Origin of the sequence: Nonomuraea sp. NPDC052634 (assembly GCF_040678535.1) — a bacterium.
GTDB lineage: Bacteria > Actinomycetota > Actinomycetes > Streptosporangiales > Streptosporangiaceae > Nonomuraea > Nonomuraea fastidiosa.
This window is the reverse complement of the sequence record NZ_JBFATY010000009.1, coordinates 170,699-226,122: the sequence shown is the minus strand read 5'-3', so window position 1 is coordinate 226,122 and position 55,424 is coordinate 170,699. Positions and strand designations below refer to the sequence as shown.

At 71.7% G+C, this 55,424-nt stretch carries 55 protein-coding genes (2 of these 55 running past the window's edge); 19 read left to right on the top strand and 36 right to left on the bottom strand.

Annotated features, from left to right (window positions below; genetic code table 11):
• Both AB0K67_RS31505 and AB0K67_RS31500 read left to right on the top strand, forming a co-directional pair.
• Positions 1–1,439, top strand: partial view of an ABC transporter ATP-binding protein gene (locus tag AB0K67_RS31505; protein ID WP_364067542.1) — the 3' portion only. 286 nt of this gene lie to the left of the window's left edge; only the last 1,439 of its 1,725 coding nucleotides appear in the window; its start codon lies off the left edge, out of view; it ends in the stop codon at positions 1,437–1,439.
• Positions 1,436–3,286: an ABC transporter ATP-binding protein gene (locus tag AB0K67_RS31500; RefSeq protein ID WP_364067541.1), complete on the top strand. Its 1,851-nt coding sequence runs from the start codon at positions 1,436–1,438 to the stop codon at positions 3,284–3,286. The genes AB0K67_RS31505 and AB0K67_RS31500 overlap by 4 nt, the downstream gene beginning before the upstream one ends.
• 194 nt (positions 3,287–3,480) lie before the next feature.
• Here the strand turns inward: AB0K67_RS31500 and AB0K67_RS31495 are convergent, their stop codons facing one another.
• From AB0K67_RS31495 to AB0K67_RS31480, 4 genes are all read right to left on the bottom strand, one after another.
• Positions 3,481–3,762, bottom strand: a complete 282-nt coding sequence (locus AB0K67_RS31495; RefSeq protein ID WP_364067539.1) for a hypothetical protein — start codon at positions 3,760–3,762, stop codon at positions 3,481–3,483.
• A gap of 76 nt (positions 3,763–3,838) precedes the next feature.
• Positions 3,839–4,174, bottom strand: a complete 336-nt coding sequence (locus AB0K67_RS31490) for a DUF202 domain-containing protein (protein ID WP_364067706.1) — start codon at positions 4,172–4,174, stop codon at positions 3,839–3,841.
• Between the two features lie 21 nt (positions 4,175–4,195).
• On the bottom strand, positions 4,196–4,528 hold the full coding sequence (locus tag AB0K67_RS31485) for a DUF202 domain-containing protein (protein WP_364067537.1): 333 nt from the start codon (positions 4,526–4,528) through the stop codon (positions 4,196–4,198).
• Positions 4,529–4,584: 56 nt separating this feature from the next.
• Positions 4,585–4,971, bottom strand: coding sequence for a hypothetical protein (locus AB0K67_RS31480; protein ID WP_364067536.1), 387 nt, complete (start codon positions 4,969–4,971; stop codon positions 4,585–4,587).
• Positions 4,972–5,385: 414 nt separating this feature from the next.
• Here AB0K67_RS31480 and bla point away from each other — a divergent pair, with 414 nt between their 5' ends.
• Together bla and AB0K67_RS31470 are read left to right on the top strand one after the other, a co-directional pair.
• Entirely contained in the window at positions 5,386–6,333 is a 948-nt protein-coding gene (gene bla / locus AB0K67_RS31475) for a class A beta-lactamase (RefSeq protein WP_364067534.1), read from the top strand.
• Positions 6,333–8,525, top strand: a complete 2,193-nt coding sequence (locus AB0K67_RS31470) for a transglycosylase domain-containing protein (RefSeq protein WP_364067532.1) — start codon at positions 6,333–6,335, stop codon at positions 8,523–8,525. Before bla ends, AB0K67_RS31470 begins: the two co-directional genes overlap by 1 nt.
• 249 nt (positions 8,526–8,774) lie before the next feature.
• Here the strand turns inward: AB0K67_RS31470 and AB0K67_RS31465 are convergent, their stop codons facing one another.
• Both AB0K67_RS31465 and AB0K67_RS31460 read right to left on the bottom strand, forming a co-directional pair.
• Positions 8,775–9,587 carry an NAD(P)-dependent oxidoreductase gene (locus AB0K67_RS31465; protein WP_364067530.1) on the bottom strand — a complete coding sequence of 271 codons (813 nt, stop codon included), beginning with the start codon at positions 9,585–9,587 and terminating at the stop codon, positions 8,775–8,777.
• A gap of 61 nt (positions 9,588–9,648) precedes the next feature.
• Positions 9,649–10,227 carry a UTRA domain-containing protein gene (locus AB0K67_RS31460; protein ID WP_364067528.1) on the bottom strand — a complete coding sequence of 193 codons (579 nt, stop codon included), beginning with the start codon at positions 10,225–10,227 and terminating at the stop codon, positions 9,649–9,651.
• 93 nt (positions 10,228–10,320) lie between these two features.
• Between AB0K67_RS31460 and AB0K67_RS31455 the strand changes: the two genes are divergently transcribed.
• A complete protein-coding gene (locus AB0K67_RS31455) occupies positions 10,321–10,578 on the top strand; it encodes a UBP-type zinc finger domain-containing protein (protein WP_364067526.1) in 258 nt (85 codons plus the stop codon).
• Positions 10,579–10,623: 45 nt separating this feature from the next.
• Here AB0K67_RS31455 and AB0K67_RS31450 read toward each other — a convergent pair whose 3' ends face one another.
• Entirely contained in the window at positions 10,624–12,192 is a 1,569-nt protein-coding gene (locus tag AB0K67_RS31450) for a Na+/H+ antiporter (protein WP_364067524.1), read from the bottom strand.
• A gap of 80 nt (positions 12,193–12,272) precedes the next feature.
• Positions 12,273–13,379, bottom strand: coding sequence for a hypothetical protein (locus AB0K67_RS31445; protein WP_364067522.1), 1,107 nt, complete (start codon positions 13,377–13,379; stop codon positions 12,273–12,275).
• 374 nt (positions 13,380–13,753) lie between these two features.
• On the opposite strand from AB0K67_RS31445, the gene AB0K67_RS31440 reads away from it, so the two are divergent.
• A complete protein-coding gene (locus AB0K67_RS31440; protein ID WP_364067520.1) occupies positions 13,754–15,754 on the top strand; it encodes an ATP-dependent DNA helicase in 2,001 nt (666 codons plus the stop codon).
• A 186-nt stretch (positions 15,755–15,940) separates the two neighbouring features.
• Here AB0K67_RS31440 and AB0K67_RS31435 read toward each other — a convergent pair whose 3' ends face one another.
• From AB0K67_RS31435 to AB0K67_RS31400, 8 genes are all read right to left on the bottom strand, one after another.
• The gene (locus AB0K67_RS31435; protein WP_364067518.1) at positions 15,941–16,699 is read right to left on the bottom strand and encodes an SGNH/GDSL hydrolase family protein; all 759 of its coding nucleotides are present in this window, start codon (positions 16,697–16,699) and stop codon (positions 15,941–15,943) included.
• On the bottom strand, positions 16,696–17,130 hold the full coding sequence (gene aroQ, locus AB0K67_RS31430; protein ID WP_364067516.1) for a type II 3-dehydroquinate dehydratase: 435 nt from the start codon (positions 17,128–17,130) through the stop codon (positions 16,696–16,698). The genes AB0K67_RS31435 and aroQ overlap by 4 nt, the downstream gene beginning before the upstream one ends.
• On the bottom strand, positions 17,127–18,197 hold the full coding sequence (gene aroB, locus AB0K67_RS31425) for a 3-dehydroquinate synthase (RefSeq protein ID WP_364067514.1): 1,071 nt from the start codon (positions 18,195–18,197) through the stop codon (positions 17,127–17,129). Before aroB ends, aroQ begins: the two co-directional genes overlap by 4 nt.
• The gene (locus AB0K67_RS31420) at positions 18,194–18,697 is read right to left on the bottom strand and encodes a shikimate kinase (RefSeq protein WP_364067512.1); all 504 of its coding nucleotides are present in this window, start codon (positions 18,695–18,697) and stop codon (positions 18,194–18,196) included. Before AB0K67_RS31420 ends, aroB begins: the two co-directional genes overlap by 4 nt.
• On the bottom strand, positions 18,694–19,875 hold the full coding sequence (aroC, locus tag AB0K67_RS31415; protein ID WP_364067510.1) for a chorismate synthase: 1,182 nt from the start codon (positions 19,873–19,875) through the stop codon (positions 18,694–18,696). Before aroC ends, AB0K67_RS31420 begins: the two co-directional genes overlap by 4 nt.
• A 44-nt stretch (positions 19,876–19,919) precedes the next feature.
• Positions 19,920–20,501: an A24 family peptidase gene (locus tag AB0K67_RS31410; RefSeq protein WP_364067508.1), complete on the bottom strand. Its 582-nt coding sequence runs from the start codon at positions 20,499–20,501 to the stop codon at positions 19,920–19,922.
• Between the two features lie 185 nt (positions 20,502–20,686).
• A complete protein-coding gene (locus AB0K67_RS31405; RefSeq protein WP_364067506.1) occupies positions 20,687–21,235 on the bottom strand; it encodes an SseB family protein in 549 nt (182 codons plus the stop codon).
• Between the two features lie 55 nt (positions 21,236–21,290).
• Positions 21,291–22,382, bottom strand: coding sequence for a ring-opening amidohydrolase (locus AB0K67_RS31400; RefSeq protein ID WP_364067504.1), 1,092 nt, complete (start codon positions 22,380–22,382; stop codon positions 21,291–21,293).
• Positions 22,383–22,473: 91 nt separating this feature from the next.
• On the opposite strand from AB0K67_RS31400, the gene AB0K67_RS31395 reads away from it, so the two are divergent.
• Both AB0K67_RS31395 and AB0K67_RS31390 read left to right on the top strand, forming a co-directional pair.
• Complete coding sequence (locus AB0K67_RS31395) at positions 22,474–22,854, top strand: alpha/beta hydrolase (RefSeq protein WP_364067502.1); 381 nt, start codon at positions 22,474–22,476, stop codon at positions 22,852–22,854.
• Positions 22,855–22,929: 75 nt separating this feature from the next.
• On the top strand, positions 22,930–24,024 hold the full coding sequence (locus AB0K67_RS31390; protein WP_364067500.1) for an FUSC family protein: 1,095 nt from the start codon (positions 22,930–22,932) through the stop codon (positions 24,022–24,024).
• 28 nt (positions 24,025–24,052) lie between these two features.
• Here AB0K67_RS31390 and AB0K67_RS31385 read toward each other — a convergent pair whose 3' ends face one another.
• Positions 24,053–25,219 (bottom strand): pyridoxal phosphate-dependent aminotransferase, encoded by a 1,167-nt coding sequence (locus tag AB0K67_RS31385; RefSeq protein WP_364067498.1) that lies wholly within the window; start codon positions 25,217–25,219, stop codon positions 24,053–24,055.
• A gap of 25 nt (positions 25,220–25,244) precedes the next feature.
• Here AB0K67_RS31385 and AB0K67_RS31380 point away from each other — a divergent pair, with 25 nt between their 5' ends.
• From AB0K67_RS31380 to AB0K67_RS31360, 5 genes are read left to right on the top strand one after another with little or no spacing between them, the layout of a single operon-like run.
• Positions 25,245–26,891, top strand: coding sequence for a hypothetical protein (locus tag AB0K67_RS31380; RefSeq protein WP_364067496.1), 1,647 nt, complete (start codon positions 25,245–25,247; stop codon positions 26,889–26,891).
• Positions 26,888–27,808, top strand: coding sequence for a DUF418 domain-containing protein (locus AB0K67_RS31375; RefSeq protein WP_364067494.1), 921 nt, complete (start codon positions 26,888–26,890; stop codon positions 27,806–27,808). Before AB0K67_RS31380 ends, AB0K67_RS31375 begins: the two co-directional genes overlap by 4 nt.
• Positions 27,768–28,544, top strand: coding sequence for a carbon-nitrogen hydrolase family protein (locus tag AB0K67_RS31370; protein ID WP_364067492.1), 777 nt, complete (start codon positions 27,768–27,770; stop codon positions 28,542–28,544). The genes AB0K67_RS31375 and AB0K67_RS31370 overlap by 41 nt, the downstream gene beginning before the upstream one ends.
• 45 nt (positions 28,545–28,589) lie before the next feature.
• Positions 28,590–29,036 carry a hypothetical protein gene (locus AB0K67_RS31365; protein ID WP_364067490.1) on the top strand — a complete coding sequence of 149 codons (447 nt, stop codon included), beginning with the start codon at positions 28,590–28,592 and terminating at the stop codon, positions 29,034–29,036.
• Entirely contained in the window at positions 29,033–29,428 is a 396-nt protein-coding gene (locus tag AB0K67_RS31360; protein WP_364067488.1) for a hypothetical protein, read from the top strand. Before AB0K67_RS31365 ends, AB0K67_RS31360 begins: the two co-directional genes overlap by 4 nt.
• A 114-nt stretch (positions 29,429–29,542) precedes the next feature.
• Here the strand turns inward: AB0K67_RS31360 and AB0K67_RS31355 are convergent, their stop codons facing one another.
• Both AB0K67_RS31355 and AB0K67_RS31350 read right to left on the bottom strand, forming a co-directional pair.
• Positions 29,543–31,027 (bottom strand): carboxyl transferase domain-containing protein, encoded by a 1,485-nt coding sequence (locus AB0K67_RS31355; RefSeq protein ID WP_364067486.1) that lies wholly within the window; start codon positions 31,025–31,027, stop codon positions 29,543–29,545.
• 74 nt (positions 31,028–31,101) lie between these two features.
• Entirely contained in the window at positions 31,102–32,259 is a 1,158-nt protein-coding gene (locus AB0K67_RS31350) for a CoA transferase (protein WP_364067484.1), read from the bottom strand.
• Between the two features lie 80 nt (positions 32,260–32,339).
• On the opposite strand from AB0K67_RS31350, the gene AB0K67_RS31345 reads away from it, so the two are divergent.
• Positions 32,340–32,870, top strand: coding sequence for a hypothetical protein (locus tag AB0K67_RS31345; RefSeq protein ID WP_364067482.1), 531 nt, complete (start codon positions 32,340–32,342; stop codon positions 32,868–32,870).
• On the opposite strand, the gene AB0K67_RS31340 is transcribed toward AB0K67_RS31345, so the two are convergent.
• Positions 32,871–33,536 (bottom strand): histidine phosphatase family protein, encoded by a 666-nt coding sequence (locus tag AB0K67_RS31340; protein ID WP_364067480.1) that lies wholly within the window; start codon positions 33,534–33,536, stop codon positions 32,871–32,873.
• Between the two features lie 65 nt (positions 33,537–33,601).
• On the opposite strand from AB0K67_RS31340, the gene AB0K67_RS31335 reads away from it, so the two are divergent.
• Positions 33,602–34,462 (top strand): NAD(P)-dependent oxidoreductase, encoded by an 861-nt coding sequence (locus AB0K67_RS31335; protein WP_364067478.1) that lies wholly within the window; start codon positions 33,602–33,604, stop codon positions 34,460–34,462.
• A 37-nt stretch (positions 34,463–34,499) separates the two neighbouring features.
• On the opposite strand, the gene AB0K67_RS31330 is transcribed toward AB0K67_RS31335, so the two are convergent.
• From AB0K67_RS31330 to AB0K67_RS31320, 3 genes are read right to left on the bottom strand one after another with little or no spacing between them, the layout of a single operon-like run.
• Complete coding sequence (locus AB0K67_RS31330) at positions 34,500–36,308, bottom strand: hydantoinase B/oxoprolinase family protein (RefSeq protein ID WP_364067476.1); 1,809 nt, start codon at positions 36,306–36,308, stop codon at positions 34,500–34,502.
• Positions 36,301–38,301 carry a hydantoinase/oxoprolinase family protein gene (locus AB0K67_RS31325; protein WP_364067474.1) on the bottom strand — a complete coding sequence of 667 codons (2,001 nt, stop codon included), beginning with the start codon at positions 38,299–38,301 and terminating at the stop codon, positions 36,301–36,303. The genes AB0K67_RS31330 and AB0K67_RS31325 overlap by 8 nt, the downstream gene beginning before the upstream one ends.
• Positions 38,302–38,308: 7 nt before the next feature.
• Positions 38,309–38,680, bottom strand: coding sequence for a hypothetical protein (locus tag AB0K67_RS31320; protein WP_364067472.1), 372 nt, complete (start codon positions 38,678–38,680; stop codon positions 38,309–38,311).
• Positions 38,681–38,757: 77 nt separating this feature from the next.
• Between AB0K67_RS31320 and AB0K67_RS31315 the strand changes: the two genes are divergently transcribed.
• Positions 38,758–39,417 (top strand): thymidine kinase, encoded by a 660-nt coding sequence (locus AB0K67_RS31315; RefSeq protein ID WP_364067471.1) that lies wholly within the window; start codon positions 38,758–38,760, stop codon positions 39,415–39,417.
• 57 nt (positions 39,418–39,474) lie between these two features.
• On the opposite strand, the gene AB0K67_RS31310 is transcribed toward AB0K67_RS31315, so the two are convergent.
• From AB0K67_RS31310 to AB0K67_RS31300, 3 genes are read right to left on the bottom strand one after another with little or no spacing between them, the layout of a single operon-like run.
• Entirely contained in the window at positions 39,475–40,143 is a 669-nt protein-coding gene (locus AB0K67_RS31310; protein WP_364067469.1) for a DsbA family oxidoreductase, read from the bottom strand.
• A 39-nt stretch (positions 40,144–40,182) separates the two neighbouring features.
• Positions 40,183–41,079 carry a hypothetical protein gene (locus AB0K67_RS31305; RefSeq protein ID WP_364067467.1) on the bottom strand — a complete coding sequence of 299 codons (897 nt, stop codon included), beginning with the start codon at positions 41,077–41,079 and terminating at the stop codon, positions 40,183–40,185.
• A 57-nt stretch (positions 41,080–41,136) separates the two neighbouring features.
• On the bottom strand, positions 41,137–41,847 hold the full coding sequence (locus AB0K67_RS31300; protein ID WP_364067465.1) for a carbon monoxide dehydrogenase subunit G: 711 nt from the start codon (positions 41,845–41,847) through the stop codon (positions 41,137–41,139).
• 134 nt (positions 41,848–41,981) lie between these two features.
• Between AB0K67_RS31300 and AB0K67_RS31295 the strand changes: the two genes are divergently transcribed.
• The 3 genes from AB0K67_RS31295 (at position 41,982) to cydB (ending at position 45,269) form a co-directional block, all read left to right on the top strand.
• Positions 41,982–42,818, top strand: a complete 837-nt coding sequence (locus tag AB0K67_RS31295) for a polysaccharide deacetylase family protein (RefSeq protein WP_364067463.1) — start codon at positions 41,982–41,984, stop codon at positions 42,816–42,818.
• A 196-nt stretch (positions 42,819–43,014) separates the two neighbouring features.
• Positions 43,015–44,370, top strand: coding sequence for a cytochrome ubiquinol oxidase subunit I (locus AB0K67_RS31290; RefSeq protein ID WP_364067704.1), 1,356 nt, complete (start codon positions 43,015–43,017; stop codon positions 44,368–44,370).
• Between the two features lie 17 nt (positions 44,371–44,387).
• Positions 44,388–45,269: a cytochrome d ubiquinol oxidase subunit II gene (gene cydB / locus AB0K67_RS31285; protein WP_364067461.1), complete on the top strand. Its 882-nt coding sequence runs from the start codon at positions 44,388–44,390 to the stop codon at positions 45,267–45,269.
• Between the two features lie 4 nt (positions 45,270–45,273).
• On the opposite strand, the gene AB0K67_RS31280 is transcribed toward cydB, so the two are convergent.
• From AB0K67_RS31280 to AB0K67_RS31235, 10 genes are all read right to left on the bottom strand, one after another.
• Positions 45,274–45,690 (bottom strand): hypothetical protein, encoded by a 417-nt coding sequence (locus tag AB0K67_RS31280; protein ID WP_364067459.1) that lies wholly within the window; start codon positions 45,688–45,690, stop codon positions 45,274–45,276.
• A 38-nt stretch (positions 45,691–45,728) separates the two neighbouring features.
• Positions 45,729–46,154, bottom strand: coding sequence for a hypothetical protein (locus tag AB0K67_RS31275; RefSeq protein WP_364067457.1), 426 nt, complete (start codon positions 46,152–46,154; stop codon positions 45,729–45,731).
• Positions 46,155–46,172: 18 nt separating this feature from the next.
• Entirely contained in the window at positions 46,173–48,533 is a 2,361-nt protein-coding gene (gene cutA / locus AB0K67_RS31270) for an aerobic carbon-monoxide dehydrogenase large subunit (protein WP_364067455.1), read from the bottom strand.
• Positions 48,530–49,039, bottom strand: a complete 510-nt coding sequence (locus AB0K67_RS31265; RefSeq protein ID WP_364067453.1) for a (2Fe-2S)-binding protein — start codon at positions 49,037–49,039, stop codon at positions 48,530–48,532. Before AB0K67_RS31265 ends, cutA begins: the two co-directional genes overlap by 4 nt.
• Positions 49,029–49,871: an FAD binding domain-containing protein gene (locus AB0K67_RS31260; protein ID WP_364067452.1), complete on the bottom strand. Its 843-nt coding sequence runs from the start codon at positions 49,869–49,871 to the stop codon at positions 49,029–49,031. The genes AB0K67_RS31265 and AB0K67_RS31260 overlap by 11 nt, the downstream gene beginning before the upstream one ends.
• The gene (locus AB0K67_RS31255) at positions 49,868–51,277 is read right to left on the bottom strand and encodes a solute carrier family 23 protein (RefSeq protein ID WP_364067451.1); all 1,410 of its coding nucleotides are present in this window, start codon (positions 51,275–51,277) and stop codon (positions 49,868–49,870) included. The genes AB0K67_RS31260 and AB0K67_RS31255 overlap by 4 nt, the downstream gene beginning before the upstream one ends.
• A gap of 184 nt (positions 51,278–51,461) precedes the next feature.
• Positions 51,462–52,784 carry a solute carrier family 23 protein gene (locus tag AB0K67_RS31250; RefSeq protein WP_364067450.1) on the bottom strand — a complete coding sequence of 441 codons (1,323 nt, stop codon included), beginning with the start codon at positions 52,782–52,784 and terminating at the stop codon, positions 51,462–51,464.
• Between the two features lie 75 nt (positions 52,785–52,859).
• Positions 52,860–53,504 (bottom strand): NYN domain-containing protein, encoded by a 645-nt coding sequence (locus AB0K67_RS31245; protein WP_364067449.1) that lies wholly within the window; start codon positions 53,502–53,504, stop codon positions 52,860–52,862.
• A 149-nt stretch (positions 53,505–53,653) separates the two neighbouring features.
• Positions 53,654–53,857 carry an RNA-binding S4 domain-containing protein gene (locus AB0K67_RS31240; RefSeq protein ID WP_364067447.1) on the bottom strand — a complete coding sequence of 68 codons (204 nt, stop codon included), beginning with the start codon at positions 53,855–53,857 and terminating at the stop codon, positions 53,654–53,656.
• Between the two features lie 21 nt (positions 53,858–53,878).
• Positions 53,879–55,424 carry the 3' portion of a PucR family transcriptional regulator ligand-binding domain-containing protein gene (locus AB0K67_RS31235; protein WP_364067446.1) on the bottom strand. It continues 56 nt past the right edge of the window, so 1,546 of the gene's 1,602 nt are visible here — the last part of the coding sequence; the start codon falls outside the window, past its right edge; it ends in the stop codon at positions 53,879–53,881.

Here is a 55,424-nt window from a genome sequence, read left to right as displayed (position 1 = left end):
TGCCCATGGCCTTCCACGGCGACTGGCAGTCGGGCCAGCTGTTGTCACGTGCCACAACCGACCTGTCGACCATGCGCCGCTTCCTCGGATTCGGCGCGTTGTTCCTGGTCATGAACGTGCTGCAGGTCGTCACCGTCACGATCCTGCTGCTCAACAAGTACTGGCCGCTCGGCCTGCTGGTGCTGGCCTCGGTCGTGCCGATCGTGTGGACCTCGCAGCGCTTCGAGAAGCGCTACATCAAGATCTCCCGGCAGGTCCAGGACGAACAGGGCGACCTCGCCACGTTCGTCGAGGAGTCGGCGATCGGCATCCGCACGATCAAGGCCTTCGGCCGCCGGCACCACGTCTACGACCGCTACGACGACGCCGCGCTCAAGGTCTACAACTCCTCGATGGACAAGGTGCGCCTGTCGTCGAAGTTCTTCTCCTTCCTGGAGATCGTCCCGAACATCACGCTGGCGCTGGTGCTGCTGCTGGGCGCGCTGGCGGTCGGCTCCGGGGCGCTGACGCTGGGCGCGCTGGTCGCGTTCACGACGCTGATGCTGCAGCTGGTCTGGCCGGTGGCGAGCCTCGGCTACCTCCTGGTCATGGCGCAGGAGGCGATGACCTCCGCCGACCGCGTGATGGAGGTCATGGACACCGTCCCGGCCATCGAGAGCGGCACGAAGAAGCTGGAGAACCCCCGCGGCCACCTGCGCTTCGAGGGCGTGGGCTTCCGTTTCTCCGACTCCGAGCAGCCGGTGCTGCACGACGTCTGGCTGGAGGTGAAGCCCGGTGAGACGGTCGCCATCGTCGGCGCGACGGGCTCGGGCAAGACCACGCTGACCGCGCTGGTCCCCCGCCTGCTCGACCCCACCTCCGGCCGGGTCACGATCGACGGCCAGGACATCCGCGACCTCGACCTGAAGCAGCTCCGCCAGGTGGTGGCCACCGCGTTCGAAGAGCCCACGTTGTTCTCGATGAGCGTGCGCGAGAACCTCATGCTGGGCCGGTCCGACGCCACCGAGGAGGAGCTGGAGCAGGCCATCCGGACCGCGCAGGCGATGTTCGTCTACGACCTGCCGTGGGGCCTCGACACCCGCATCGGCGAGCAGGGCCTGTCGCTGTCCGGCGGTCAGCGACAGCGGCTCGCGCTGGCCAGGGCGGTGCTCAGCAAGCCCCGCATCCTCGTCCTCGACGACACGCTGTCCGCGCTCGACGCCGAGACCGAGGCCCTGGTCGAGGAGGCGCTGCGCCATGTGCTGCGCGACGCCACCGGCATCGTGGTGGCGCACCGCGCCTCGACGGTGCTGCTCGCCGACAAGGTCGCGCTGCTGCGCGACGGCACGATCACCCACGTCGGCCAGCACCGCGAGCTGCTGGCGGAGGTGCCCGAATACCGCGAGCTGCTGGCGCAGGACGCCGACTTCGACGACGCGTCGGAAGGAGCGCTGCGATGACCACGACGGCTCCCGAAAAGAACGCCTCCAGCGCCTCCTGGCGCGGCGTCGCCTCCGAGGACCAGGACGAGCTGCCGGAGAAGGTGTCGGTGCTGCTGCGGGCCCGCTCGCGGCGGCTGCTCGGCGACCTGCTCAGGCCGTACCGCAAGAAGATCGCGCTGCTCGTCCTGATCATCGTGGTCTCGAACGCGGCCGGGCTGTCGATCCCGTTCCTGGTCTCGGTCGGCATCGACCGGGGCATCCCGCCGATCACCGGCGGCGAGGCCCCGACAGTGCTACTGACGGTGGTCGCGGTGATCCTGGCCGCCGCGGTCACCCAGGCGCTGACCCGCCGGGCTTTCCTGCGCCTGATGGGCTCGATCGGCCAGAACATCCTGCTGACGCTGCGCAGGAGGGTGTTCGACCACTTCCAGCGGCTGTCGCTGAGCTTCCACGAGCAGTACACCTCGGGCCGGGTGATCTCCCGGCTGACCTCGGACGTCGAGGCCATCGCCGAGCTGGTGCAGTCGGGCTTCGACGCGCTGGTCAAGGCGGTGCTGACGCTGGTCGGCACGGCGGTACTGCTGCTGGTGCTGGACGTGCACCTGGGTCTGGTGGCGCTGATCCCGCTGCCGCTGCTGCTGTTGTTCACCAAGTGGTTCCAGCGGCAGTCGGCCGTGGTCTACCGGCGCACCCGCGAGACGGTCGCCCTGGTGATCGTGCACTTCGTGGAGTCGATGATCGGCATCCGCGCGGTGCAGGCGTTCCGCAGGGAGCCGCGTAACCAGGACATCTTCGAGCAGCTCAACGAGGACTATCGCGAGGCGAACGCGCGCAGCATGATCCTCGGCGCGACGTTCATGACCGGCATCAAGCTGATCGGCAACATGACGATCGGCGCGGTGCTGCTCTACGGCGGCTACCTCGCCCTGCACGGCGAGGTGGAGGTCGGCGTGCTCGCCGGTTTCATGCTCTATCTGCGGCAGTTCTACGAGCCGATGCAAGAGATCAGCCAGTTCTACAACACGCTGCAGTCGGCCGGCGCGGCGCTGGAGAAGCTGTCCGGCGTGCTGGAGGAGGAGCCCTCCGTGCCCGAGCCGCGCGAGCCCGTCGCGCTGCCGGGCGGCCGGGCCAAGGGCAACGTCCGCTTCGACGGCGTCGAGTTCGCCTACGTCAAGGAGATGCCGATCCTGCCGCGCCTCGACCTGACCATCCCGGCCGGGCAGAGCGTGGCGCTGGTCGGCGCGACCGGCGCGGGCAAGACCACGCTGGCCAAGCTGATCTCCCGCTTCTACGACCCGACCGAGGGCCGCGTGCTGCTCGACGGCGTGGATCTGCGCTCGCTCGACGAGGCCACGCTGCGCCAGGCCGTGGTCATGGTGACACAGGAGAACTTCCTGTTCGAGGGCACGGTCGCCGACAACATCAGGTTCGGCCGCCCCGACGCCACCGACCACCAGGTACGCGAGGCCGCCAGGGCGATCGGCGCCCACGAGTTCATCTCGGCGCTGCCCGACGGCTACGACACCGAGGTGGGCAAGCGCGGCGGCCGCATGTCGGCGGGACAGCGCCAGCTCGTCGCGTTCGCGCGGGCGTTCCTCGCCGACCCCGCCGTGCTCATCCTCGACGAGGCCACCTCCAGCCTCGACGTGCCGAGCGAGCGGCTGGTGCAGCGGGCGCTGCGGACGATCCTGGCCGAGCGCACCGCGCTGATCATCGCGCACCGGCTGTCCACCGTGGAGATCGCGGACCGGGTGCTGGTGATGGATCACGGCCGCATCGTCGAGGACGGGCCGCCGGACCAGCTCATCGCCGCCTCAGGCCGGTTCGCCGGGCTGCACCAGGCGTGGCTGGAGAGCCTCAGCTAGGGGGTTCAATGGGCCGGTTCCGGCGCCGATCGCGGCACCGGAGCCGGCCTTCCTCTCCGGAACCGGTTCCTCCGGAGCCGGCCTCCCTCCGGAGCCGGTTCCTCCGGGGCGGTCTTCCCTCGGGCTGGTCTTTCCTCCGGGCCGGTCTTCCTTCGGGACTGGCCGGGGCGGCGCACGCCGTTCCCCGGCGGGAGTCAGTACAGCGGCCGGCGTACCGGGCTGAGCAGCGGCGTCTCGTCGGGGGCTGCGGGCTCCGCCTGTTTGATCAGCTCCGGATGGCGTGTCAGGTAGCCGTCAGGGAACACCTTGGCCTTCTGGCAGCCGCACTTCGGGCAGACGGCGGCCGCCGAGGGCGGCGGTACGGGCAGCCCGTTCCGCAGCCAGATCTCGGCCGCGTTGCCGTGCTGGTCCTCCTGGTGCCTGACGACGTAGTCCTCCTCCCAGACGTGCCAGCAGCGCTGACACTCGAAAGGCACGATCCTCAGTTCTTCTTCCATGAGGTCACCCCCCTTTCGAGTGTCCGCCTCCCTCCTGACCTGCCGCAACCCGGCCTCACCTGACGGTGAACACGAAGATCACGGAGCCTGCGACGACGCTGAGCGTGCCGAGCCAGGCGAAGAGCGCGTCGAGCCCGGAGTCCAGGGGCCGGCCGTGGTGCAGGGCCGCCTGCACGCGCCGGAAGCGCAGCCTGGTCCTGATCAGCAGTACGCCGCCGCAGAGCGCGGCCAGCGCGAACGCGGCGATCGCCGGCACCGGCAGGCCGCTGCGAACGGCGAGGCCGGCCGCGCCCAGCCCGCCGGTGGACAGCGCCACGGCCGTGCGCACCCAGGCCAGCCGGGTGCGCTCGCTCTGCAGGCCCTGGTCCCAGATCTCCTCTTCCGGGGTCATCCCCACGCCGGGCCTCGCCGGTCAGGCCCGCGCCGACAGGATGATCAGGACGAGGGCGACCACGGCCACGGCGGCGACGCCGTAACCGAAGACGGCCGCCAGCGCGGGCGGCGGGAGCGGCGCCTGGTCGCGCAGCGCGCGCTGGATGTTGCGCCAGCGCGGGTAGGCCATGCCGGCCGCCAGTGCGGAGAGGGTGACGAGGACGATGGCCAGCGTCGTACGGATCCACGGCACGAACACGTCGGACGGCACCGCCGCCATGGCCACCCCACCCGCGCTGAGTGCCAGCGCCGTGCTCAGCCAGGTGAGGAATGTGCGTTCATTGGCCAAGGTGAAACGCGGGTCGGGTTCCATGGAAAAAAGGGTATTTCGTCCCCATTTCCCCTAGAGAAGCCGGGATTGTCGGCGTCTCAGCTGCAGGCCTGGGCCACCCGTTTCACGTATTCGGCGCTTTCCGTGGCGACCTTCTGCGCCGCGTCGACCGCGTCGTTGACGTCGTCGATCGTGATGCCGGTCAGCGTCGCGGCGAGGCTGTCGCTCGCCTCCTTGAGCGTCGTGTTGGCCGCGGTGTCGGCCACGTCGCTCAGCTTGGCCGCGGCGTCGTCGATCGCCTTGTCCATGGCCTCGGGGTCGTCGGTCAGCTTGGTGAGCTCGGCGGCCAGCTCAGAGACGATCTTCGGCGCCTCGATGCACGCCTGGGCCTTGTCGATGGTCTCGTTGACGTCGCTACAACCGGCCGCGAACACGCACGAGGCGAAAAGGGCCAGGGGCACGTACCGGCTCTTGAGTGGACGCATACCTTGACCCTACCCAAGCGCTCGGCCACGTGACGTGACCGAGCGCACACCTTGTGGAGACCGTGCATGGGGGACCGGCGACGATCACGACCATCCGGTACACCTCCACCACCCGACCCCTGACCGTCCACCACCCGGCCCCTGACCGTCCACCACCCGGCCCCTGACCGTCCACCACCCGACCCCTGACCGTCCACCACCCGGCCCCCGACTCTCCACCGTCGGACATCTGACCCTCCACCGCCGTACCTCTGACCGTCCACCGTCGGGCCCCGTCCCTCCCACCAGGGCTCTGACCTGCAAGGATATGGAAAGCGATATGAATACTTTCGCGATATCGCTATTAGACATCGTGCTTTCGCGTCTGCTTTGCTCCTGCCCTCTGATCTGATCGAACGACGGCAAGGACATGGCATGCGACAGCTTCGTGCCCGGCGGCTTGCGGCCGCGCTGCAGGCGACTGCTCTGACGATCTCTCTGCTGGCGGGCGGGGCCGCGACCGCGAGCCCGGCCACCGCGGCAGCCGCGGCGGTCACCGCGGAGCCTGCCGGGCAGGCATGGGTCAGCAAGGAGCTGCGGGCGCTGGAGGCGTCCTTCAAGGGGCGCATCGGGGCGTACGCGATCGACACGGCGACGGGGAGGACGGTGGGTTACCGATCGGGTGAGCGGTTCCCGCTGCTGTCGACGTTCAAGGCGTTGGCGTGCGGGGCCACGCTGCACAAGGCGCGCACCTCCGAGCCCGGCCTGATGAACAAGCGGGTGAAGTGGACGGCGGCCGACCTCAAGCCGCACTCGCCGACTACCGAGAAGCATGTCAAGGACGGGCTGACGGTCGCGCAGCTCTGCAAGGCCGCCATCACGCTGAGCGACAACACCGCGGGCAACATGGTGCTCAAGCAGATCGGCGGTCCTGCCGGGCTGACCAAGTACCTGCGTACGCTCAAGGACCCGGTCTCGCGGCTCGACCGCTGGGAGGTCGAGCTGAACGTCTGGACGCCGAAGGAGAAGCGCGACACCACCACCCCCGCGGCCGCCGCCCGTGACCTGCGCAGGCTCGCCGCCGGGAACGCGCTGCACCCGAAGGACCGCGCGCGGCTGAACGGCTGGCTCATCGCGAACGAGACCGGTGACGCGCGCATCCGCGCCGGCCTGCCGAAGAAGTGGACGATCGGCGACAAGACCGGCAGCAATGACGAGATCGGCGCGGGCAACGACATCGCGATCGCCTGGCCGTCCGGCCGGTCCGGCGCGCCGATCATCCTTGCCATCTACACCAACCGCAAGGAGGCCGGGCAGCCGATCGACAACAAGGTGATCGCGCGGACCGCGACGATTCTGGCCCGCGGGCTCGGCAGGCTCTGATGCGCGGACGGGGGACCAAGCTGCTGCGGCTCGCCGCCGCCGCCACGGGGGCGGGCGTGCTGGTGGCCGGGATCGCGATCCCGGCCATCGGGGGCATGGGGGCCGGGTTCGTGGCGGCGGCCGACGAGGTGAACCTCAGGCCGGTCGACCTCGCCGAGCCGCCGCCCGCCGAGGTCACGATCGTGCAGGACGCCAAGGGCAACGAGATCGCCCGCTTCTACGAGGAGTACCGCGAGATCGTCGGCCTCGACGAGATCGCCGAGGTGATGCGGACCGCGATCGTGGCCATCGAGGACTACCGCTTCTACGAGCACGGGGCGATCGACATCGAGGGCACGCTGCGCGCCCTCGCCACCAACCTGCAGACGGGCCGCACCAGCCAGGGCGGGTCGAGCATCACCCAGCAGTACGTCAAGCAGGTGCTGCTCAATTCGGCCGACACCGAGGAGGAGCGGAACGCGGCCGTCGAGGCCAGCTACACGCGCAAGCTCAACGAGCTGCGCTATGCGATGGGGATCGAGCAGAAGTACACCAAGGACCAGATCCTCGAGAAGTATCTGAACATCGCGTACTTCGGCGCGAGCGCGTACGGTGTCGAGGCCGCCGCCAAGCGGTTCTTCGGCGTGCGCGCGGCCGACCTGACGCTGCCGCAGGCCGCCACGCTGGCCGGCGCGGTGCAGGACCCGAACGCCACCGACCCCAACCTCGGCCCGGAGCACCGGAAACGGCTGCTGAACCGCAGGAACGTGGTGCTGAACCGGATGGCGGAGCTGGGGAAGATCACGCCGGAGGAGGCGGCCGAAGCCAAGGCGACCAAGCTCGGGTACAAGGGGACGCGGCTTCCCGGAGGCTGCGAAGGCAGCAAATATCCGTACTTCTGCCTTTATGTACGGCACGAGATTCTCAGCAATCCGGACTTCGGCCGTACCGCGAAGGCCCGGCTGGCCATGCTCAACCGGGGCGGGCTGACCATCAGGACCACGCTCGACCCGAAGATGCAGGCCGCCGCCGAGCGCGCCATCAAGCGCTACGTCCACGCCTCCGACCGGCCCGTCGCCGCCGAGGCCCTGGTCGAGCCGGGCAGCGGTGCGATCAGGGCGATGGCCGCCAGCCGCCGCTACGGCACGGACGCCGCCAAGAACGAGATCTCCTACAACGTGGTCGCCGACGCCGCGCACGGGGGCGGGGTCGGATTCCAGCCCGGCTCGACGATGAAGACGTTCACGCTGATCACCGCCCTGAAGAAGGGCATGAAGCTGGACGACGGGCTCGCCGCGGGCGCCGGTTACCGGGCGCCGGCGTACTCGACGTTCAAGAACTGCGCGGGCCAGAACATCGGCGACCCTTCGCACACCGTCACCAACGACGAAGGCTCGCCCGGCTGGAAGACGCTGCGCACCGGCACCTGGAACTCCGTGAACACCTTCTTCATGGAGCTGGAGCAGCGGGTCGGCCTCTGCGACACCGTCAAGACCGCCAAGTCGCTCGGCATCCGGCGCGCGGACGGCAAGAAGCTGCAGGAGTACGAGACGTTCACGCTCGGCATCAACGAGACCGACCCGGTGACGGTGGCCTCCGCCTACGCGGCGATCGGTGCGCGCGGCACGTACTGCGCGCCGATGGCCATCACCCACATCACCGACAGGGACGGCAAGACCACCCGCTACCGCCCCAAGTGCCGCCAGGCGCTGGAGCCCGCCATCGCCGACGCCACCGCCGAGGTGCTGTCCGGCGTGTTCACCGACGGGACGATGCGGGGCGTCGGCGGCATCGGGCGGCCCGCCGCCGGCAAGACCGGCACCACCGACGGGTACGCCTCGGCCTGGTTCGCCGGCTTCACCCCCGACCTGGCGGGCGCCGTCAGCCTCGGCGACCCGCGCGGCTCGCAGCAGTACAAGCTGACGGGGGTGACGATCGGCGGCCGCTACTACGGGTCGGTGCAGGGGGCCAGCGTCCCCGGGCCGATCTGGCGCGACACCATGATCCAGGCGTTGCGCAAGGTCCCGCCCACCCCGTTCACCCCGATCATCACCAGCCGCTTCGAGGGCTGCACGACCGGCTGCCGCCCGGAACCGGACCCGAAGGAGAAGAAGGACAAGAAAGGCGAGGGCGAGGAAGGCACCACGCCCGGCCCCTCCCCCACCGCCACCACGTCGGCCGGCCCGGCTCCGAGCTCGGACCCTCAGCGGTGAGCACGCGAATCGCCCGCCGCTGATGCGGGCCCGGCGCAGGCATCCGGCCACAGCCTCGCCGGGCCCCGCGCATGCCCCGCCCTTCGCGTCCGCAGCGCGCGACCGGGCGACCCCGGCGACGACCGAGGCAGGGGCGGCTCGGTCGGCCTCTCGACGGCGATGTGCCGAGCCATGCCCCCGCCCGGCCACCGCGCACCTGCCTCCAGCGCGCGACCGGGCACCCTGGCAACCGTCGCAGGGGCGATGTGGTCAGTCTCGGGCCGGCCGGGTGCTGAGCAGGTGCGGGAGGGTGAAGCCGGGGGAGGCGTAGACGCCGCCCTGGAGCGCTCCGCCCGGATAGGAGGCCGCCTCTGCGGGGAGGCGGTCGAGGTACGTCTCCGCGTCGTCAAGCGGCTGATAGCCCAGACGCTCGTCCAGCTCCCAGAAGCGGCGGGTGTTGGCCGACACCGCGTACGCGGCGAGGAACGACACCTCGGGGCAGGTCACGGCGGCCCAGACGAACCCGGCGCAGTCGCGCGGGCTGAGCCAGGTGGCCAGGTGGCGGGGGTCGGTGGGCTCGGGCTCCAGGCTGCCGATGCGCAGGCACACCACTTCCAGCCCGAACTTGTCGGCGTAGAGCCGCCCCAGGGCCTCGACGGCGACCTTGCTGACGCCGTAGAGCCCGTCGGGCCTGGGCGGCATCGCGGGCGAGACGGTCTGCGCGGCCGGGTAGCAGCCCGTGAGGCGGTTGCTGCTCGCCAGCACGACGCGCCGCACGCCGGTGCGCCGGGCCGCCTCCAGCACGTGGTGGGTGCCCAGCACGTTGCCCTCGAGGAGGTCGGGCAGCGGCGCCTCGTCCGGCACGCCCGCGAGGTGCACCACCGCGTCGGCGCCCTCGACCAGCGGCATCACGTCGTCGGCGCCGCCCAGCTCGGCGCGTACGACCTCTTCGTGCGCCGCCAGCGCGGTCAGCGGCACCCGATCGACCGAGACCAACCGGCGCACCCGGCGCAGCAAGGGCTCGCGCAGCACCGACCCGACCCGCCCGGCAGCGCCGGTGAGCATGACTTTCCCCAGGATCATGCCCGGCATCCTGCCACCGCCCACCGACATTCTCGATCCGCCGGGAACGGCCGAGGAAAGGTCAGAACTCGTCGTGCCCCGTCACCTGGGTGACGGTGAAGATGTGGCGGGTGGCGGCGCAGATCGTCTCCAGGGCGTGGATCGGGACGTCCTCGGTCGAGTAGCTCGTCCGCAGCACCTGGACGACCCACTCCCCCGCCGCCAGCTCCAGCGTCTCCCGCTCGAAGTCCGTCGGCGGCCGGGCGATCAGCGTCTCCTCGGCGTGCCCGAACGCGTGGCCCAGCGACTCCAGCGCCGACTGCAGCGACGGCCGCACGAAACCGGGCTCGGCGATGCGCGTGCCGGCGAAGAGGTCGGCGCGGAAGTAGCTGGTGGCGATGCGTACGGGGACGTCGGAGGCGGTCAGCAGCTTGCGCCGCGCGATGACGCCGGTGCCCGCCGCCACGCGCAGGCCTTCGGCGATGTGCTCGGGGGCGGGCTCCTGGCCCACGTACAGCATGCGGCGGCCGGCCTTGAGCCCCTGCCGCTCGGCCTCGGCCAGGAACAGGGACTTCGACGCGCGTACGGCGGGCTCGGTCGGCAGCGCCCGGCGCACCACGACCGGCGGGATCCCGGTCATCGTCCCCTCTGTGACTCCCATGTCAGCCTCCTCGACGTGCGCAGGCATCCTACGCGTCCCCATGCCCCTGCCCCGCCCCATGGGTGATCGTTTCGCCGGGCATAGGATTTCCCCATGGCGACGTGCGAGCATCTGGCACAGGCGGGCGACCCGCCCGCGAAGACGCCGGACGGGTGCGAGGAGTGCCTGTCCCTCGGCTGGCCGTGGGTGCATCTGCGGCGCTGCCTGGAGTGCGGCCACATCGGCTGCTGCGACTCCTCCCCCGGCAAGCACGCCACCGCGCACTTCCACGAGACCGAACATCCGGTCATCCAGTCGTTCCAGCCGGGTGAGACCTGGCGCTGGTGCTTCGTGGACAACGAGCTGGGCTGACCCCACCGGGGCTCCCGCTCGCGGCTTCCCGAAGCATCCGGGGCGTCAGCGGTCGAGCATGGCCTCTTCGAAGTCGAGCTGGGTCATCACCTGGCGCAGCACCTCGTCGTCCAGGCGCCGCTCGTCGCGCAGGCGGACGAAGACCTTGCGCTCGGCCTTCAGCATCTCGCGCCGCATCCGGCGATAGAGCGTGCTCGGCGTCTCGGCGCCGTCTGGCCCGGTGCCGCCGCCGAGGCGTTCCCAGGCGGCCAGCGACCGCCACCAGGCGTTCTCCCTGAGCTGGTCGATGACCTGTTTCTGGATTTTGTCGGGCTCGTGGCCCAGCTCGGCGACGAGCCGGTCGAGCTCCGCCTGCCCCGCCTCCAGCGCCGCCTGCTGGGCGGCCGCCTCGGCGAGCAGGTCCTCATAGCGCTCCTTCCTGGTCGACACGTGCAGCTTCCTGATCAGCGTGGGGAACGTGGTGCCCTGGATGAGCAGCGTGCCGATCACGGTGGTGAACGTCAGGAACAGCAGCAGCGCCCGGTCGCGCGCGGGCACGCTCTCGGGGATGGCGAACGCGGCCGCCAGCGAGACCACGCCGCGCATGCCCGCCCAGCTGAGCACCACGGCCTGCCGGACATCGGTCCTGGGTGCCGCCCTGATGAGCGGCGCCAGCGCGAACACCCAGGCGAACCTGGCGGCGATCACCGCGGCCAGCACCACCGCCGCGTAGAGCGCCACCTCCCAGGGCCGGTAGCCCGTGATGCCGCGCACGACGGGCACGAGCTGCAGCCCGATCAGCGCGAACACGATCGCTTCGAGGAAGAAGGCGACGACCTTCCAGACGGCGCCGGCCACCAGCCGGGTGCTGAAGCCGCGCAGGTGCATGCGATGGCCGAGGTAGAGGCCGACGACCACGACGGCGATCACGCCGGAGGCGTGCAGCGACTCGCCGGCGAGGTACGCGCCGAACGGGATGAGCAGCATCACCGTGGTCTCGACCATCGAGTCGCTGAGGCGTTCGAGCACCCAGGCGCACGCCAGCGCCAGCGCCAGGCCGATAGCCACCCCGCCGAGCGCGGCCAGCAGGAACTCGCCGAGGCCCGCCCAGAGGCTGATCGCGCCGCCGGTGGCCGCCCCGATGGCGACCCTGTAGAGGGTGAGCGCGGTGGCGTCGTTGAACAGGCTCTCGCCGACGAGGATGGTCAGCGTCCTGCGCGGCAGCCCGAGCCTGCGGCCGACCGCGACGGCCGCCACCGCGTCGGGCGGCGCGATGATCGCGCCGAGCGCGAACGCCAGCGCGAGCGGCAGGCTCGGCAGCAGCAGGTGGACGAGCAGCCCGGCCACGACGGCGGTGAACAGCACCAGCCCCACCGACAGCAGCGCGACGGGACGCCTGACGTCGCGCAGCCGCTGATAGGAGCTGTTGAGCGCGGCGGAGTAGAGCAGCGGCGGCAGGAAGACGTAGAGCACCAGCTCGGGGTCGAGCGGCACCTCGGGCAGCAGCGGCGAGACCACCAGCCCGGCCGCCACCAGCAGCAGCGGAGCCGGCCAGTTGTGCCGCCGTGCGAGCGCCGCGACCGCGACCGCGCCGCCGGCCAGCAACAGCAGTTGCAGGCCACCGCTCGAACCCACGAGTGCCCCCCGCGTCTGGATGTGATCGCCTCAGCAGGTCGTTCCGCGCTGAAGCGTACCTGGCGGCGGCAGGCCGGGTTTCACCACTCCCTGCGGTCGCTTCTCTCGTGGTAGTCCGGCTGCTGCTCGGGGCGCAGGCGCTCGCCCGTGGAGAACATGGGGTCCACGTACGGGCGGGTCATCTCGGCCTCGGACTGCGGGTACTGCTGCTCCTGCCGGCCGAGCGACAGCAGCGGGTCGACCAGGTTGGCCGCCGGGTTCTGGTAGGAGCCGTAGTCGTCGGCGGCGGGCTGAGGCGCCGGGCGGCGGCGGCCCGCGCCGGGGATGCCGTGCATGGGCGTGCCGAGGCCCGCCACGGTCGGCTGCGGCTGGGCCTGCTGCTGGGGCTGGGCGTAGCCGTCGGAACGCCGGCCACCGTACGGGTCGGACGGGTACGGGTCGGACGGGTACGGGTCAGAAGGGTAGGGGTCGGCGGAGTACTGGTCGCGGCGCGGCTGCGACTGCTGGTACGGGTCGGCGGCCTGCGAGGGGAAGCCGAGCGGGTCGGTGTTCACCGGCGACGGTCGGCGCTGCTCGGCGGGCATCTGGTAGCCGCGGTCCTGATCCACGTACTGCGGGCCGGTGAACGGCTCGGCCTGGCGGCCCTGCGGCTGGGCGTAGCGGGGATCGCTGAGCGGGTCGCCGGTGTACTGCGGGCCGCTGAAGGGGTCGCCGGTGTACTTCGGCTGCGGGGCGGTCGAGTCGACGTACTGCGGGCCCGTGAAGGGGGCGCGCTGGTCTTTGAAGGACTCGCGGGGCGCGGTGGTCTCGCCGTAGGCGTCGCGCGCGCCCGAGTCGCCGTACGAGGCGACGAGCTTGTCCTGCGGCGGGTTGCCCCTGGCCACCAGCACGTCGTTCGGCGAGAGCGCCGCCGTCGGGCGGTCGTCGAGCGGCGAGGCCTGCGCGTGCTGCGGCTGCTGCCGCTCCTGCTGTCCGCGTTGCTGGGCGGGCTGCTGCGCGTGCTGCCGGTCCTGCTGGGCCTGCTGGGGCGGGGCCTGCCCGGGCTGGGGCGGCCGGTGGTACTGGCCGGTGCCGGGGATGACCTCGGTGCCCGGGTCGTGCGCGGGCACGGCGGCCTGCTCGCCGGTCGCCTCGGCGTACCCCTCGTCGAGGGTGTCGAGCAGCCGGCCGACATCCTCCATCGGCATGCGGAAGCTCGCAGTGCACATCTCCCCGCGCCACAGGCTGAGGACGAGGGTGCCCTCATGCCACGTGACACGCAGACACCGCTCCTGACCTCGCGCATCGAAGAAGACTTCGCCGAACGACGGCAACGGGACAACTTCCGACATGGCAGACATACTGCTTTAACCAGCCTTTATTCGTCCACTCAACCCCGGAAAACCCTACTTAACCGGCCTTCCCATCTACTCCCAGAACCCCCCTGGTCACGTCCGGTGAAATCCCCCACCTACCAGTTGGCGTTCCGATCGCCCAGTGTGCCACGCAACCCGCCGGGAGTTTTCCGGAACGCCGGGATGCGTCTGGCCGATCACACCGCGTTCGGCGCGGCGGCCCCGGAATGCGGGTAGCGTTTACTGCCGTGCCCGATTCCCATCTCCCGCCAGTGGAAGAACTGCTCAGCATCGCGGTCAGCGCTCTTGGAGGAAGCGAACGCGAAGGCCAGATCACCATGGTGCGGGCCGTGCAACGCGCCATCGACGCCAAGGAGCATCTGGCCGTCCAGGCGGGCACGGGCACGGGAAAGTCGCTGGCCTATCTGGTGCCGTCCATCCGCCACGCGATGGACAGCGACAAACCCGTCGTGGTCTCCACCGCCACCATCGCGCTGCAGCGCCAGCTCGTCGATCGCGACCTGCCCCGCCTGGCTGAGGCGCTCGGCAAGGAGCTGCCGCACGAGCCGACGTACGCGATACTCAAGGGCCGCCGTAACTACCTGTGCCGCTACAAGGCGTCCGCCGGCTGGCCCGAGGAGGACGAGCAGGACCAGCTCTTCGACCCGCGCGAGGTGAGCGCCACCGGGCGCATGGTGCAGCGCATCCAGCAGTGGGCCGAGGAGACCGAGACCGGCGACCGCGACGAGCTGGTGCCGGGCGTGAGCGACCAGGCGTGGCGGCAGTTCTCGGTGAGCGCGCAGGAGTGCCTGGGCGCGAGCCGCTGCCCGAGCGGCGCGGAGTGCTTCGCCGAGCTGGCCAGGGCGCGCGCGGGCGAGGCCGACGTCGTCGTGACCAACCACGCGCTGCTCGCCATCGACGCCATGGGCGAGCTGCCGGTGCTGCCCGAGCACGAGGTCGTGGTGGTCGACGAGGCGCACGAGCTGGTCGACAGGGTGACGTCCGTGGTGACGTCGGAGCTGTCGGAGGCGTCGGTCATGCTCGCCGTACGCCGCGTGGGCCGCCTCATCGACCAGCCCATCGCCGACCAGCTCATGGAGGCGGGCGAAGACCTCAAGGCGCTGCTGGCCGCCGCGCCGCCCGGCCGCATCGACGAGCTGCCGCAGGTGCTGGGGCTGACCCTGCAGGCCATCCGCGACACCGCCTGGCGCTGCATCACCGCCCTGGGGCCGCGCAACGCCGACAAAGACGACCCCGACAAGGCGGGCCAGCGCAAGGCCGCGTTCACCGCGCTCGACGAGGTGCACGACACCGCCGTGCGCATGCTCGACGCCTACGGCCACGCCACCGAGGCCGACCGCGCCGAGGTCGTCTGGCTCGACCCGGGCAGCGACCGCCGCCCGCCCGTGCTGCGGGTGGCGCCGCTCAGCGTCAGCGGCATGCTGCGCGACAAGCTGTTCGGCGAGCGCACGGTCGTGCTCACCTCGGCCACGCTGGCGCTCGGCGGCACGTTCGACGCGCTGGCCGCCCAGTGGGGGCTCGGCGAGGCCGGTAAGGACTGGCAGGGCATCGACGTCGGCTCGCCCTTCGACCATCCGCGCTCGGGCATCCTGTACGTCGCCAAACACCTCCCCCAGCCGGGCCGCGACGGGCTGCCGCAGGCGTACCTCGACGAGATCGCCGAGCTGATCGAGGCGGCCGGCGGGCGCACGCTGGGGCTGTTCTCCTCGATGCGCGCCGCCAAGGCGGCGACCGAGGCGCTGCGCGACCGGCTCGACGTGCCGCTGCTGTGCCAGGGCGACGACTCGACGATGCTGCTGGTCAAGCAGTTCGCGGAGGACGAGCCGACCTGCCTGTTCGGGACGCTGTCGCTGTGGCAGGGCGTCGACGTCCCCGGGCCCTCGCTGCGGCTGGTCATCATCGACCGGGTGCCGTTCCCCCGTCCCGACGACCCGCTGACCTCCGCCAGGCAGCGCCACGTGGCCGCCAAGGGCGGCAACGGGTTCATGGCCGTGGCGGCCAACCACGCCGCGCTGCTGCTGGCGCAGGGCGTCGGGCGGCTGCTGCGGTCGCAGGACGACAAGGGGGTCATCGCGGTGCTCGATCCGCGGCTGGTGACGGCCCGCTACAGCGGGTTCCTGCTGGGCTCGCTGCCGCCGTTCTGGCGCACCACCGACCCGGCCGTTCCGCGCGCCGCGCTCAAGCGCCTCGCCGCCGCCTCCTCCTGACGTCCCCGCCGGCGACGGCGGGGGCGGGCTCCGTCGGTGATGGCATCCACCCCGGCGAACCGCTCAGGGAACCATGGCGGCTGGGACTGCGGGACGGGCGGCTGATCGTCCTGGACGACAGGCCCGAGACCGTCGGGGCCTGGCTGTCCTGGAGGCTGTCCTACAGCGCGCCGCCCGGCCGAGCGATCAGGCCCAGGGGGCGAGCTCGGGGCGCTTCGGCGAGAGGCCGTCGCCGGAGGAGACGCCGCGGATCCGGCGCGACACCCACGGCACCAGGTGCTCCTTGATCCATTGGGCGTCCTCGCGCCGCCGGGTGCGGGGATCGACGGTGCGCGGCGGCCACTCCTTGCGCCAGTCCTCCTCGAACGGCACGCCCAGCACGTCGAGCACGCGGGCGGCCACCAGCCGGTGACCGTCCTCGTTCATGTGCAGCCGGTCGGCGCTCCAGGCCCGCCAGTCGCGTAGCCCCTGCATGGACCACTGGTCGACGAGCTTGCAGCCGTACAGGTCGGCGATGGAGCGCAGGTGCAGGTAGTAGATGGCGAACTTGCCGCGCAGGCGGCGCATGATGGGCGTGTCACGCGGGTCCACCCCGGTGAACAGCAGCACGTCGGCCCCGCCGGAGCGCAGGTCGCGCACGGCCCGCGCGAGCGTCTTGGCCATCACGTCGGGGTCGCTGCCCGGCCTGAGCAGGTCGTTGCCTCCGGCGCAGAAGCTGACCAGGTCGGGCGCCATGTCGACGGCCGGCGGCACCTGCTCGGCCACGACCTGGTCGAGGAGCTTGCCGCGGACGGCGAGGTTGGCGTAGCGGAAGGAGGGGTCATCGGCGGCGAGCCGCTCGGCCACCCGGTCGGCCCAGCCACGGTAGTGCCCGTCCGGACCGGGATCGTTCAGTCCTTCTGTGAAGCTGTCGCCGAGCGCGACGAAGGACTTGTAGTGCCTCATGAGGTGGTGATCATCTCCGCGATAGCGTGCAGCGCAAGGACGTATGACTGTAGTCCGAAGCCGGCGATCGTGCCCGTCGCCACCCCGGCCACGACGGAGGTATGGCGAAACTCTTCCCTCGCCGCGGGGTTGGAGATGTGAACCTCGATGAGCGGGGCGGTGCGCTGGGCGATGGCGTCCTTGAGCGCGTAGGAGTAGTGGGTGAACGCGGCGGGGTTGAGCACCACCGGGATGCGGCCGTCGCACGCCTCGTGGATCCAGCCGATCATCTCGGCCTCGTCGTCCGTCTGGCGCACCTCGACGTGGTGGCCGAGCTTGCGGCCGGTGTCGCGGCAGAGGGCGGCGAGGTCCTCCAGAGTCTCGGAGCCGTAGACGTCGGGCTCGCGGACGCCGAGCCGGCCCAGGTTGGGGCCGTTGAGGACGAGGATCATGCGGAGATCTCCTTGTAGGCGGCTTCGAGCAGCTCTTCCGCGGGGTCTTCGAGGCGGCCGGGCCTGGCCAGGTCGTCGAGCACGACGAACCGCTGCTTGGCGCCGCGGTTCTTCTTGTCGAGCCGCATGTGGTCGCGCAGCCGCGGCCAGGCGTCGGCGCGGTGGCTGATCGGCAGGCCCACGGAGGTGAGGATGGAGCGGGTGCGGTCGACGACGTCGGCGCGGCCGGACAGCCTGGACAGCTCGGCGGCGTAGACCATGCCGATGGCGACGGCCTCGCCGTGGCGGATCGTGTAGTGCTCGTCGCGCTCGATGGCGTGGGCGAGCGTGTGGCCGTAGTTGAGGATCTCACGCAACCCGGCCTCGCGCAGGTCGGCGCCCACGACGTCGGCCTTGACCCGGATCTTGCGCTCGATCAGCTCGCGGGTGTGCGGGCCGTCGGGGCGGGTGGCGGCCTCGGGGTCGGACTCGACGAGCCGCAGGATCTCGGGGTCGGCGATGAAGCCGCCCTTGATGATCTCGGCGAGGCCCGCGACGTAGTCGGCCTTGGGCAGCCCGGCCAGCGTGGACAGCTCGCACAGCACGCCGGCGGGCGGCAGGAAGGTGCCGACGAGGTTCTTACCCTCGGCGGTGTCGATGCCGTTCTTGCCGCCGACGGCGGCGTCGACCATGGCGAGCAGCGTGGTGGGCACGAGCACCACCTGGACGCCGCGCAGCCACGTGGCGGCCACGAACCCGGCGAGGTCGGTGGTCGCGCCCCCGCCGACGCCCACCACGGCGTCGGAGCGGGTCACGCCGTGGCGGCCCAGCTCGGACCAGAGCCGCGCGGCCACCTCGACGGTCTTGCACTGCTCGCCGTCGGGCACGGTCAGCTCGGCCACCTCGTAGCCGGCGCCTTCGAGCGCCTCGCGGACCGGCCTGGTGATCTCGGGCAGCGTCTCGGGCGCGATGACGGCGACGGTGCGCACGCCGGGCTTGAGCAGCGTGGTCAGCTCGGCGAGCACGCCGGTGCCGACGACGACGTCGTACGGGCTGTCGCCCCGCACGTGGATCCTGGTGGCGCTCACCCGGGCAGCCCCTTCATGATCTCGTCGGCCAGCTCTTCGGGCTCCCGCTTGTCGGTCACCACGGTCATCTTGGCCAGCCGCTCGTAGATGGGCCGGCGCTCCTCCATCAGCGCCTTGAGCCTGCTGCGCGGGTTGAGCACCAGCAGCGGGCGGGCGCTGGCCAGGCCGACCCGCTGGACCGCGTCGGCCAGCCCGACCTGGAGGTAGACGACGTGGTGTCCCTCAAGCAGGGCCTGCGTCTCCTCGTGCAGCACGGCGCCGCCGCCGAGCGACAGGACGCCGTCGTGCTCGGCCAGCGCGCGGCGCACGGCCTCGTGTTCGAGCTCGCGGAAGCGCTCCTCGCCGTCCTCGACGAAGATGTCGGAGACGGGCTTGCCCGCCACCGCCTCGACGTCGGCGTCGGTGTCGCGGAACCCGACGCCGAGCCGCTCGGCGAGCAGCCGCCCGAGCGTGGTCTTGCCGGATCCCGGAGGCCCGATGAGCACGGCCTTGGCTGTCATTTGATCACCATAGAAGAGAGGTAGCCGGACAGGTTGCGGGCGACTTCCTCGACGGAGTCGCCGCCGAACTTCTCGAGCGCCGCGTCGGCCAGCACCAGCGCGACCATCGCCTCGGCCACGACGCCGGCCGCGGGCACGGCGCACACGTCGGAGCGCTCGTGGTGGGCCTTGGCCGCCTCGCCGGTCTTGACGTCGATCGTGGCCAGCGCCCTCGGCACCGTGGAGATGGGCTTCATGGCGGCGCTGACCCGCAGGATCTCGCCGTTGGTCATGCCGCCTTCGACGCCGCCCGCGCGGTTGGTGATGCGGCGCACGCCGTCTTCGGTGCTGTATTCGATCTCGTCGTGGGCGCGGGAGCCGGGCCTGCGCGCGGTCTCGAAGCCGTCGCCGACCGCGACGCCCTTGATCGCCTGGATGCCCATGAGCGCGCCGGCCAGCCGGGAGTCGAGCCTGCGGTCCCAGTGGGTGTAGCTGCCGAGGCCGGGCGGCAGGCCGTAGGCGAGGACCTCGACGACGCCGCCGAGCGTGTCGCCGTCTTTGTGCGCCTTATCGATGACGGCGACCATGGCGGCGCTGCCCTCGGGGTCGGCGCACCTGACCGGGTCGGCGTCGATCCTGGCGAGGTCGCCGGGGCCGGGCAGCGTCTCGGCCGGGGTGCGGGCGCCGCCGATCTCGGTGACGTGGCTGACGATGTCGACGCCGAGCGCCTGCTTGAGGAAGCGCCGCGCAACCTCGCCGAGCGCGACGCGGGCGGCGGTCTCACGGGCGCTCGCCCGGTCGAGGACGTTGCGGGCGTCGTCGAAGCCGTACTTCTGCATGCCGGCCAGGTCGGCGTGGCCGGGGCGCGGGCGGGACCTGGGGGCGTTGCGCGCCAGGCCCTCGATCTCGGCGGGGTCGACGGGGTCGGCCGCCATGACCTTCTCCCACTTGGGCCACTCGGTGTTGCCGACGCGGATGGCGACGGGGCTGCCCATGGTGCGGCCGTGGCGTACGCCTCCGACGATCGTCACCTTGTCCTGCTCGAACTTCATCCGCGCGCCGCGGCCATAGCCGAGCCTGCGGCGGCGCAGGGCCTCGTCGATGTCGGCCGTGGTCACCTCGACCCCGGCCGGCAGGCCCTCGAGGATCGCGACGAGTTCGGGCCCGTGGGACTCTCCGGCGGTCAACCAGCGCAACATGCGTACAAGTCTTCCACGTGCCACCGAGTGGGATGTCCCTCCGCTCACCCAGCGAGACAGAGTGTCGTGAACGCGCCGAGCAGCATGAAGGGGCCGAAGGGGAACTGGGTGTCCCGGGTGCCGCGCCGGGACAGCAGGAGGAACAGGGCGTACAGGGCGCCGAACACCTGCCCGGCGAGTGCCGCCGCGGCGACCGCGGGCCAGCCCAGCGGGCCGCACGCCATGCCGATGAGCCCGGCGAGCTTGACGTCGCCGAACCCCATCGCCTCCGGCCTGACCAGCCACAGCACGCCGTAGACCGCGATGAGCGCGGCACCGCCGGCCAGCGCGGCCGGCAGCTCTCCCGCCGGAAGGAGCGCGAGCGCCATGATCGGGTACGCCGGCAGCGTGATCGCGTCGGGCAGCGTGTACGTGCGCCAGTCGATGACGGCCAGGGCGGTGCCGATGACGGCGAAGCACGCGTACGCGGGACCGGCCCGCCACGCGATCACGGTCACCAGGGCCGCGGCGGCCAGCTCGATCACCAGGGGGCCCGGTGCCGGCGCGTGGCCGTCGTCGTAGGTGCCGGCCAGCGCCCTGATCCGGGCGCCGCAGATCAGGCCGATCGCCGCCATGAGTGCGAGCACGCCGCAGAACCTAGCCCGCTCCCCGCCCTCCCGCGGCCGATGCGCGCAACGGGTATGGCGCGGCGAGCGGCCCGCCCGGCCGGATCACATCCCGCGCGGTCAGCGGCCCGCCCGCCCGGATCACATCCCGCGCGGTCGGCGGCCCGCCCGGCTGCTTCGCGCGGATCACGCCCCAGGGCCGCGGGTCAGCGGCTCTTTCTGGAGAACCACCGCCGCTTGGGCTTGGCCGGTGCCGGGCCGGGGGCGACCCTGGCCACGGTGACCCCGCTCAGCTCGCTCACCGTGCCGGACTCGACGGCGGCCAGCGCGGCGAGCACGTCGCCCTCGATCACGAACTGCACGGGACCCGCGACGTCCACCACGACCGCCGCCGCCTGCTCCTGCACGGCGGCCTTGCAGACCTGCAGCGTGGTGGCCTGGATGGGGCGGGCGTCGGGCCGCCAGCGGGTCAGCGACTCCGTGCCGGTGAACGCGAGCACCGCCTGCCTGCCGTCCTTGCCGACGAGCTTGGGCAGCGCCATCTCGCTCTCCTTCTCCTGCCGCAGCCCGTGGGCGCCGACCTCGGTCTCGGTCAGCAGCGCGACCACGGGGACCAGCAGGCGGGCCGTGCTGAGCGCGTTGAGCACCTCAGCGGGGCCGCCGGTGCCCGCGTCGTAGGCGGCCAGTGCGGCGGTCACGGCGGGGGCGGCGGAGCCGTCGTCGTGCGGGTCGAGTGGTTGCGGGATGTTCGGCACAACGTACGAGCCTATCCGGCGCCCGCCCCGCTCCCGCCGGAAGACCGGCCGGGTGCTAGCCCAGGTCGGCGATGGCCGCGACCGGGCCGCCGCCCGACGGCCCCTGGTGCACGGCCGCCACCGACACGAACACCGCGGGATCCCCGGTCACCGAGGCCGCGACACCGCCGACGGCGGCCTTGATCTGCCGATGCCAGTGCACGTCGGAGTCGTCCAGCATGATGTTGCGCCGCCCGCGCACCCGCCCCGACGGGTCGGCCTCGCACTTCATGAAGACGTTCACCAGCCGGCCCTTCAGATCGGACGGGTGGGGGCGTTCGGGCAGCGGGATGCCGGAGTCCCTGATGGCCTCCCAGATGCCGTCGGCGTCGAGCGCGTCCTTCATGACGCTGTGGCCGATGCGGTAGCGCCCGCCGATCCCGCGTACGTTGCCGACCAGCACGATCTGCGCCCGGTCGAGCTCGACGCCGGACGAGCAGGAGGCAACCGAGGAGTACAGCGACAGGTCCGTGTGGATCTGGTCCTCGCGGGGCATCTCGATCTCGCCGAGCGCGACCGCGATGCCGAGCGCGGCGGTGGAGTTGGACAGGTCCATCGAGGGGCCGGTCTCCTCGATGGCGGTGGTCTGCCCGCGGCTCTTGGCGTCGCTGATCGTCGCGAGCGTGAGCAGCGGCGTCTTGGTCTGTACGTAGTGCACGTCGCGCGGGTCGTCGATGCCGGCGATCTTCATGGCCTCGCGTACGCCCGCCGCGACCTTCTCCACCATGGCCGGGCGGCCGATGTCCTCGGGCAGGATGACCTCGCTCATGGCCACGCCGACCGACAGCCGCGGCTCGTCCGTCGCGGGGGCGTCCGCCGTGGTGGCGAAGATGGTCGCGTGCGGGCTGAGCACGCCGTCGGTGCCGCCCGACCACACCAGCGGCACGCTCTCCGGCGCCGGATGCCCGTTTTCGGCCAGCACCTCGCGGAAGGCGCGGTCGGCCAGGATGCGCGTGTAGTCGTTGACGCCGCCGTTGCCCTCGGTCTTGCCGATGACGGCGAGCACGCGTGCGGCCTCGATCACGCCGTCGTCGATGAGGCGTGACAGGCCGGAGGCGTCGGTGACGCTCTCGATCGGCACCTTGCGCACTTCGATCGGTTCCGGCATGCGTTGCCCTCCTCCTGCCCGGTTTCCGCTGACGCTACCGAGCCGGCCAGCGGGGTTCATGGTCAATGTGTGCCCACGTAGACCGGCGGTGATGTCAACCTGCGCTCATCGCCGCCGTCGCCACGTCATCGTCCCCGATCTGCGCGGGCACGGCGGGAGCGACCATCCGATCACCGGACGGCCGCCCATCGAGGAGGACGGTCCCGCGCCGTTCGACTGGCGGATGATGCACGAGACCGAACGCCGGCTCATCGATCCCGACCCCGCCTGGGTGGCCGGGCTGGGCACGATCAAGGCGCCCACGCTGGTGCTGTCCGGCGGCGCGGCGAGCCCGCTCGACGCGGCGGACATCGCCGGGCGCATCCCGGGAGCACGGTTGGTCACGATCGAGGCGGGGCATCTGATCCACGTGGGAGCGCGCGAGGAGTTCCTGCGGGCGGTCGACGCGTTCCTCGACGAGTCCACCATGTGACCCCATCCACAATAAAAGGGGTTATATGGTGCAAACTTGACCTTGATGTCACAAAGATCCGCCATTGTAGATGGGGTGCGTACCAGGCTCAGCGACCTCGTCAAGGAACGGCTGGGCACGTTCGCCCTGACGGCGCCCTCCATCGCGCAATGCGCGGTCGGCTCGGGCATCGCCTGGCTCATCGCCATCGAGCTGCTCGGCCACCCCCGGCCCTTCTTCGCCCCGATCTCCGTACTGATCTGCATCGGCGTCGGGCTCGGGCAGCGGCTGCGGCGGCTGGTGGAGCTGGTCGTCGGGGTGAGCCTCGGCGTCGGCGTGGGCGACCTGCTGGTGTCCTGGATCGGCTCGGGCGCCTGGCAGCTCGCGCTGGTCGTGGCGCTGGCGATGACGGTGGCGGTGCTGCTCAACAGCGGGGCGCTGTTCGTCGCGCAGGCGGGCTCGTCTGCGGTGCTGGTCGCCACGCTGCTGCCGGGCGAGAACGTGGGCGGGCTCGACCGGATGCTCGACGCCCTCACCGGCGGCATCGTCGGCATCGCGGCGGTGGCGCTGATGCCCGCGAGCCCGTTCTCGATCGCGGCCAAACACCTGTCGGGGGTGCTCGACGCGCTGTCCACCGTGATGGAGCGCGCCGCCGAGGCGATCGAGAAGCGCGACGTGGAGCTGGCGGCCGAGGCGCTGGAGGAGGCCCGTACGACGCAGGCCGCCGTCGCCGAGTTCGAGGCCGCGCTGGAGACCAGCAAGGAGATCGCCATGATCTCCCCGCTGCACTGGCACCGGCGCGCCCGGCTGGCCCGGTACGAGACCGCCGCCATGCCGGTCGACCTGGCGCTGCGCAACACCCGGGTGCTGGTCAGGCGGACGCTGGCGTCGCTCGGCGAGGCGAGCCCGCCTCCGGCGGCGCTGGCCGAGGCGATGCGCGAGGTGTCGGAGGCGGCGCTGCTGCTGCAGCTCGAGCTGGGCGCGGGACGTGAGCCCTCGCTGGCCCGCCACGCGCTGCTCGCGGTGGCCGCCAGGGAACGCCCGAAGGGCCTGGGCTTCTCCGCGCACGTCATCATCGCCCAGCTGCGCTCGGTCGTGGTGGACCTGCTGCAGGCGACCGGCATGGAGCACGAGGAGGCCACGGCGGCGCTGACCCCGCTGGACGAGGCGAGCAAGGGCGAGCGCCGCTAGAAGCGCGCGGCCGGACCGCGACGCCCGCTCAGGCCGACAGGCGCTTCAGGCGGGAGACCGCCTCGTCGATGACCTCCTCCTTCTTGCAGAAGGCGAAACGGACGAAGTGGCGGCCGCGCTCGGGGCGGTCGTAGAAGACCTGCGTGGGGATCGCGACCACGCCGGCCAGCTCGGGCAGGCGGCGGGTCAGCTCAAGGCCGTCCTCGAAGCCCAGCGGCCGGATGTCGGTCTGGACGAAGTACGTGCCGGCGGGCCGCAGCACCGAGAACCCGGCCGCCGCCAGCCCCTCCATGAGGCGGTCGCGCTTGTCCTGGAGCCCGGAGGCGAGCGCCTTCACCCACTCCATCTCGTGGCGCAGCCCGTACGCGACCGCGAGCTGCCACGGCGCGCTCGCGGTGAAGGTGAGGAACTGCTTGACCGTCGAGACCGCCGTGACCAGGGCGGGCGGCGCGCAGACCCAGCCGGTCTTCCAGCCGGTGACCGAGAACGTCTTGCCCGCCGAGGAGATCATCACCGTGCGCTCGCGCATGCCGGGCAGCGTCGCGATCGGGATGTGCTCGACGCCGTCGAACGTGAGGTGCTCGTACACCTCGTCGGTGATGGCGATCAGGTCGCGCTCGCGGCACAGCTCGGCGATGACGGTCAGCTCGTCGCGGGTGAAGACGGTGCCGGTGGGATTGTGCGGGGAGTTGACCAGGATCGCGCGGGTGCGCGGCGTGACGGCGGCGCGCAGCTCGCCGGGGTCGAAGGTGAAGCGGCCCTCGACCGGGCGCATGGTGACGGGGACCAGCCTGGCCTGCGCCAGCGCGATGGATGCGGCGTAGGAGTCGTAGTAGGGCTCGAAGACGACCACCTCGTCGCCGGGCTCGCAGAGCGCGAGCACGCTCGCCGCCACCGCCTCCGTGGCGCCCACCGTGACGAGGACCTCGCTCACCGGGTCGTAGGTGAGCCCGTAGTGCGCCGAACGGTGCTCGCTGACCGCCTGCCGCAGCTCCAGCACGCCGGGTCCCGGCGGGTACTGGTTGGCGCCCGCCCCGATCGCCTGCACCGCGCGGTCGAGCATCGCCGCCGGGCCGTCGGTGTCGGGGAAGCCCTGCCCGAGGTTGATCGATCCGGTCTGTACGGCGAGCGCGCTCATCTCAGCGAAAATCGTCGTGCCGAAGGCGCGCATCCTGGCAACAAGTGGTTCGGTCACGGCTCCACACTATTAGTCTCGTGCCGTGTTCATTCGGGTCGTGCTCGCCCTCGCCCTGTCCGCGCCTCCCTCGGCGACACCGGCCCAGGCCGATCCGAGTCCCTGCCCGGTCCCCGTGCCCGCCCGCACGGTCTGCGGCTTCCTCGAGGTGCCCGAGCGCAGGGAGGCCCCCAGGCGCACGATCAAGGTGGCGTACGCGGTGCGCCATTCGCTCGCCCGCGACCGCAAGCCCGACCCGGTGGTGTTCATGGGCGGCGGGCCGGGCGCGCCGTCGATGCGGCACCTGGAGCGGCTGACCCGCGTGTTCCCCGACCGTGACGTGGTGACGGTCGAGCAGCGCGGCGGCGCGTGGTCGCGGCCCGCGCTGGCCTGTCCCGAGACGGCGCAGGCGCTGCTCGGGCGGTTGCGCGAGCCGCCGTCCGACGTGGGCGCCGCCGCCGCGCGCTGCCGCGACCGGCTCGCCGGGCAGGGCGTCGATCTGCGCGGCTACCGTACGGGCGAGATCGTGGCCGACGTGGTCGCGCTGCGCTCCAAGCTCGGCTACGAGACCTGGAACCTGCTCGGCACCGGCTACTCCGCCCGCGTCATGGCGGCCGTGGCCGCCGCCGATCCGGCGGGGACGCGGTCGGTGGTGCTCGGCTCGTACCCGCCGCCTGGCGACGGTGCGGACGACCCGGCCGCCGTCATGGCCGGGCTGGGGGCGCGCGACGCCTTCGAGCGGGCGGTCGCCCGGCTGAACGCCCGCCCGGCGCGGGTGAGCGCGGTGGACCCGCTGCTCGGCAGGGAGTTCACGGCCCGGGTGCGCGGCGACGACCTGGCCGCGCTGCTCGGCGTGGCGCTGCGCGACGCGGGGACGGCCGCGGTGGCGCCCGCGCTGGTGAGCGCCCTGGCCGAGGGCGACGACGCGCTGCTGCGCCCGCTCGTGGAGCGGCTCGGCGACGAGCTCGCGGCGCGCGAGGCCGGACTGTATCACGCCGTACGCTGCCAGGACGGCCGCCCGCCCGCCGCGTCCCGCCTCTTCACCGTCGCCGCCGACAAGGCGGTGTGCGACGCCTGGAACCTCTCCGAAGCCCCCGAGCCCGCCGCGCTGTCCACGGCCACGCTCAAAGCGCCCGTCTACGTCCTGGCCGGCCGCCGCGACCCGGCCGCTTCCCCGGTCACCCTGCTCGGCGCCCGAGTCGACAGGTCTCACTCCGTCCTCGCCGCCGACGACTGCGCCCGGCGCAAGGTAGCCGCGTTCGTGGCCGACCCGGCGGCGCCGCCGTCCGGCCCCTGCCCCGAGGCGCGGCCGGTGGAGCTGCGCGTGACGGCAGCCCCGTACGAGATCGCGAAGACGCCGTGGCTGGCCGTGCCGTTCGCGCTGTTCGCCGCGGCCTGCCTGATCCAGCTCGTCACGGCCGCGCTGAAGGGCCTCGCGCTGCCCGCGTTCGGCGGGCTGTCGGGGCTGGCGTTCGCGGGGCTGACCGGCCAGGCCGTGTGGGAACTGGCCGCAAGCAACGCCAGCGCCCTGACCGTCGGCGTGCCGGCGATCACCGAGTGGTACGCCTGGCTCGCGGTCGTCTCCGTGGTGCTCACTCTGGCGGCGCTTTTGCACAACCGGAGGTGGCCACAGATCACCGCGGCCGCCATCGGCGCGGGATTCCTCGTATGGTGGTTCACCTGGGTCCTGTGACGCGCATCCGTGAGCTCGACGCCCTACGCGGCTTCGCGGTGGGCGGCATCATGCTGGTCAACACCTGGCAGCACACCCACAAGGAGCCGCGCGTCCCGCTCGACTGGACGATCGAGACCCTGTTCCAGAGCCGCTTCTACCCCATCTTCTCGATGCTGTTCGGCATCAGCTTCCTGCTGTTCCTGCGCGGCAACAGCAGGTGGGCGCTGCTGAGCCGGCTGTTCTGGCTGTTGTGCATCGGCAAGGTGCAGCACGCCTTCTACGAGGGCGAGGTGCTGACCGACTACGCCTTCTACGGCGCGCTGGTGCTGCTGCCCGCCTCGTTCCTGCCGGGCGGGCTGCCGGTGCTGCTGCTCGGCGTCATCGTCACCATCTGGGGGCTGATGGTGGGCGGCGGCGTGCTGCTGATCCCCGGGCTGTTCCTGCTCGGCATGGCGCTGTGGCGGCTGCGGCCGCCGCGCGAGCTGCTGCTGCCGGGGTTCGCGGTCACGGCGCTCGCGACCGCGCTGCTGACGGCCGCCGGGCGGGCCACCGGCGACGGCGCCGTCTACAACGTGGCCGCGATCACGGGCGCGGCGGCGTACTCGCTGGGCCTGCTGCTCGTGCTGCGCCCCCGCCTGTCGGCGGTGCTGGAGCCGCTCGGCAAGATGGCGCTGACCAACTACGTCACCGGCACCGCCGTGATCGTGCTCGCCGTGCCGCTGCTCAACGCCGACCCGACCCGCTGGTCCGTGCCCGCCCTTGCGGCGGTGACGCTGGTCGTCCAGGCGCTGTTCAGCCGGTGGTGGCTCGGGCGGTTCCGGTACGGGCCCCTGGAGTGGATCTGGCGCTGCCTCACCTACTTCCGTCCCGTGCCGAACCGGCTAGAGTCAAGCCGTGACGACCATCGCCCTCTGCCAGATCCAGGTGTCCCCTGACCCGTCTGCCAATCTCAAGAGGGCCAGGGAGGCGATCGCCGCCGCCGAAGGCGCCGACCTTGCGATCTTCCCCGAGGCCACGCTCACCCGCTACGGGCGGCGCATCACGAGCCTCGCCGAGCCGCTCGACGGCCCCTTCGTGTCCGGGCTCGCCGAGTCGGCCCGCGCCCACGGCATCGCGGTGATCGCCGGCACGTTCGAGACCGGCGAAGACCGCGTGCGCAACACCGCCGTGGCCATCGACGCCCAGGGCGCGATCGCGGCGGCGTACCGGAAGATCCACCTGTTCGACTCGTTCGGCGCGAAGGAGTCCGACCTGGTCGAGCCGGGCACCGAGCCCGTCGTCGCCGAGCTCGCCGGGCTCAAGGTGGGCCTGATCACCTGCTACGACGTGCGCTTCCCCGAGCTGGCCAGGGCGCTGGTCGACAAGGGCGCCGAGCTGTTCGCGGTGATCGCCGCCTGGGGCTCGGGGCCGCTCAAGGAGGACCACTGGATCACCCTGGTCAGGGCTCGGGCGCTGGAGAACACCATGTGGACCGCCGCCGTCGGCCAGGCGCCCAACCCCGCCGAGTCGTCCGACGGCTACGGCGTGGGCCGCAGCATGCTGGTCGATCCGCTCGGCGTGGTCCGCGCCGACATGGGCACCGGGCCCGGCGTACGCCTCGTCGAGATCGACCACGAGTTCACGACGACCGCCCGCGCCACCCTGCCGTGTCTCGAACATCGCGTTCTGTAGCGGGGAGTGGCCCATCCGGGGGTCAAGCGATCGTAAAGTAGACCCGTGAGTGGAACGCAGATGCAGAAGGTCGTCCCGCCGCGTCTGCTCGTGCCCTACCTGTCGGGCAAGCGCACGGTCATCTCGGGCTACGTCTATCGCGTCCAGGACTGCGTCAGGCTGACCACCCCCGAGGCGCTGTTCTACGGGCTCGATCTGTCCTTCGACGGCTCCGAGCTGTTCGCCGAGGTGCCCGAGCTCTACGTCATGCGCTGGTACGCCCGCGACGTCGACAACTACCAGGTGCCCTACGGGCCCCACATGGGCGGCGACTGGAGCGACGCGCCACCGTTCGCGGGCAACGGGTTCACCACCTCGTCCGAGCACGTCGTGCCGCAGTTCCACACCATCCCCATGCCGATACCGGCAGGGGCGCAGATCGTCCACGTCACCGCCGAGGGCGAGCGGCCCTTCGCCGAGTACGACGGGCTGACCTGGCGGCCCGCCGCATGAGCGTCGAGACCACGCCGATCGCCTCGGGCTTCGTCGCCCGCTTCGGCGAGCACACGCTGCCCGCGGCGCTCGGCCCCGACAGCGACCAGGTGGTGCTGTTCAGCGAGACCGAGCTGGAGGGCTTCGAGCCCGCCTCCGGCTACTGGCGGCGGACGGTGCCGCGCTCCCAGGTGGAGTCGCTGGTGCTCATCCGCACCGTCGGCGCGTTCGGCGGCGAGCCGTGCATCGTGCTCGACGAGGACGACGACGGCCTGCACATCGCCTACACCGGCCACAGCGGGATGAAGGCCGAGGCGCTGGGCTACTGGATGGTCGATCACGGGGCGTACGAGGTCGTCGTGCCCCGCGAAGAGGTCACCTCCATCCGCATCGAACGCATCCCGGTGCCCTAGCGGGCTGCGGCGGGCCGGAGTCGCGGTGCCCTCCGCGCACACCGGCACGCCGGAGGCGCGATGACCGGCGCGGGCCTGCGCGCCGGTCGGAGGCCGGCCGGGCCGGGTGGCGGGTCAGCGGAGGTGGCGGTAGCGGGCGTGGCGGGCGGCCAGCCGCTCCTCCTTGCCCTGCCGCAGCAGGTGCGCGATCTCGTACTCCAGCGCCCGCCCCACCCGCTCGCAGAACTGGCGCGGCTCGTACGCGGCGTCGGGTAGCTCGGGCACGACCCGGTCCACGATGCCGTCGCTGCGCAGGTCGGTGGCGCGGATGCGCTGCGCCTGGGCGATCTCGGGGGCGAAGTCGACCGAGCGGTAGAGGATGGCGGATGCGCCCTCGGGCGGCAGCGGCGACAGCCAGGCGTGCTGGGCGCAGAGCACCCGGTCGGCGGGCAGCAGCGCCAGCGCGGCCCCGCCCGCGCCCTCGCCGAGCAGCAGGCAGACCGTGGGCGCCTCGAGCGTCACCATGTCGGCCAGGCAGCGCGCGATCTCGGCGGCCAGCCCGCCCTCCTCGGCCGCCTTCGACAGGTCGGCCCCCGCGGTGTCGATCACGGTGACGAGCGGCAGGCCCAGCTCGGCCGCGAGGCGCATGCCGCGCCTGGCCACCCGCAGCCCGGCCGGGCCGAGCGGCGCGTTGGTGCGCTGGAAGCGCCGGTCCTGGCCGAGCACCACGGCCGGCGCGGTGCCGAACCTGGCCAGCGCGAGCAGCAGCCCCGGCTCGTTCTCGCCCTCGCCGGTGCCGCTGAGCGGGGTGACGTCGGTGGCGGCGAGCTTGAGCAGCGCGCGTACGCCGGGACGGTCGTCGCGCCGGGACCGGGTGATGGCCTCCCACGCCTCGACCGGCCGCAGGTCCTCCTCGGGCGGCTCGCCCGCGACCACGCCCGAGCCGTCGTCGGCCAGCACGGACAGCGCCCTGATCGCCACCTCCCTGGCCTCCTCCGCCGACACGACGGCGTCCAGCAGGCCCTTGCGGTGGAGGTTCTCGGCGACCTGCACGCCCTCGGGAAAGGGGTAGCCGTGCAGCGACTCGAACACCCGCGGCCCCAGGAACCCGATCAGTGCCCCAGGCTCGGCGGCCGTGACGTGCCCGAGCGACCCCGACGACGCGAACACGCCGCCGGTCGTCGGATGCCGCAGATAGACCACGTACGGCAGACCGGCGGAGCGGTGCGCCTGAATCGCCGCGGTGATCTTCACCATCTGGACGAACGCGAGCGCGCCCTCCTGCATGCGCGTGCCGCCGGAGGCGGGCGCGGCGAGCAGCGGCAGCCGCTCGCGGGTGGCGCGCTCGACGGCGGTGACGAACCGCTCGGCCGCGGCCACCCCGATCGAGCCCGCCATGAACGAGAACTCGCACGCGACGACGGCCACCCTGCGGCCGCCGAGCAGCCCTTCGCCGGTGATCACGGCCTCGTCGTAGCCGGACTTGATGCGGGCCGCGGCCAGCTCGTCGGCGTAGGAGGAGCCTGGCTCGGCCGGATCGGCGGGCGGCACATCCCATGATTTCCACGACCCCCGGTCAAGGACCGTGTCAATCAGCGTGCGCGCGTCCGGTCGGCTCACTATCGCTCCCTAGATGTCTGCCAACGATGCAATGTTGACGCACGAGCGCCCCCGCCGGTGCCACCGATCGTCGCTCATCGTTCGCGCTCCTCGAGCCAGGCGAGCACGGAGGGGCCGTCCTGGCCGAGTGCGGGCGGGGCGGTGTGCGTCATCGGAGGCAGGCCGTCGAAGCGCAGCGGCGGTCCCGGCAGCTCGATGGGGCCGAGCACCGGGTGATCGACCTGGATGACCAGGCCCTGCGAACGTGTCTGCTCCCAGCCGTAGACCTCGTCGAGCGTCCTGATCGCGCCCGCGGGCACGCCGGCCGCGCTCAGCTCGGCCAGCCAGTGGTCGCGGTCGTGGGCGGCCAGCGCCTTCTCCATGTCGGCGATCAGCTCGTCGCGGTGCAGGAACCGGTCGCGGTTGGTGGCGTAGCGCGGCTGCTCGGGGTCGATGCCGAGGAGCGCGGCGACCTTGCGCCACTGGCTGTCGTTGCCCGCGGCGATCTGCAGCATGCCGTCGGCGCAGCGGAACGCGCCGTACGGGGTGATGGAGGCGTGATGGTTGCCGCTCGCCCTGGGCACCTGGCCGCCGACCGTCCACGCGGTGCCGTGGTAGGAGTGAACGCCGGTGACGGCGGCGAGCAGGGACGTGCGCACCACCCGGCCCTTGCCGGTGCGCTCGCGCTCAAAGAGCGCGGAGGCCACGCCGTACGCGCCGTGGATGCCGGCCAGCAGATCGGCGATGGACGCGCCGACGCGGTAGGGCTCATCGGGCGAAGGGCCGGTCAGCGACATCAGGCCGGCCTCGCCCTGGGCGATCTGGTCGTAGCCCGGGCGGCCGGCCTCGGGGCCGTCGTGGCCGAAGCCGGTGATCGACAGGATGACGAGGCGGGGGTTGAGCTCGTGCAGCCGCTCGACGGGGAAGCCGAGGCGGTCGAGCACTCCCGTACGGAAGTTCTCGATCAGGACGTCGCTCTGGCGGACGAGCCGCTTGATGAGCCGCTTGCCCTCATCGGACTTCAGATCGACGGCGATGGACTGCTTGTTGCGGTTGGCTGCCAGGAAGTAGGTGGAGATGTCGTGATCAGGCCCGACGAAGGGCGGCCCCCAGCCGCGTGACTCGTCGCCTCCGTCCGGATGCTCGACCTTGATCACCCGTGCTCCCAGGTCGCCGAGGAGCTGTGCGGCGTGCGGCCCGGCCAGGGCCCTGGACAGATCGAGCACGACGATGCCGCTGAGGGGTCCGAGCACGATCCCAACCTCCCACGCGCGTTATGGGGTGAATGAACATTCTCGCAGGCGTCCGCCCCTCTTCCTCTACCCTGATGGCGATGATCGATCTGGCTTCGCGCATCACCGGTCTGGCTCCGTCCTGCGGTCCCGTACGCCTGGTGGCGGTGGACGGGCCCGCGGGATCGGGCAAGACGACGTTCGCGGGACGGCTCGGGGCCGAGCTCGGCTGCCAGGTGATCCACAGCGACGACTTCCCCGTGCCGTGGGAGGAGGGGCCAGGCGGCTGGTTCCACCTGCTGGAGTCGCAGGTCCTGCGCCCGCTCCAGCACGGCCGGCCGGGCGGTTTCCGCAGGTACGACTGGGTGCGCGGGGCGTACGCCGAACAGGTGGCGGTGCCGCCGGCCCCGGCGCTGGTGATCGAAGGGGTCGGCACGGCGCGGGCCTCGGTGGCCGATCTGCTCGCCTACACCGTGTGGGTGGAGGCCGACGACGCCGAGCGGATGCGGCGGGTGCTGGAGCGCGACGGGCCCGAGCTGGAGCCGCGCTGGCGGGAGTGGTTCGCGGCCGAGCGCGAGTGGTTCGCCGCCGACCGTACGAAGGAGCGCGCCGATCTCGTCATCAGAACGTGATCACGACGCGAGGTGGGTGACGTCGTTGAAGCGGACCAGCTCGCCCGCCCGCCACACCGACACCGACCCGTTCAGCACCGGCGCGAACGCCAGCACCTCCGCGAGCTCCGTGTCGGGCCGCCCGCCGAGCACGTGGCGCAGCCCCAGCACCACGGAGTCGTGCGCGACGATCAGCAGCCGCCGCCCGTCGGCCCGCCCGCCCAGGTCGTCGGCGAGGAAGTCGCGGAGCCTGACCGTGACGTCGGCCAGCGACTCACCGCCCGGCGGGCGGTAGGCGTAGGGGCCTTCGGCCTCGCGCCGCGCCAGTTCGCCGGGGAAGCGCTCGCGCAGCGCGGCCAGGTTGAGCCCGGCGAACTCGCCCGGCTCCTGATCGCGCAGCCGGTCGTCCACGATGACGGGCGGGCGCGCGCCCCACTCCCGCCCGGCGATCTCCCAGGTGTCCAGCGCCCGCCGGTACGGCGAGCAGCACACCAGCTCGGGGGCTTCGTCCTCGGGCAGCGCGGCGAGCATCCCGCCGAGCGCCGCCGCCTGCGTACGGCCCAGCTCGGTCAGCGTCACCTCGTCGTCGCCGCGCTCGTAGACCAGCGGCCGGTCACCCGCGAGCCGGTAGGCGAGGTTGGCCTCGCTCTCGCCGTGACGCACGGCCATGATGCCGGACGGTCGCATGCCGCCATCTTCACACACGCCCCCCGGCCAAGTGAGTGATCATTTAATAGTCGTAGGATCACCATATGACTTCTGTTGCAGTTCTCGGAACGGGCATCATGGGGCTCCCCATGGCCCGCAATCTCGCCAAGGCCGGTCTGAAGGTCACGGTGTGGAACCGCACGCTCGACAAGGCCAGGCCCCTGGAGGCCGACGGCGCCACCGTGGCGGACTCGCCCGCGCGGGCGGTCGAAGGCGCCGATGTGATCGTCACTATGCTGAGCGACGGCGACGCGGTGCACGAGGCGATCACCGCCGCCGCGCCGGGGCTGCGGTCCGGCCAGGTGTGGGCGCAGATGAGCACGGTCGGCGTGGCGGGCGTCGAGCGGCTGGCGGCGCTGGCCGCGCAGCACGGGCTGACGTTCGTCGACGCGCCGGTGCAGGGCACCAAGCAGCCCGCCGAGCAGGGCGCGCTGATCATCCTCGCGGCCGGCCCCGAGCCCGCGAGGAAGACGCTGGAGCCGGTGTTCGGCGCGGTCGGCAAGCGTACGTTCTGGCTCGACGAGGACGGCGCGAGCGGCGCGGGCACCCGGCTCAAGCTGGCCACGGTCAGCGTCGCCGTCTCCACGACCGCCGTGGTGGCCGAGGCGCTCGCCCTGGCCAAGGGGCTCGGGATCGACCCCGAGCTGGTCCTCGACGTGATCGGCGGCGGGCCGCTGGACAGCCTGTACTTCCAGGCCAAGTCCAAGGCCATCCTGGCGGGCGACTTCGCGCCGGCGTTCTCGGTGCGCAACGCCGAGAAGGACACCCGGCTGATCACCGAGGCGGGCGAGGCCGCCGGGGTGCGGCTCGACGTGGTGGCCGCCGCCGGTGAGCGGTTCCGCCGCGCCGAGGCGCAGGGCCACGGCGACGAGGACATGGCGGCCACCTACTTCGCCAGCTTCTGAGCCGTCGCTGGAACGGCGGCCGCCCCCGTGGCGGGCGTCAGAGCTCGTCGACCTCGGCGTGGGTGCGGCCGCCTGCGAGCTTGGCGTAGCCGGGTCCCCGGTCGAAGAAGCGGTCGGCCGGGGGCCGCAGGCGGGCGCGCAGCTCGGCCGTCGCCTGCTCGTCGATGCGGTCGCCGTCGAGCACCACGCCGTAGTCGCCGAGTGCGCCCGCGATCGACACCTTGCCGTCGCGCACGTCCGCCGCCACCGCGCGCGGGTCGCGATCGTACGGCGAGCCCCAGCCGCCGCCTCCGGTGGTACGGATCCTGATCACCTCGCCGGCCTGTACGGGGTAGTCGTCGACGAGCCCCTCCATCTCCTTGCCGTTGATCTCGACGCGGAACGGCCGCCCGGCGAGCCCGCCGTTGACGCCCCAGCAGGACAGGATCGACCGGTCCGCGATCGACATGTACGAGGCGTTGCGCAGCATCCTGATGTGCTTGTCGTAGCCGAGCCCGCCCCTGAACATGCCGGGACCGCCGGAGTCGCAGGCGAGGCCGAGCCGTTCGACCCGCAGCGGCCAGCGGGCCTCGGCGAACTCGACGGGGATGTTGCGCGAGTCGGGCACGATGTGAATGGTGTCCTCGCCGTCGGCGTACCAGCGTCCGCCGGAGCCGCCGCCGAGCACCTCGCGCATCAGGTACGGCCGGCCCTCGTCGTCCACCCCGTACACGCCGGTGTAGCGGATGGTCTCCTGGTCGGCCGGCATGCGCCCGCCGGTGGCCTTGGCCAGCACGCCGGCGAGCACGCCGAGCAGGCGCAGGATGACGAAGGTGCGGGCGTTGGTGGGGGCGGGGAAGATCGGCGTGAGCAGGGTGCCCTTCTCGGGGAAGACCATCTTGATCAGCGGCACGACGCCCTCGTTGACGTCAAGCTCGGCCATGCGCTCCGGCGTGTCGGCGAGGTTGCGCAGCACGGGGGCGAGCCACTTCTTCAAAAAGACGCCGTCGGCGTAGTCGCCGGCGTGGTTGATGGGGCCCTTGGCCTGGGGCGAGGTGCCGGTGAAGTCGATGGTGAGCGGCGCCTGCGCGGAGTGGTCGACGGTGAGCGTGATGCGCTGGGCGTGCAGGCGCGGCTCGTCCACGCCGTCGTGCTCGGCGTAGTCCTCCCACACGTACGTGCCCTCGGGGATCTTCGACAGCAGTTCCCTGCGGAACGTCTCGGTGGTCTTGTCGATGATCGCGTCGAAGCACTCCTCGACGGCCTGCCTGCCGTAGCGTTCGAACAGCTCGGCGAGCCGCCGCGCGCCCATCAGGCAGGCCGAGCACTCGGCGTCGAGGTCGCCGGCCAGCGAGTCGGGCATGCGGGAGTTGCGGGTCATGATGCGCAGCGCGGCCTCGTTGGGCACGCCCTGGTCGCGCAGCTTGATCGGCGGCACCATCAGGCCCTCCTCGTAGACCGAGCGGGCGTGGGAGGGCATGGAGCCGGGCACCGAGCCGCCGATGTCGTCGTGGTGGCCGAACGCCTGCACGAACGCGACCACCTCGCCCTCGTGGAAGACGGGGACGGTGACGCACAGGTCGGGCAGGTGGCCGATGCCGCCTTCTGACAGGTAGACGTCGTTGTGGAAGTAGACGTCGCCGGGCTTCATCGTCTCGATGGGGAAGTCGCGGACGATGGGCTGGACGAGGGCGCTGTAGGAGCGTCCGGTGAGCTTGCGCAGCCGGACGTCGTGGATGCCGGCGCGGAAGTCGTGGGCGTCGCGGATCATCGGCGAGCGGGCCGTGCGCGCGATGGCGGTCTCGACCTCCTTCTCGACGGAGGCGAGCGTGCCCTCGACGATCTCCACCAGGATCGGATCAGTCACGACTTATCTCCACATTTCCGTATTCGTCGACCTTGGCGGTGAAGCCCGGGTGGATGGGGATCGTGGAGCCGTACTCCTCGATCACCGCCGGTCCGGTGACGGTCGCCCCGGGACCGAGCGCGGCGCGCTGGTGGATCGGGGTGTCGCGGGTCTCGTCGAAGTGCACGGGACGCACCGACGTGGCGCCCTGTCCCGGCCGCTCCAGGCGCGGGATGACCGGGCGGTCGATGGGGCCGGTGCCGGAGACGCGCAGGTTGACCCATTCGACGCCGTGGCGCGGGTCGTCGCGATAGGCGTAGCCGTACAGCTTCTCGTGGGCGTCGTGGAAGCGGGCGACGACCTCGGCGTGCCAGGACTCGTCGATCTCGCCCGCGGGGGCGGGCACCCGCACCTCGTACGCCTGGCCGTAGTAGCGCAGGTCGGCGCTGCGCTGGAAGATCGGCTCGGTGAAGCCCTCGCGGTCGAGCGCCTCGGCGGCCTGCAGCTCCAGGTCGTGGAAGATCTCGACGGCCTTGCCGAGCGAGAGGTCGCGGGTGACGTACGTGCGGACGTAGTCGTTCTTGACGTCCACGGACAGCAGCCCGAACGCCGAGACGTTGCCCGGGTCGCGGGGCACGAGGACCGACGGCAGGCCGAGGATGTCGATCAGCCGGCAGGCCAGCAGCGGCCCCGAGCCGCCGAAGGTCACCAGCGGGAAGTCCCGCACGTCGAGCCCCCGCTTGACGGTGAGCTGGCGGATGGCGTTGCTCTGGTTGAACGCGCTGATCTCCAGGATGCCGGTCGCGGTGCGCTCCGGTGTGAGCCCCAGCTTGGCGGCCAGCGACTCGATGCCGTGCCGTGCGGCGTCGACGTCGAGCGGGATCTCCCCGCCCAGCAGGTGCGGCGGGATGCGGCCGAGGAAGACGTGCGCGTCGGTGACCGTCACCTCGGTGCCGCCCCTGCCGTAGCAGATGGGGCCGGGGTCGGCGCCGGCCGAGCGGGGGCCGACCTTGAGCGTGCCCTCGGGCGAGATCCAGGCGATCGAGCCGCCGCCCGCCCCGACGGTGACGATGTCGATCATCGGGATCTTGCAGGGGTAGCGGCCGATCGTGCCCTCGGTGGTGATGGAGGGCTCGCCGTCGATCACCACGGCCACGTCGGTCGAGGTGCCACCGCCGTCGAGGGTGATCACCGAGTCGTGGCCGGCCGTGCGGGCGAGCAGCGCCGCGCCGAGCGCACCGGCCGCCGGGCCCGACAGGACGGTGGTGATGGGCTGGTTGACGACCTCGCGGGCCGACAGGATGCCGCCGTTGGACTTCATGACGGAGAACGACCTGCCGAGCCTGCTCGACAGGTTGGCCAGGTAGCTGCGCATGGCCGGCTTGACCGCGGCGTCGACGAGCGTGGTCACCGAGCGCTCGTACTCGCGGTATTCGCGCAGCACGTCGCTGGAGAGCGAGACCACCGCGCCGGGGTGCTCGCGGGCCAGCACGTCGCGCATACGCCGCTCGTGCTCGGGGTTGGCGTAGGAGTGCAGGAAGCAGACGCCGATCGCGTTGATCCCCTTGGCCCGGAACCAGCGGGCCACCTCGACGGCCTGCTCCTCGGAGAACGGCCGCACCTCCTCGCCCCGGTGGTCGAGCCGCCCGCCGACGGTCTTGACCAGGTGGACGGGGACGATCCTGGGCGGCTTGACCCAGAAGTAGGAGTTGCCGTAGCCGTCGGGCACGCTCTGCCTGGCGATCTCCAGGATGAACTCGAAGCCCTCCGTCGTGATGAACCCGAGGTTCTCGATGCGGTCTTCGAGGAGCCTGTTGGTGGCCACCGTGGTGCCGTGGACGATCGAGGAGACCTCCAGCGGACCCAGCTTGCCGACGCCGGCGAGGAATCCGTCGGCCGGGTTCGCGGGGGTCGAGGGGGTCTTGGTGGTGAGGATCTCACCGGTCCGCTCGTCCACCGCCACGACGTCGGTGAACGTGCCTCCGGTGTCCACTCCGATACGGACGCTACGCATGGGCTCCTCAGCTCCGGCGCCGGCCGAGCACTTCGTCTATGACTCGGGGCGCGTTCTCCGTGCCGACGTACGCGGCCAGGCGTACGACCATCTCCTGGGTTCTGGCCAGTTCGGCCTCCACCCTGGCCTTACCCGACTGACCTGCCTGAACGCCGAAATAAGCGCCGATGATGGTTCCGATCACCCCCGCCACGCCCGCGAACAGGGGAGCGAACTCGGCGCTGGCGAACACCGCCGCGCCGAAGGCCGCGAGGACCGCGACGATGCCCGCCACGACGACGAGGAAACCATAACGCCAGCGCTTGGCGTCGGCCTGGGCCGGGGTGAGATCGTCCTGCGTCATCATGGCGTCGAGCGAGGCTGGTTTGTCGGTGACCACTGATGTCCTCCTGTAACTCCAGGGGAGAAATGTCCCACGAGGTCATGGAACAAGCCAAGCCACTAAGCTGGCGGCCCGTGACTGATCTGTCTGCCTTGTCCCCCGCACCTGCGGGCGCCAGAGATGCCGTGCTCAAGTTCTACTTCGGGCCGATGGACTGCGGGAAGTCCACGCTGGCGCTGCAGATGAACTACAACCACGCACGGCAGGGCAGGCGGGGTCTGGTGCTGACCAAGCACGACCGCTCGGGCGGGCCCCGGGTGACCAGCAGGATCGGACTCGGCCGGGACGCGATCGAGGTGGAGGACGATCTCGACCTGGTGGCGCTCGTCACCTCGCACGACGAGCGCATCGACTATCTGATCTGCGACGAGGCCTGCTTCTACACCGTCGCGCAGATCGAGCAGCTCGCCGACCTGGTGGACGAGCACGGCGTGGACGTCTACGCGTTCGGGCTGGCCTCGGACTTCCGCTCGGTGATGTTCCCCGCGGCGCAGCGGCTGTTCGAGCTGGCCGACGAGGTGTGCCGGCTGCAGGTCGAGGTGCTGTGCTGGTGCGGGCGTCCTGGGCTGCTCAACGCCCGCGTCGTGGGCGGGGAGATGGTGCGCACGGGCGAGCAGGTCGTGATCGGCGACACCGCCGACGCGCCGGTGCGCTATCAGGTGCTCTGCCGCCGCCACCACCGTGCCGGCCAGCTCGGTGAGGGGTCTGGCTCGGAGTCGGGCTCCGCCGCCTGACGGCGGCTCTCGTACGAGCGGGACGGCACGGGGATCTGGCGGCTTGCCACCGGGCGGTCAGATGGCGCAGGCGCCGTCGGCGCACCCGTCGGCCGGGGCGGCGAGCTGGGTGATCGGGGTCTCCCCCACGCGCTCGGCCACCTCGTCGATGGCGGCGGCGAAGGCGTCTTCGGGCTGCGCGCCCGAGACCGCGTACTTGCCCTCGAAGAGGAAGAGCGGCACTCCGCTGATGCCCAGCGCGTGCGCCCTGGCGAGCTGCTCGCGCACCTCGTCGGCCCCTTCGCCGGTGTCGGTGACGCCGACCTCGGCCGCCAGCTCGGCCAGCACGGCGGCGTCGGCGACGTTGCGGCCCTCGGTGAAGTAGGCGCGGAACAGCCGATCGGCCATCTCCTCGCCGCGGCCCTGCTTGGTGGCGACGCTGATGAGCCGGTGCGCCTCGAACGTGCTGACGCTCATGGCGTCCTCGAAGCGCAGATCCAGGCCCTCTTCCGCGCCCACGCCCTTGACGCGTTCGACCATCTGCTTCGCCTGGGGACCGAACTTGCGCTCCATCATCGGGATCAGCGGCTGGCCCTCGGCCGTCGCGTTCGGGTCGAGCTGGAACGGGCGCATCGTCACCTCGATGGTGCCGCCCTTGGCACGGAACCGCTCGGCGGCCTTGTCGAACCGTGTGTGCCCGATGTAGCACCAGGGGCACGCGACATCTGAAAAGATCTCAACCTTCATGCCGGTGCAAACCGCGCGCGGGCCGCCAAGATTCCTCGCCTATCCGGCGGCCAGTTCCTCCAGCCGGTACGGCAGGTACGCCGAGTCGTCGACCAGCGCCGACGCCCCGCGCCACCAGCCGAACCACTCGCCGCTGCGCCACATCCAGTCGACCCGCTCGATGGCGGCCACCACGTCGCCGACCGTCTCCCACCGGTCGCCGAGCTGCTCGCGGGTGGCGCCATGGCGGACCGCCCAGGCCCGCAGGACGGCGGCGGCGGACTCGGGGACCCCGCGGGCGTACGGGTCGGGGCTCTCGCCCGGCAGGCGGTGCGGCCCGAGCCCGGCCGCGACGCCCCAGCTCCACTGGGCCTCGGCGGGCCGGGAGTAGCGCAGCGAGTGGAAGTCGAGGTTGGAGCCGAGCTCGTCGTCTGCGCGCCGGATGACGACCGCGTCGAGCCGGCCGCCCGCGTCGAAGTGGACGACGAGCCGCTGACCCGGCTTGACGCCGGGCGGCAGCGCGAAGCGGTCCTCGGCCTGCCAGGAGTTGAGATCGACCTGCGCGACCGGCGCGCCCCACAGCTCGTCTGCGGCGTCGTCGGCGATCCAGGCGGCGAGCATCTCCAGCGTGGTGAGATCGGTCCACGGCTCGATGGCCACGGCGGTGCGCACGACCTCGTCGGGCGGCGGCAGCTTCCCGCCGCGCGGCTTCTCCCACCAGGCCACGCCCAGCTCGCGGGTGCCGACGAGCAGCGCCGCGAGCGCGGCGAGCTCGGCGGAGCGCCGGGTGAGCGCGGCGCCGCGGGCGAGCTCGAGCGCGCGCTCGGTGCGCTCGTCGCCGAGCACGGGACGCACGTCGCCGATCAGCCGCTCGGCCGTCGGGTGCTCCTCGCCGAGCAGGCTGCGGACGATCCTCCTGGCCTCCGTACGTGCGTCTTCAGCGCGTGCCTGCCGCATACCAGCCACGCTACGCCGGGAGATCCTTTTCCGCGATAGTCGCGGAGGTCAGCACTGTCAGGCGCGGCGGCGGGTGCCCCGTCCCAGGAGCCAGCCCAGCGTCACCCCGGCCAGCGCCACGCCGGCCCCGGCGCCGAACGCGGCCAGCATCACCCACGGGCGGGTCTGGGTGCGCGGCTCGGCGGGCCGCTCGTAGACGGCGCCGGCGAGCGGCGCGCCGGAGGTGAGCGCACCCGTCCCTTGGGCGCCCGCGCCCGCGAGCGGCGCACCAGCCGCTACCGCTCCGGCCTCCGTGGCTCCGGCTTCCGCAGCAGGGACGGCGGCCGGGACCGGGGCGCGGAGGAGGTCTTCGACGGCGGTGAAGAACTCCTGCGCGGTGCGCTTGGCCACCGAGCCGAGCATGCGCTGACCGACGCCGCCGATCATGCCGCCGATGACCGCTTCGGCGTCGTAGTCCACCCTGGTGCCGCCGTCGGCCTCGCTGAGCCTGACCTGCACGGTGGCGTCCACGGTGCCGGGCGCGCCCTGCCCGCGCGCCTTGAGCGTGAAGCGCTCCGGCGGGACGGGGTCGGACAGCGCCACCTCGCCCTGGTAGACGCCCTTGACGGAGGCGACGCCCGCGTTGACCGTCATCCGGTACGTGTCAGGACCGCACTCCTCAAGCCGCTCGCACCCCGGGATGGTCCGCACCAGCACGGCGGGGTCGCGGAACGCCGCCCACAGCCGGTCCCTGTCCACCCCGATCACGACACTGCCCGCCACGTTCATGTCGCCACTCTAAGCAGCCGGGGCGCCGCGGCTTAACGGCAACACCTGCCAGATGCGGACGGGCCGGTCGATCATGACTGGCAAGATAGGGGCCGATGGTGAAGATGTGGCGGGCGTACAGGAAAGCGGGCGCAATGGGCGCCGTGTGCGTGCTCGCCCTGTCCGCCTGCGGTTCCGGCGGCTCCGGCGGCACGGCCGCGCCTGCCGATCCCGCCGCACCGGAGCGGACGCCGCGGGCGACGGCCTCACCCCGCGCCACCGTTCCGCAGGGGCCTCCGGGCGTCAGGCCGCGCAAGGGCGAGGTACGCCCGATCGCCCGCACCGGCGACCTGCCACCGGTGATCAGCTCCATCCCCACCACGCGCAAGGTGGTCTTCCTGACCATCGACGACGGCTGGGAGCAGGACCCGGGGTTCGTCCGGCAGGTGCGCGACGAGCGCATCCCGATCACGGTCTTCGCCATGCGGGACGCGGTGGAGGCCAAGGGCACGCCCGACCAGGCGGGCGGCACGGCCCGCTACGTCGGCGCCGGCAAGTGGGGATATTTCCGGCAGCTCCGCGACGCGGGCGCGGCCATCGAGAACCACACGCTCACCCACCCCAACCTCCGCCTGCTCGGCCGCGCGGCGCAGCGCCGCGAGATCTGCGGCTCGGCCCAGCTGATCAAAAAGGAGATCGGGACGCGGCCGGCGCTGTTCCGCCCGCCGTTCGGCAACTACAACACCGACACGCTGCGGGCCGCCAAGAGCTGCGGCGTGCGGGCCGTGCTGCTGTGGACGGCGACCGTGCAGCCGGGCGGCAAGATCGCCTACCAGGTGCCCGACAAGCGGCTGCGCCCAGGCGACATCCTGCTGCTGCACTTCCGCCCCAACCTGGCCAGGGATTTCCGCATCCTGGTGAAGAAGATCAAGCGCCGCGGCTACGCGCTGGGCAACCTCCAGGCGTACCTGGACGCCGCCGACCCGCGCTGAGCTCCGCCCTCTGACGTACCGGACGATCCGTCCGGCGGACGACGCGGCACCCCGCCCCAGCCGGGCATTCTCGAAGCACGAATCCAGTAGGCACGGGGATGTGACGAACCTCGCACCCCAATGCTCTACGAGCTGTAGTACTACTGGCAGTAGATGTACTACAGCTTGTAGAGCAACGACTCTTTCGGCGGGGATGATGGACGCACTTGACCTGGCTCGGTGGCAGTTCGGGGTGACCACCGTGTACCACTTCCTGTTCGTGCCCCTGACCATCGGTCTCGGGATCTTCGTAGCCGGCCTGCAGACGGCCTGGCACCGCACGGGCAAGGAGCACTACCTCAAACTGACCAAGTTCTTTGGCAAGCTGTTCCTGATCAACTTCGCCATGGGCGTGGTCACCGGCATCGTGCAGGAGTTCCAGTTCGGGATGAACTGGAGTGAGTACTCCACCTTCGTCGGCGACGTCTTCGGCGCGCCGCTGGCGATGGAGGCGCTGCTGGCCTTCTTCATGGAGTCGACGTTCCTCGGACTGTGGATCTTCGGCTGGGACCGGCTGCCGAAGAAGGTGCACCTGGCCACCATCTGGGCGGCCGCCATCGGCTCCAACCTGTCGGCCTACTTCATCCTCGCGGCCAACGCCTGGATGAAGCACCCGGTCGGCTACGAGGTCGTGGACGGCAAGGCCAGGATGACGGACCTGTGGGCGGTGCTCACCAACGACACCGCGCTGGCCCAGGTGCCGCACGTGATCGGCGGTGCGTTCGTGGTGGCGGGCGGCTTCGTGCTCGCGGTCTGCGGCTACTGGCTGCTGCGCACGCGCGGCACGCAGGCCGCCGCCATGTGGCGCGGCGCCGCCCGCGCGGCACTGGTGATGACCGCGCTGGCCGGAGCGGTCGTCGCGGGCACCGGCGACATGTCGGCCAGGCTCATGTACGAGCAGCAGCCGATGAAGCTGGCCGCCGCCGAGGGCCTTGAGCACGACACGGCGGGCGCGCCGTTCAGCATCGCCCCCGGCATCGAGATCCCCAAGGTGCTGAGCTTCCTGTCCGCCCACGACCCCGACGCGGTCGTCGCGGGCACCGAGGACCTGCAGCGCCGGTTCGAGGAGCGGTTCGGCCCCGGCGACTACCGCCCGAACCAGCCCGTCGTGTTCTGGTCGTTCCGCGTGATGATCGGCTTCGGGCTGGCCACCGTGGGGCTGTCGGTGCTCGGGCTGTGGCTGACCAGGCGCAAGCGGGACTTCCCCGCGTGGCTGTCGAAGGCGCTGCTGCTCGCGCTGCCGCTGCCGCTGATCGCGGTGATCGCGGGCTGGCTGCTCAGCGAGATCGGCCGCCAGCCGTGGACGGTGGCCGGTGAGCTGCTGACGGCCGCGAGCGTCTCCCCCGGCGTGACGGTGACCCAGGTGGCCGTCTCGCTGGCCGTCTTCACGCTCGTGTACGGCGTCTTCACCGTGGCCGAGGCCGTGCTGCTGGCCCGGCACGTACGTAAGGGCATCGAGGAGCCGGCCCCCGAGCCCGCGCGCGAGCGGCTCGAACCGTCGCTCATGTACTGAGAGCCGAGGAGCTAGTCATGATCGAATTGTGGTTCGCCATCATCGCCTTCCTGTGGACCGGCTACTTCGTCCTCGAAGGCTTCGACTTCGGCGTGGGCATGCTGGCCCCGGCCGTCGGCAGAAACGCCGGCGAGCGGCGGGCCGGCCTGCAGACCATCGGCCCGGTGTGGGACGGCAACGAGGTGTGGCTGATCACCGCGGTCGGCGCCATGTTCGCCGCCTTCCCCGCCTGGTACTCCGGCGTGTTCAGCACGTTCTACCTGCCGGTGACGCTGATCCTGGTCGGGCTGATCCTGCGCGGCATCGGCCTGGAGTGGCGCGGCAAGGTCGCGAACCCGGCCTGGTGCGACGCCGCGGTGGCGGCGGGCAGCGTGCTGCCCGCCTTCCTGTGGGGCGCGGTCTTCGGCCACCTGCTGTTCGGCAGCGTGCTCGCGGCCGTGGCCGGCGGTCTGTTCACGCTGGCCGTGTGCGTCATGCACGGCGGGGTCTTCCTGGCGCTGAAGACCACCGGCCGGCTGCGCCGCCGCGCCAGGGCCGCCGCGCTGGCCGCCGCCGGTGCGACGCTGCCGGTCGCGGTGGTCGCGCTGTCGAGCCTCGGCACCGTCCCCGCGCTGGGCGCCATGGCGGCGCTGGCCGCGGCCACGGCGCTGATCTGGCGGCGCAGGGAGGGCTGGGCGTTCGGCGCGACGGCCGGCGCGATCGTGCTGACCACGCTGGCGGCCTTCATGGAGCTGCGGGTGCGGCCGCTGCCGGGGCTGACGCTGGCCGAGGCCGCGTCGGGGCCGTACACGCTGACCATGCTGAGCTGGATCGGGCTGATCGCCCTGCCGTTCGTGCTGGTCTACCAGGGTTGGACGTACTGGGTGTTCAGGAAGCGGGTCCTGGTGGCGGCGGGCTGAGCCGTCAGCCGACGACCCGCATCTCCTTGGTCGCCGCGTCCTTGACGTGCAGGTCGCCGCCGAGCCGCTCCTCGAGCAGGTCGAGCACCTGCCGGCCGGCCAGCACCGCCCACAGGTCGCCGACCAGGTGCGGGTCGTCCTCGGGAGCGGCGGCCATCCAGGCCTCCTTGCCGCTCTGGCCGGCGAAGGTCGTGACGAAGAACTCGCCGTCGGGGGTCTTGCAGTAGCCGGTACGGATCTCCGGCGCGTCCACCTGCATCCGCGGCTCGCACCCGACCTTGGCGGCCAGTTGCTCGACGGTGAGGGGGGCGGCGCCGGGCCGCGCGCCCGCCGCGACATAGCCGCCGGCGCTCCCCGATGAGCAGCCGGCGACCAGTCCGGCCAGCAGCGCGACGGCGGCCAGGCGGGGAAATGTCGTCATGTGCGGAGGTACGGATCCGCGGCGAGCCGGGTTCAGCGTCACTTGGGGGCCGGCGTCTGGGAGACCCGGTGGTCGGTCAGGTGCAGGTCGCCGTTGAGCGGGCCCTTGAGCACCTCCAGCACCTTCAGCGGCCCGAGCACCGTCCACTTGGGGCCGACCAGGTGCGGGTTGTACTCGGGCGCCTGGTCCATCCACTGGTCCTTGAGCTTCTCGGTCTTGAAGGTGTTGACGAAGAACTCGCCGTCCTTCGTCTTGCAGAACGCGGTGCGCATGTCCTCGGCTTCCACCTGCATCTTGGGCTTGCAGCCGACCTTGGCCGAGATCTGCTCGACGGTCATCGGCTGCGGGCTGGGCGGCGCGGCATCGCCTGCTGCGACGTAGTCGTTCCAGCCGCCTCCCGATGAGCAGCCGGCGACCAGTCCGGCCAGCAGCGCGAAAGCGGCCAGACGTGGAAATGTCGTCATGTGCGAGGGTACGCACCCTCATGGCCTCCGGTTCACCCGCAGCGCGTACAGGTCGGACGGTGAGATCGGCATGCGGTCGATCGGGATGCCCTCGGCGTCCTCGACGGCCGAGGCGATGACCGCCGACACCGGGATCACCCCCGCCTCCCCCGCGCCCTTGACGCCGAGCGGGTTGAGCGGCGACGGCGTCTCCAGGTGGCCGGTCTCGATGCGCGGGATCTCGGTCGCGTACGGCATGAGGAAGTCCATGAACGAGGCGTTGACGAGCTGGCCGTGCTGGTCGTAGATCATCCGCTCGTAGAGGGCGCCGCCGATGCCCTGGGCGACGCCGCCGTGGATCTGCCCCTCGACGATCATCGGGTTGATGAGCCGGCCGCAGTCGTGCACCACCGCGTACTTGACGACCTTGATCTCGGCGGTGTCGGGGTCGGTCTCCACGATGGCGGCGTGCATGCCGGCCGCGAACGTGGAGCGGATCGGCGAGTAGTAGTCGCGCCCCTCCAGTCCCGGCTCGTCGCCCTCGGCGACCGGCGGCTTCTCGGGGTCCGCGGCGCCGCTGAACTGGGTGGCCCTGGCCGCCTCCTCGTCGAAGGCGTACCTGAGCGGGTTGGCGAGCACGGCCACCGTGGACAGCGGAATGGACGCCGACGGCGTGCCGGCGACGTGCACGACCCCGTCGGTGACGGTCAGGTCGGCCGGGTCGGCCTCCAGGGCGTCGGCGGCGATGCGCAGCGCCTTCTCGCGGACCTTCCTGCAGGCCAGCGCGATGGCGTTGCCGCTGACGACGGCGGCCCTCGATGCGAAGGTGCCGACCGCGTACCCGAAGCGGCGCGTGTCGCCGGTGACCACGCTGACCCGCTCGATGGGGACGCCCAGCTCGGCGGCGGCGATCTGGGCGAAGGCCGTCTCGTGGCCCTGTCCCTGCGAGGTGAGCCCGGTCGAGACGTGCACCCGGCCGTCGGAGGTGACCTGCACGTGCCCGCCCTCGTACGGCCCCACGCCGGTGCCCTCGACGTAGCAGCCGATGCCGATGCCGCGCCCCGGACGCCGCTCGAAGGAGTCCCAGCCGATCAGCTCCTTGATCATGCGGAGCATCTCGGGGTAGTCGCCGCTGTCGTAGATGAGCGGCCGCCCGTCCTGGAAGGTCATCCCCTGGTCGTACGGGAACTCGTCGGGCCGGATGAAGTTGACCGCCCGCACCTCCGTGCGGTCCTTGCCCAGATAGCGCGCGATCTTGTCGAGCGTGCGCTCCATGCAGAACACGCCCTGCGGCCGCCCGGCACCGCGATACGGGGTGACCTGCACGGTGTTGGTGTAGACGGCGGTGAACTCGACCCGGTAGGCGCCCGGCTTGTACGGCCCGAGCAACTGCGTCGAGGTGACGATCGGGACGATGATCCCGTAAGGGGTGTAGGCCCCGTGGTCGTGCAGAATCGTCACATCCAGGCCGAGCAGGCGGCCGTCGTCGTCGAAGCCGACCCGTACGTACTGCACCTGGGCCCGCTCGTGCGCCGACGACACGAAGTGCTCGCGGCGGTCCTCGGTCCACTTGATCTCGCGGTTCAGCGTCATCGCCGCCCACGGCACCAGGATCTCCTCCGGCCACGGGTGCACGATCTTGACGCCGAAGCCGCCGCCCACGTCGGGCGCGATCACCTCGACCTGCGGCAGCGGCAGGCCGAGCGCGGCGGCCACGGCCATCCTGACGCTGGTGGAGGTCTGGGTGCTGGAGTAGACGCGCAGGTCGCGGCCGTCCCAGCGGGCGTACACGCCGCGGCCTTCCAGCGGCATGCTGGCGCTGCGCTCGATGTCGAGACGGAACGCGAGGGTGTGCGGGGCGCTCTCGATGGCCTCCCTGGCGGCGCGCCCGTCGGCGGACTGCACCTCCTGGACGAGGTGCGCGCCGACGTTGCCCGGCACGTCCTCGTGCACGAGCTGCGCCCCCTGCACGGCCTCCTCCAGGCCGACGACGGGTTTCAGCGGCTCGTAGTCGACCCGGATGAGCGCGCAGGCGTCCTCGGCGGCGTACCTGTCGGTCGCCACCACCATGACGACGGGCTCGCCGACGTGCCTGACGACGTCCCTGGCCAGCGGGTACGCGGTGCGGCCGTGGGTGAGCGCCGGGTGCGGGATCAGCAGCGGCAGCGGCCGGCCGACGCGTTCGGGCAGGTCCTCCCAGGTGTAGACGGCGATGAGGCCGTCCACGTCGAGCGCTCCCGAGACGTCGATGTCGCGGATGCGGGCGTGCGCGTGCGGTGAGCGGACGAACGCCGCCGCGAGCGCGTCGCGTCCGAGGTCGTCGAGGTAGCGCCCCTGGCCGGTGAGCAGCCTGGGGTCCTCCCTGCGCGCCACCGGCTCGCCGAGCCACCGTGTGCTCATGTCTCCTCCGCCAGCAGCTCGGCGGCCCGGCGCACGGCCTTGACGATGTTCTGGTAGCCGGTGCAGCGGCACAGGTTGCCCGAGATGCCCTCGACGACCTCCTCGTCGGCCGGTGCCGGGTTGTCGCGCAGCAGCGCGGTCACCGTGCACAGGAAGCCGGGCGTGCAGAAGCCGCATTGCAGGCCGTGGCACTCGGCGAAAGCCCGCTGCACCGGCGACAGCCGCCCGCCCGGACCGGCCAGCCCCTCCACGGTGGTCAGCTCGGCGCCGTCCACAGTGACCGCGAACGTCAGGCACGAGCGCACCGGGCGGCCGTCGAGCAGCACCGTGCAGCAGCCGCAGACGCCGTGCTCGCAGCCGACGTGCGTGCCGGTCAGCCCGAGGTCGTGCCGCAGGCAGTCGGACAGCAGGCGGCGCGCGGGCACCCGGGCCCTGCGGGCCGTGCCGTTCACGACCAGCGTGATCTCGTGCAGGGTGTCGTTCTGCTGAACGGTCTCATGCGTCACCGGCCCGCGCCCCCTCCCGCGCCGCCTCGCGCAGCGCCCGTTCGGCCAGCACGCCCACCAGGTGCCGCCGGTAGGCGGCGGTGGCGTGCAGGTCGTCGTCAGGATCGGTCGCGGCGCGTACGGCGGCCGCCGCCCCCGCGAGGTCGTGCGCGTCGTCCAGGTCCACCACCACCGGCACCGGCCCCACCCCGATGCAGGCCAGCCGCGCCCGCCCGTCCGGCGTGACCAGCGCGCACACCCCGGCCAGCGCGTAGTCGCCGTGCCTGCGCGCCACCTCGTGGAAGGCCGCCCCCGCGCCCTCCTCAAGGGCGGGGAAGAAAGCCGAGACGGCCAGCTCGCCCGGCCGTACCGCCGACTCCATGGGACCGGTGAAGAACTCGGCGGCCGGCACGTCGCGTACCGACTCGGCGCCGTCGCTCCACCGGGCCAGCCGCACGTGACCGCCCAGCACCGCCAGCACCGCGGGCAGCTCGGCGGCCGGGTCGGCGTGCACGAGGCTGCCCACCACCGTGCCCCGGTTCCTGATCACGGGGTGGGCGACCAGCCTGAGCGCCTTGGTCAGCAGCGGGTGCGCGCCCGCTCGCTCGGCGTCGGAGTGCCGGACCAGCGCGCCGACGCGTACGCCCTCCGCCGTCACCTCCAGGCCGTCGAGCCCGGCCACCCGGTTGATGTCCACCAGGTGCGGGGGCGCGGCCAGCCGCATGTTGAGCATGGGGATCAGGCTCTGCCCGCCGGCCAGCACCTTCCCGCCGGCCGCCGCCACCTCCGCGAGCGTCCGCAGCGCCGCGCCGACGTCGCGCGGAGCGTGGTAGGTGAACGGCGGCGGTTTCACGCCTCGCTCCGTACGGCATCCGGGCTGCGCCCGGCGATGGCGCGCAGCAGGTGGTAGCCGCCCAGCACCACGATCGTGCCGAGCGCGATGCCCTCCAGGATGAAGTCGCCTCCGATGGCGTGCTGTACCGGTCCGATGGCCAGGATGATGCCCGCCCCGATCGGAACCATGTTCACAGGATCGGCGAAGTTCACCCGGTTCTCGATCCAGATCTTCGCGCCGAGCAGGCCGATCATGCCGTACAGGATGACCGTGACACCGCCGAGCACACCGCCCGGCGTGGCCGCGACCAGCGCGCCGAACTTCGGGCAGAGCCCGAACAGGATCGCGATCAGCGCCGCGATGTAGTACGCCGCCGTCGAGTAGACCTTCGTGGCCGCCATCACGCCGATGTTCTCCGCGTACGTCGTGGTCGGCGAGCCGCCCACCGCGCTGGTGACCACGGTGGCGACGCCGTCGGCCGTCACGGCGCGGCCCACGTACGAGTCCACGTCGGTGCCCGTCATCTCCCCCACGGCTTTGACGTGCCCCACATTCTCCGCGATCAACGCGATCACGGCGGGGAGCACGAGCAGCACCGCAGAGGTCTTGAAGTCGGGGGCATGGAAGTCCGGCAGCCCGAACCAGTCGGCCTGCGCCACCGCGTCGAAGCTCACCCGGTCGTGCGGGAACGCCGTGGCCACGCAGTACGTGCCCTCGGCCTGGCAGGGCGCGCCCGACGCGTCGCGCAGGTTCGCGCCCGGCAGCACCGACGTGATCGGCCCCGCCGTCACGTCGAGCACCCACGACAGCACGAACCCCGCCACCAGCCCGATCAGCACGCCGATCCGCCCGATGAAGCCCTTGAACAGCACGATCACCAGGAACGTGATGATCATCGTGACCAGCGCCACCCAGTGGTCCTGCGGCCAGTAGGTGTCCGCGACCACGAACGCCAGGCCGAACCCGATGAGCATCACCACCGCGCCGGTCACCACCGGCGGGAAGATCCGGTGGATGATGCCCACCCCGAGGAAGTGGATGGCGAGCCCGGCCAGCGCCAGCACGAACCCGGCCACCAGGATCGCGCCCGTCACGATCGCGTCCGCGCCGGCCGTGTCGCCGCCGGCCGCCGCCCTGATGGCGAACACGCCACCGACGAACGACGCGCTGGTGCCCAGGTAGCTGGGCACCTTCCCCTTGACGATCAGCAGGAACAGGATCGTCGCGACGCCCGACATCATCACCGCGACGTTCGGGTCCAGCCCCATCACCAGGGGGAAGACGAACGTCGCACCGAACATCGCGATGACGTGCTGCGCGCCGAACCCCACCATCCTGGGCCAGCTCAGCCGCTCGTCCGGCCTGACCACCTCGCCGGGGGCCAGATGCCTGCCGTCACCGTGTTTGGTCCATCCCACAACCATGGCAAGCCCCTCTTGTGCTGGGCGCTGGGCCGGCGACCCGTACCGTTGCGGGCACATTAGGCCGGACGGCACGTACCCACACGGGCATGATCTGCCAAATCTGCCCCGCCGACCAGAGCCAACATCGCGCACATGCGCCGGCCCGCCCTGTGAGGGGTGTCATGAGAGGGATGTCAGGGGTCGTCTACGAGGAGACGGGCTCCCTGCGCACGGCGCGCAGCAGGTGGTAGCCGACCAGCAGCACGATCGTGCCGAGCGCGATGCCGCTCAGCGCGAACGTGTCCGTGATCGGGAACGCCACCGGGCCGACCGCGCAGATGATGCCCGCGCCCGTGGGCACCAGGTTGCCCGGGTCCGACAAATTCACCCGGTTCTCGATCCAGATCTTCGCGCCCAGCAGGCCGATCATGCCGTACAGGATGGTCGTCACCCCGCCCAGCACGCCGCCCGGCGTGGCCGCGATGAGCGCGCCGAACTTCGGGCAGAGCCCGAACAGGATCGCGATGACCGCCGCGATGTAGTACGCCGCCGTCGAGTAGACCTTGGTGGCCGCCATCACGCCGATGTTCTCCGCGTACGTGGTCGTCGCCGAGCCGCCGACCGAGGTCGCCACCACCGTGCCCACGCCGTCGGCCATCACCGCCCGGCCCATGTAGGCGTCCACGTCCGCGCCGGTCATCTCGCCCACGGCCTTGACGTGCCCGACGTTCTCCGCGATGAGCGCGATCACCACCGGCAGCACCAGCACGATCGCCGACGCCTCGAACACCGGCCCGTGGAACGACGGCAGCCCCACCCAGTCGGCCTGCGCCACCGCGTCGAGATTCACCCGGAAGTGCTCGGTGACCTGGCCGCTGTCGTCCGGCGCGGTGATCTTCCCGCCGACGACGTCCCACACATACGACAGCACGAACCCGAAGATCAGGCCGAGCAGCACCCCGATCCGGCCGAGGAAGCCGCGGAACACCCCGATGAACACGAACGTCGCCGCCATCGTCAGCAGCGCCACCCACGGGTCCTTCGGCCAGTAGACGTCGGCCGCCACGTACGCCATGCCGAACCCGATCAGCATGACCACCCCGCCGGTGACGATGGGCGGGAACACCCGGTGCAGGATGCCGACGCCGAGCTTGTGAATCGCGTACCCGCAGGCCGCGAGCACCACCCCGACCGCGAGCAGCGCCCCGGTGACGGTCGCGTCGTCGCCGCCCGCCGCCCTGATCGCGGCCACCGCGCCCACGAACGACGCGCTCGACCCCACGTAGCTCGGGATCTTGCCCTTGACGATCAGCAGGAACAGGATCGTCGCGACGCCCGACATCATCACGGCCAGGTTCGCATCCAGCCCCATGACCAGCGGGAACACGAACGTCGCACCGAACATCGCGATGACGTGCTGCGCACCGATGCCCACCATCCTGGGCCAGCTCAGCCGCTCGTCCGGCCTGACCACCTCACCCGGCGTCAGGCGCTTGCCATCGCCGTGCACCTTCCACCCCAACGCCACGCCCGCACCTCAATCTCCGCCTGACCAGCGGGTACTCCACGTAGATATGTCGCAGAGCACAATAGAGGGTGCGCCTTAATTCCAGTACGCCGGGCGCCGATATTCCGCCCCATCCGGCCCGCGCAGCACGTCGGGAAGCTGCCAGCGGCGGATGAGCGCCTGTCCGAGCGGCAACCAGGCGTCGCTGCACCTGCGCAGCCCGTCGGCGCCTTTGCCCGGCGGGAACACGCTGACGATCCTGGTCTTGCTCCCCCTCAGGTCGTCGATCGCCCGGATCTTCTCGATCGGGGCGCAGAGGTCGGTGTCGGCGGAGATGAGCAGCACCACGTCGACCAGGTCGAGCGCCGCGTCCGCCACCATGAAGCTGGCGATGGCGGCGTCGGTCTTCTTCTCCTCATACGAGCGCCATATCCAGCCGCACTCGCGGCACTGGATGGGTCGTTCCTGAAAGCGCCCCAGCACCACCTCGACGCCCCGGCTCCGCACGGCGGCCAAGTAGACGCGCTGGCGCGCCGCCGCCTGCCGGTCGTTGCGCACGATGGCGGTGAAGTAGCAGATGCGCTGCAGCGACTGTCCGTCGCGCAGCAGGTCGCCGGCGAGCCCGGCGAGGTCGAGCCAGAGATCGCGACGGCGGCTCAGTCGCTTGAGCCCGTAGTACAGGTTGAATCCGTCGATGTAGACGCCCACACGCCCGCCGGTGCCATTCGGCTTGTCACGCACAGCCACTATCTCCTAGCATGGAGTCAAGAACGCCCGGCACTCACGTCCCGGGCTTTACGGCCCCCTTCAGGGGGCCGTTTCTTTTTGCGGCACCGATGCTAGTAAACGGCGAGTAATGACGTGATGACTTTTCGTGAACGCCTGAGCCGTTACGCCACGCGGATCGAGAACCCGTCGCCGCTGACCACCTGACCGGAGCGGATCTTGGCGCGTTTGCGCAGCTCGACTTCGCCGTCCACCTTCACCAGGCCCTCGGCGATGAGTTGTTTGGCCATGCCGCCCGTCTCGGTGATCCCGCAGTATTTCAGCAGGTCGCACAGCGGGATGTAGTCGTCGCGCAGTTCGAAGTCCACGACCGACCAGCCTAGACGGCGTCAGATGCCGCGCATGCGCAGCACGTGCAGGGCCAGGGTGAGGTTGAGCCGCAGGTGGGGGTCGTCGGTGAAGGTGCCGAGCAGGCGTTCGAGCTTGCCGATGCGGTAGCGCAGGGTGTTGTAGTGGAAGTGCAGCCGGCGGGCGGTCTCGGCGACGTTGAGGTTGGTCTCCAGCAGGACCTGGAGGGTGCGGCGCAGGTCGGCGTTCTCGGCGTCGTCGTCGGATGCGAGAGGGCCGAGCGTCTCGCGGACGAACGCGTGCAGCTCGTCGGTGTCGTTGACGAGCGACAGCAGCCGGTAGACGCCGAGCTGGTCGAAGTGGGCGACCGCTCCCGGGCCGTGGAGCTGGCGGCCGACGCGGGCCGCCTTGAGCGCCTGCGCGTACGCCTCGGGCAGCGTCTCCGCCCCCGGGCTGGGCCGCGACGTGCCGGTGGAGAAGGTGGCGGGCGGCACGTCGGCGAAGGCGGAGGCGGCGTCCTTGGCGATCCTGACGGCGTCCAGCGAGGCGTCCACGACGGCCACGACCTCGTGGGAGAACCCGGCGACCGCGCCTTCTGGATCGTGCCGCCTGATGGCGGCGGTCCAGCAGGCGACGAGCCGGTCCTGGGCGCTGCGCTCGTCGCCGTCGGGGTCGAGCTCGGCCACGAGGACGGTGACGGGGCGGGCGAGGTTCCAGCCGAACGCGCGCGCCCGTGAGGTGACCCGCTCGGCGGTGCCGGCCCGCCCGGTGAGCACGTCGCGCAGGAAGTCGGCGCGGTATTTGCTCTCGACGGCGTTGACCGCCTCCTGCCGGGTGACGACGAGCGCGGCGACGGTGGCGGCGCGTTCGAGTATGCCGATGTCGCCGTCCCTGATCGCCCCGGACGGGCTGTAGGCGACGATCCTGCCGTGGTGGTGGCCGCCGGCCAGCACCGGTGCGGCCGCGAACGAGCGCGTCCGTCCTGGCTGCGACGAGGCGGGCGGGCCCTCGTGGGTGATCGACTCGCGCAGCACCGTCACGTGCTCGGGCGGCCCGGCGGTGGCCAGCACGCGGCCGGTGCCGTCGACGGCCGCCACCGCCGCGTCGAGGAGCTGGGCCACCTCGGCGGTGACCTCGTTGAGCCCGCCCCCGGCCAGGACCACCTGCACGAGCGCCCGGTGCGCCTCCTCGGCGCGGGCGAGCACGGCGGCCTGCCGGTTGAGTATGTCGGTCAGCACCTGGTTGAGAATGTCGTCGAAGCCGACGTCGTTGGGCAGCAGGATGAGGGGGAAGCCGAGCCTGTCGGCCTGCTCGACCATCTCGTCGGGCAGCTCGTCGACGTACCGGCCGAGCTTGATGGCCAGCGCGGACAGCCCGCGCTCGTCGAGGTCGGCCACCAGCCTGCCGAGCGACTGCGGCGTGTTGCGCAGCGGGTAGCCGGTGGTGAGCAGCAGCTCGTGCGGTTTGACCCAGGCCAGGATGTCGGGCACTTCCATGACGTTGAGCCGCTGCACGATGCGGCCGAGCCCGCTCTCGCCCGCGATCAGCCGCGCGCCCGCGAGGGTGGAGGCGCCGAGCACCTCCCCG

Excerpts from the sequence above, each read along its gene's own strand:
- AB0K67_RS31490 (WP_364067706.1), bottom strand. The coding sequence starts at position 4,174 with ATGACCCCGGAAGAGGAGATCTGGGACCAGGGCCTGCAGAGCGAGCGC.
- AB0K67_RS31460 (WP_364067528.1), bottom strand. The coding sequence starts at position 10,227 with ATGGGAGTCACAGAGGGGACGATGACCGGGATCCCGCCGGTCGTGGTG.
- cutA (WP_364067455.1), bottom strand. The coding sequence starts at position 48,533 with ATGAGCACACGGTGGCTCGGCGAGCCGGTGGCGCGCAGGGAGGACCCC.
- AB0K67_RS31280 (WP_364067459.1), bottom strand. The coding sequence starts at position 45,690 with ATGACGACATTTCCCCGCCTGGCCGCCGTCGCGCTGCTGGCCGGACTG.
- AB0K67_RS31455 (WP_364067526.1), top strand. The coding sequence starts at position 10,321 with ATGGCGACGTGCGAGCATCTGGCACAGGCGGGCGACCCGCCCGCGAAG.
- AB0K67_RS31435 (WP_364067518.1), bottom strand. The coding sequence starts at position 16,699 with ATGAGGCACTACAAGTCCTTCGTCGCGCTCGGCGACAGCTTCACAGAA.
- AB0K67_RS31420 (WP_364067512.1), bottom strand. The coding sequence starts at position 18,697 with ATGACAGCCAAGGCCGTGCTCATCGGGCCTCCGGGATCCGGCAAGACC.
- AB0K67_RS31255 (WP_364067451.1), bottom strand. The coding sequence starts at position 51,277 with ATGGTTGTGGGATGGACCAAACACGGTGACGGCAGGCATCTGGCCCCC.
- AB0K67_RS31440 (WP_364067520.1), top strand. The coding sequence starts at position 13,754 with ATGCGGGTAGCGTTTACTGCCGTGCCCGATTCCCATCTCCCGCCAGTG.
- aroQ (WP_364067516.1), bottom strand. The coding sequence starts at position 17,130 with ATGATCCTCGTCCTCAACGGCCCCAACCTGGGCCGGCTCGGCGTCCGC.
- AB0K67_RS31500 (WP_364067541.1), top strand. The coding sequence starts at position 1,436 with ATGACCACGACGGCTCCCGAAAAGAACGCCTCCAGCGCCTCCTGGCGC.
- AB0K67_RS31300 (WP_364067465.1), bottom strand. The coding sequence starts at position 41,847 with ATGAACGTGGCGGGCAGTGTCGTGATCGGGGTGGACAGGGACCGGCTG.
- bla (WP_364067534.1), top strand. The coding sequence starts at position 5,386 with ATGCGACAGCTTCGTGCCCGGCGGCTTGCGGCCGCGCTGCAGGCGACT.
- AB0K67_RS31360 (WP_364067488.1), top strand. The coding sequence starts at position 29,033 with ATGAGCGTCGAGACCACGCCGATCGCCTCGGGCTTCGTCGCCCGCTTC.
- AB0K67_RS31335 (WP_364067478.1), top strand. The coding sequence starts at position 33,602 with ATGACTTCTGTTGCAGTTCTCGGAACGGGCATCATGGGGCTCCCCATG.
- AB0K67_RS31400 (WP_364067504.1), bottom strand. The coding sequence starts at position 22,382 with ATGCCGGAACCGATCGAAGTGCGCAAGGTGCCGATCGAGAGCGTCACC.
- AB0K67_RS31470 (WP_364067532.1), top strand. The coding sequence starts at position 6,333 with ATGCGCGGACGGGGGACCAAGCTGCTGCGGCTCGCCGCCGCCGCCACG.
- AB0K67_RS31395 (WP_364067502.1), top strand. The coding sequence starts at position 22,474 with ATGTCAACCTGCGCTCATCGCCGCCGTCGCCACGTCATCGTCCCCGAT.
- AB0K67_RS31340 (WP_364067480.1), bottom strand. The coding sequence starts at position 33,536 with ATGCGACCGTCCGGCATCATGGCCGTGCGTCACGGCGAGAGCGAGGCC.
- cydB (WP_364067461.1), top strand. The coding sequence starts at position 44,388 with ATGATCGAATTGTGGTTCGCCATCATCGCCTTCCTGTGGACCGGCTAC.
- AB0K67_RS31275 (WP_364067457.1), bottom strand. The coding sequence starts at position 46,154 with ATGACGACATTTCCACGTCTGGCCGCTTTCGCGCTGCTGGCCGGACTG.
- AB0K67_RS31295 (WP_364067463.1), top strand. The coding sequence starts at position 41,982 with ATGGGCGCCGTGTGCGTGCTCGCCCTGTCCGCCTGCGGTTCCGGCGGC.
- AB0K67_RS31325 (WP_364067474.1), bottom strand. The coding sequence starts at position 38,301 with ATGCGTAGCGTCCGTATCGGAGTGGACACCGGAGGCACGTTCACCGAC.
- aroC (WP_364067510.1), bottom strand. The coding sequence starts at position 19,875 with ATGTTGCGCTGGTTGACCGCCGGAGAGTCCCACGGGCCCGAACTCGTC.
- AB0K67_RS31465 (WP_364067530.1), bottom strand. The coding sequence starts at position 9,587 with ATGATCCTGGGGAAAGTCATGCTCACCGGCGCTGCCGGGCGGGTCGGG.
- AB0K67_RS31290 (WP_364067704.1), top strand. The coding sequence starts at position 43,015 with ATGGACGCACTTGACCTGGCTCGGTGGCAGTTCGGGGTGACCACCGTG.
- AB0K67_RS31485 (WP_364067537.1), bottom strand. The coding sequence starts at position 4,528 with ATGGAACCCGACCCGCGTTTCACCTTGGCCAATGAACGCACATTCCTC.
- AB0K67_RS31480 (WP_364067536.1), bottom strand. The coding sequence starts at position 4,971 with ATGCGTCCACTCAAGAGCCGGTACGTGCCCCTGGCCCTTTTCGCCTCG.
- AB0K67_RS31305 (WP_364067467.1), bottom strand. The coding sequence starts at position 41,079 with ATGCGGCAGGCACGCGCTGAAGACGCACGTACGGAGGCCAGGAGGATC.
- AB0K67_RS31345 (WP_364067482.1), top strand. The coding sequence starts at position 32,340 with ATGATCGATCTGGCTTCGCGCATCACCGGTCTGGCTCCGTCCTGCGGT.
- AB0K67_RS31445 (WP_364067522.1), bottom strand. The coding sequence starts at position 13,379 with ATGCCGATGGAGGATGTCGGCCGGCTGCTCGACACCCTCGACGAGGGG.
- AB0K67_RS31310 (WP_364067469.1), bottom strand. The coding sequence starts at position 40,143 with ATGAAGGTTGAGATCTTTTCAGATGTCGCGTGCCCCTGGTGCTACATC.